The sequence below is a fragment of the Synechococcus sp. BL107 genome (assembly GCF_000153805.1).
Classification (GTDB): domain Bacteria; phylum Cyanobacteriota; class Cyanobacteriia; order PCC-6307; family Cyanobiaceae; genus Parasynechococcus.
The window spans coordinates 1,206,518-1,262,687 of the sequence record NZ_DS022298.1 but is presented as its reverse complement, the minus strand read 5'-3'; the positions used below and the strand labels follow the sequence as shown (position 1 = coordinate 1,262,687).

Annotated in this window: 61 protein-coding genes and 3 tRNA genes (2 of these 64 cut by a window edge); 33 read left to right on the top strand and 31 right to left on the bottom strand. The window is 52.2% G+C overall.

What is annotated here, in order from left to right; translation table 11 throughout:
• Together BL107_RS06620 and BL107_RS06615 are read right to left on the bottom strand one after the other, a co-directional pair.
• Nucleotides 1–171 carry the 5' portion of an MgPME-cyclase complex family protein gene (locus tag BL107_RS06620; RefSeq protein WP_009789515.1) on the bottom strand. Its footprint begins 150 nt before the window's first position, so 171 of the gene's 321 nt are visible here — the first part of the coding sequence; the start codon lies at nt 169–171; its stop codon lies off the left edge, out of view.
• A complete protein-coding gene (locus tag BL107_RS06615) occupies nt 168–917 on the bottom strand; it encodes a pyridoxine 5'-phosphate synthase (RefSeq protein ID WP_009789514.1) in 750 nt (249 codons plus the stop codon). Before BL107_RS06615 ends, BL107_RS06620 begins: the two co-directional genes overlap by 4 nt.
• 84 nt (nt 918–1,001) lie before the next feature.
• Between BL107_RS06615 and BL107_RS06610 the strand changes: the two genes are divergently transcribed.
• The 4 genes from BL107_RS06610 to grxD are packed head-to-tail and all read left to right on the top strand — an operon-like array spanning nt 1,002 to nt 2,880.
• Nucleotides 1,002–1,703, top strand: a complete 702-nt coding sequence (locus BL107_RS06610) for a 1-acyl-sn-glycerol-3-phosphate acyltransferase (protein ID WP_009789513.1) — start codon at nt 1,002–1,004, stop codon at nt 1,701–1,703.
• Between the two features lie 29 nt (nt 1,704–1,732).
• Nucleotides 1,733–2,260, top strand: coding sequence for a hypothetical protein (locus BL107_RS06605; RefSeq protein WP_009789512.1), 528 nt, complete (start codon nt 1,733–1,735; stop codon nt 2,258–2,260).
• A gap of 38 nt (nt 2,261–2,298) precedes the next feature.
• Nucleotides 2,299–2,532 (top strand): BolA/IbaG family iron-sulfur metabolism protein, encoded by a 234-nt coding sequence (locus BL107_RS06600; RefSeq protein WP_009789511.1) that lies wholly within the window; start codon nt 2,299–2,301, stop codon nt 2,530–2,532.
• A gap of 24 nt (nt 2,533–2,556) precedes the next feature.
• Nucleotides 2,557–2,880 (top strand): Grx4 family monothiol glutaredoxin, encoded by a 324-nt coding sequence (grxD, locus tag BL107_RS06595; protein ID WP_009789510.1) that lies wholly within the window; start codon nt 2,557–2,559, stop codon nt 2,878–2,880.
• 6 nt (nt 2,881–2,886) lie between these two features.
• Here the strand turns inward: grxD and BL107_RS06590 are convergent, their stop codons facing one another.
• The gene (locus BL107_RS06590) at nt 2,887–3,159 is read right to left on the bottom strand and encodes a DUF6761 family protein (RefSeq protein ID WP_006169936.1); all 273 of its coding nucleotides are present in this window, start codon (nt 3,157–3,159) and stop codon (nt 2,887–2,889) included.
• Nucleotides 3,160–3,297: 138 nt separating this feature from the next.
• On the opposite strand from BL107_RS06590, the gene BL107_RS06585 reads away from it, so the two are divergent.
• Entirely contained in the window at nt 3,298–4,002 is a 705-nt protein-coding gene (locus BL107_RS06585) for a response regulator transcription factor (RefSeq protein ID WP_009789509.1), read from the top strand.
• Here BL107_RS06585 and BL107_RS06580 read toward each other — a convergent pair.
• The 6 genes from BL107_RS06580 to BL107_RS06555 form a co-directional block, all read right to left on the bottom strand.
• On the bottom strand, nt 3,974–4,519 hold the full coding sequence (locus BL107_RS06580) for a hypothetical protein (protein WP_009789508.1): 546 nt from the start codon (nt 4,517–4,519) through the stop codon (nt 3,974–3,976). The two genes, BL107_RS06585 and BL107_RS06580, sit on opposite strands and share 29 nt — an antisense overlap.
• A gap of 5 nt (nt 4,520–4,524) precedes the next feature.
• Nucleotides 4,525–4,809, bottom strand: coding sequence for a hypothetical protein (locus tag BL107_RS06575; protein ID WP_009789507.1), 285 nt, complete (start codon nt 4,807–4,809; stop codon nt 4,525–4,527).
• A 36-nt stretch (nt 4,810–4,845) separates the two neighbouring features.
• Nucleotides 4,846–6,402 (bottom strand): carotenoid isomerase, encoded by a 1,557-nt coding sequence (crtH, locus tag BL107_RS06570; protein ID WP_037988832.1) that lies wholly within the window; start codon nt 6,400–6,402, stop codon nt 4,846–4,848.
• Between the two features lie 165 nt (nt 6,403–6,567).
• A complete protein-coding gene (gene trmFO / locus BL107_RS06565) occupies nt 6,568–7,950 on the bottom strand; it encodes an FADH(2)-oxidizing methylenetetrahydrofolate--tRNA-(uracil(54)-C(5))-methyltransferase TrmFO (protein ID WP_009789504.1) in 1,383 nt (460 codons plus the stop codon).
• Between the two features lie 48 nt (nt 7,951–7,998).
• Nucleotides 7,999–8,121, bottom strand: a complete 123-nt coding sequence (locus BL107_RS12925) for a photosystem II protein Y (RefSeq protein WP_037988830.1) — start codon at nt 8,119–8,121, stop codon at nt 7,999–8,001.
• A 179-nt stretch (nt 8,122–8,300) separates the two neighbouring features.
• Entirely contained in the window at nt 8,301–8,807 is a 507-nt protein-coding gene (locus BL107_RS06555) for a gamma carbonic anhydrase family protein (protein ID WP_037988829.1), read from the bottom strand.
• Nucleotides 8,808–8,900: 93 nt separating this feature from the next.
• Here BL107_RS06555 and BL107_RS06550 point away from each other — a divergent pair.
• From BL107_RS06550 to BL107_RS06525, 5 genes are all read left to right on the top strand, one after another.
• A tRNA-Lys gene (locus BL107_RS06550) sits at nt 8,901–8,972 on the top strand.
• 198 nt (nt 8,973–9,170) lie between these two features.
• Nucleotides 9,171–10,316, top strand: a complete 1,146-nt coding sequence (locus BL107_RS06545; RefSeq protein WP_009789501.1) for an FAD/NAD(P)-binding protein — start codon at nt 9,171–9,173, stop codon at nt 10,314–10,316.
• 13 nt (nt 10,317–10,329) lie between these two features.
• A tRNA-Pro gene (locus tag BL107_RS06540) sits at nt 10,330–10,403 on the top strand.
• A 2,085-nt stretch (nt 10,404–12,488) separates the two neighbouring features.
• A complete protein-coding gene (locus tag BL107_RS06530; protein WP_156779411.1) occupies nt 12,489–12,833 on the top strand; it encodes a hypothetical protein in 345 nt (114 codons plus the stop codon).
• Between the two features lie 1,533 nt (nt 12,834–14,366).
• Nucleotides 14,367–14,783 carry a DUF4278 domain-containing protein gene (locus tag BL107_RS06525; protein WP_009789497.1) on the top strand — a complete coding sequence of 139 codons (417 nt, stop codon included), beginning with the start codon at nt 14,367–14,369 and terminating at the stop codon, nt 14,781–14,783.
• Between the two features lie 121 nt (nt 14,784–14,904).
• On the opposite strand, the gene BL107_RS13090 is transcribed toward BL107_RS06525, so the two are convergent.
• Nucleotides 14,905–15,294, bottom strand: a complete 390-nt coding sequence (locus BL107_RS13090; protein ID WP_232192816.1) for a hypothetical protein — start codon at nt 15,292–15,294, stop codon at nt 14,905–14,907.
• A gap of 1,051 nt (nt 15,295–16,345) precedes the next feature.
• On the opposite strand from BL107_RS13090, the gene BL107_RS06515 reads away from it, so the two are divergent.
• The 5 genes from BL107_RS06515 (at nt 16,346) to BL107_RS06495 (ending at nt 18,555) form a co-directional block, all read left to right on the top strand.
• Nucleotides 16,346–16,528, top strand: coding sequence for a hypothetical protein (locus tag BL107_RS06515; RefSeq protein WP_037988215.1), 183 nt, complete (start codon nt 16,346–16,348; stop codon nt 16,526–16,528).
• 127 nt (nt 16,529–16,655) lie between these two features.
• Nucleotides 16,656–16,826: a hypothetical protein gene (locus BL107_RS12920; RefSeq protein WP_009789494.1), complete on the top strand. Its 171-nt coding sequence runs from the start codon at nt 16,656–16,658 to the stop codon at nt 16,824–16,826.
• 52 nt (nt 16,827–16,878) lie between these two features.
• Nucleotides 16,879–17,022, top strand: a complete 144-nt coding sequence (locus tag BL107_RS12225) for a chlorophyll a/b-binding protein (RefSeq protein ID WP_009789493.1) — start codon at nt 16,879–16,881, stop codon at nt 17,020–17,022.
• Nucleotides 17,023–17,249: 227 nt separating this feature from the next.
• A complete protein-coding gene (locus BL107_RS12620) occupies nt 17,250–17,408 on the top strand; it encodes a hypothetical protein (RefSeq protein WP_009789492.1) in 159 nt (52 codons plus the stop codon).
• Between the two features lie 943 nt (nt 17,409–18,351).
• On the top strand, nt 18,352–18,555 hold the full coding sequence (locus tag BL107_RS06495) for a hypothetical protein (RefSeq protein WP_009789490.1): 204 nt from the start codon (nt 18,352–18,354) through the stop codon (nt 18,553–18,555).
• Here BL107_RS06495 and BL107_RS06490 read toward each other — a convergent pair whose 3' ends face one another.
• The gene (locus BL107_RS06490; RefSeq protein WP_009789489.1) at nt 18,556–18,945 is read right to left on the bottom strand and encodes a putative quinol monooxygenase; all 390 of its coding nucleotides are present in this window, start codon (nt 18,943–18,945) and stop codon (nt 18,556–18,558) included.
• Nucleotides 18,946–21,149: 2,204 nt separating this feature from the next.
• On the opposite strand from BL107_RS06490, the gene BL107_RS13085 reads away from it, so the two are divergent.
• Nucleotides 21,150–21,416 carry a hypothetical protein gene (locus BL107_RS13085; protein WP_009789487.1) on the top strand — a complete coding sequence of 89 codons (267 nt, stop codon included), beginning with the start codon at nt 21,150–21,152 and terminating at the stop codon, nt 21,414–21,416.
• Nucleotides 21,417–22,255: 839 nt separating this feature from the next.
• Here the strand turns inward: BL107_RS13085 and BL107_RS06470 are convergent.
• Complete coding sequence (locus tag BL107_RS06470; RefSeq protein WP_156779409.1) at nt 22,256–22,555, bottom strand: hypothetical protein; 300 nt, start codon at nt 22,553–22,555, stop codon at nt 22,256–22,258.
• Nucleotides 22,556–24,870: 2,315 nt separating this feature from the next.
• On the opposite strand from BL107_RS06470, the gene BL107_RS06460 reads away from it, so the two are divergent.
• The 4 genes from BL107_RS06460 to BL107_RS06445 all read left to right on the top strand — a co-directional run bounded on the left by BL107_RS06460 (nt 24,871) and on the right by BL107_RS06445 (nt 28,457).
• Nucleotides 24,871–25,062: a hypothetical protein gene (locus BL107_RS06460; protein ID WP_009789481.1), complete on the top strand. Its 192-nt coding sequence runs from the start codon at nt 24,871–24,873 to the stop codon at nt 25,060–25,062.
• A gap of 229 nt (nt 25,063–25,291) precedes the next feature.
• On the top strand, nt 25,292–26,992 hold the full coding sequence (locus BL107_RS06455; protein ID WP_037988208.1) for a protein adenylyltransferase SelO family protein: 1,701 nt from the start codon (nt 25,292–25,294) through the stop codon (nt 26,990–26,992).
• 59 nt (nt 26,993–27,051) lie between these two features.
• Complete coding sequence (locus BL107_RS06450) at nt 27,052–28,020, top strand: hypothetical protein (RefSeq protein WP_232192815.1); 969 nt, start codon at nt 27,052–27,054, stop codon at nt 28,018–28,020.
• A gap of 92 nt (nt 28,021–28,112) precedes the next feature.
• Nucleotides 28,113–28,457, top strand: a complete 345-nt coding sequence (locus BL107_RS06445) for a hypothetical protein (RefSeq protein WP_009789477.1) — start codon at nt 28,113–28,115, stop codon at nt 28,455–28,457.
• Here BL107_RS06445 and BL107_RS06440 read toward each other — a convergent pair whose 3' ends face one another.
• Together BL107_RS06440 and BL107_RS06435 are read right to left on the bottom strand one after the other, a co-directional pair.
• Nucleotides 28,458–29,027, bottom strand: a complete 570-nt coding sequence (locus BL107_RS06440; protein ID WP_037988205.1) for a pyridoxamine 5'-phosphate oxidase family protein — start codon at nt 29,025–29,027, stop codon at nt 28,458–28,460.
• Nucleotides 29,024–29,941 (bottom strand): histone deacetylase, encoded by a 918-nt coding sequence (locus BL107_RS06435; protein ID WP_037988202.1) that lies wholly within the window; start codon nt 29,939–29,941, stop codon nt 29,024–29,026. The genes BL107_RS06440 and BL107_RS06435 overlap by 4 nt, the downstream gene beginning before the upstream one ends.
• Before the next feature lie 815 nt (nt 29,942–30,756).
• On the opposite strand from BL107_RS06435, the gene BL107_RS06425 reads away from it, so the two are divergent.
• Nucleotides 30,757–31,155 (top strand): hypothetical protein, encoded by a 399-nt coding sequence (locus BL107_RS06425; RefSeq protein WP_009789473.1) that lies wholly within the window; start codon nt 30,757–30,759, stop codon nt 31,153–31,155.
• A gap of 104 nt (nt 31,156–31,259) precedes the next feature.
• Nucleotides 31,260–31,427: a hypothetical protein gene (locus BL107_RS12910; protein ID WP_198002328.1), complete on the top strand. Its 168-nt coding sequence runs from the start codon at nt 31,260–31,262 to the stop codon at nt 31,425–31,427.
• Between the two features lie 183 nt (nt 31,428–31,610).
• On the opposite strand, the gene BL107_RS06420 is transcribed toward BL107_RS12910, so the two are convergent.
• The 3 genes from BL107_RS06420 to BL107_RS06410 all read right to left on the bottom strand — a co-directional run bounded on the left by BL107_RS06420 (nt 31,611) and on the right by BL107_RS06410 (nt 32,749).
• Nucleotides 31,611–31,823, bottom strand: a complete 213-nt coding sequence (locus tag BL107_RS06420; RefSeq protein ID WP_009789472.1) for a hypothetical protein — start codon at nt 31,821–31,823, stop codon at nt 31,611–31,613.
• 104 nt (nt 31,824–31,927) lie between these two features.
• Nucleotides 31,928–32,296: an AbrB family transcriptional regulator gene (locus tag BL107_RS06415; protein WP_009789471.1), complete on the bottom strand. Its 369-nt coding sequence runs from the start codon at nt 32,294–32,296 to the stop codon at nt 31,928–31,930.
• A 255-nt stretch (nt 32,297–32,551) separates the two neighbouring features.
• Nucleotides 32,552–32,749 carry a hypothetical protein gene (locus tag BL107_RS06410; RefSeq protein ID WP_009789470.1) on the bottom strand — a complete coding sequence of 66 codons (198 nt, stop codon included), beginning with the start codon at nt 32,747–32,749 and terminating at the stop codon, nt 32,552–32,554.
• A 220-nt stretch (nt 32,750–32,969) separates the two neighbouring features.
• Between BL107_RS06410 and BL107_RS06405 the strand changes: the two genes are divergently transcribed.
• The 5 genes from BL107_RS06405 to BL107_RS06380 all read left to right on the top strand — a co-directional run bounded on the left by BL107_RS06405 (nt 32,970) and on the right by BL107_RS06380 (nt 36,367).
• Nucleotides 32,970–33,149, top strand: coding sequence for a hypothetical protein (locus BL107_RS06405; RefSeq protein ID WP_009789469.1), 180 nt, complete (start codon nt 32,970–32,972; stop codon nt 33,147–33,149).
• A gap of 441 nt (nt 33,150–33,590) precedes the next feature.
• Complete coding sequence (locus BL107_RS06400) at nt 33,591–34,049, top strand: aromatic acid exporter family protein (RefSeq protein WP_050749869.1); 459 nt, start codon at nt 33,591–33,593, stop codon at nt 34,047–34,049.
• A gap of 829 nt (nt 34,050–34,878) precedes the next feature.
• On the top strand, nt 34,879–35,151 hold the full coding sequence (locus tag BL107_RS06390) for a DUF3303 domain-containing protein (protein WP_037988193.1): 273 nt from the start codon (nt 34,879–34,881) through the stop codon (nt 35,149–35,151).
• A 628-nt stretch (nt 35,152–35,779) separates the two neighbouring features.
• The gene (locus BL107_RS13080) at nt 35,780–35,974 is read left to right on the top strand and encodes a glycine zipper 2TM domain-containing protein (protein WP_342453342.1); all 195 of its coding nucleotides are present in this window, start codon (nt 35,780–35,782) and stop codon (nt 35,972–35,974) included.
• 63 nt (nt 35,975–36,037) lie between these two features.
• Nucleotides 36,038–36,367 carry a hypothetical protein gene (locus tag BL107_RS06380; RefSeq protein ID WP_009789463.1) on the top strand — a complete coding sequence of 110 codons (330 nt, stop codon included), beginning with the start codon at nt 36,038–36,040 and terminating at the stop codon, nt 36,365–36,367.
• Nucleotides 36,368–36,985: 618 nt separating this feature from the next.
• On the opposite strand, the gene BL107_RS06375 is transcribed toward BL107_RS06380, so the two are convergent.
• From BL107_RS06375 to ftsH, 6 genes are all read right to left on the bottom strand, one after another.
• On the bottom strand, nt 36,986–37,288 hold the full coding sequence (locus BL107_RS06375; RefSeq protein ID WP_050749835.1) for a DUF3104 domain-containing protein: 303 nt from the start codon (nt 37,286–37,288) through the stop codon (nt 36,986–36,988).
• 586 nt (nt 37,289–37,874) lie between these two features.
• The gene (locus BL107_RS06370) at nt 37,875–38,102 is read right to left on the bottom strand and encodes a hypothetical protein (protein ID WP_009789460.1); all 228 of its coding nucleotides are present in this window, start codon (nt 38,100–38,102) and stop codon (nt 37,875–37,877) included.
• A 343-nt stretch (nt 38,103–38,445) separates the two neighbouring features.
• Nucleotides 38,446–38,518: transfer RNA gene (locus tag BL107_RS06365), tRNA-Ala, on the bottom strand.
• Nucleotides 38,519–38,580: 62 nt separating this feature from the next.
• Nucleotides 38,581–39,204, bottom strand: a complete 624-nt coding sequence (lexA, locus tag BL107_RS06360) for a transcriptional repressor LexA (RefSeq protein ID WP_156779405.1) — start codon at nt 39,202–39,204, stop codon at nt 38,581–38,583.
• Nucleotides 39,205–39,281: 77 nt separating this feature from the next.
• Nucleotides 39,282–40,238, bottom strand: a complete 957-nt coding sequence (gene argF, locus BL107_RS06355) for an ornithine carbamoyltransferase (RefSeq protein WP_009789458.1) — start codon at nt 40,236–40,238, stop codon at nt 39,282–39,284.
• Between the two features lie 45 nt (nt 40,239–40,283).
• Nucleotides 40,284–42,158 (bottom strand): ATP-dependent zinc metalloprotease FtsH, encoded by a 1,875-nt coding sequence (gene ftsH, locus BL107_RS06350; protein WP_009789457.1) that lies wholly within the window; start codon nt 42,156–42,158, stop codon nt 40,284–40,286.
• Nucleotides 42,159–42,253: 95 nt separating this feature from the next.
• Between ftsH and BL107_RS06345 the strand changes: the two genes are divergently transcribed.
• On the top strand, nt 42,254–42,901 hold the full coding sequence (locus tag BL107_RS06345; RefSeq protein ID WP_009789456.1) for an SOS response-associated peptidase: 648 nt from the start codon (nt 42,254–42,256) through the stop codon (nt 42,899–42,901).
• Nucleotides 42,902–43,018: 117 nt separating this feature from the next.
• Nucleotides 43,019–43,732, top strand: coding sequence for a potassium channel family protein (locus tag BL107_RS06340; RefSeq protein ID WP_009789455.1), 714 nt, complete (start codon nt 43,019–43,021; stop codon nt 43,730–43,732).
• On the opposite strand, the gene ribD is transcribed toward BL107_RS06340, so the two are convergent.
• Both ribD and BL107_RS06330 read right to left on the bottom strand, forming a co-directional pair.
• Nucleotides 43,722–44,786 carry a bifunctional diaminohydroxyphosphoribosylaminopyrimidine deaminase/5-amino-6-(5-phosphoribosylamino)uracil reductase RibD gene (gene ribD, locus BL107_RS06335; RefSeq protein WP_009789454.1) on the bottom strand — a complete coding sequence of 355 codons (1,065 nt, stop codon included), beginning with the start codon at nt 44,784–44,786 and terminating at the stop codon, nt 43,722–43,724. The genes BL107_RS06340 and ribD overlap by 11 nt on opposite strands.
• Nucleotides 44,786–45,274 carry a DUF3122 domain-containing protein gene (locus BL107_RS06330; RefSeq protein WP_009789453.1) on the bottom strand — a complete coding sequence of 163 codons (489 nt, stop codon included), beginning with the start codon at nt 45,272–45,274 and terminating at the stop codon, nt 44,786–44,788. Before BL107_RS06330 ends, ribD begins: the two co-directional genes overlap by 1 nt.
• 195 nt (nt 45,275–45,469) lie before the next feature.
• Between BL107_RS06330 and BL107_RS06325 the strand changes: the two genes are divergently transcribed.
• Nucleotides 45,470–46,456: a helix-turn-helix domain-containing protein gene (locus tag BL107_RS06325; RefSeq protein WP_232192812.1), complete on the top strand. Its 987-nt coding sequence runs from the start codon at nt 45,470–45,472 to the stop codon at nt 46,454–46,456.
• Here BL107_RS06325 and BL107_RS06320 read toward each other — a convergent pair.
• The 3 genes from BL107_RS06320 to BL107_RS06310 are packed head-to-tail and all read right to left on the bottom strand — an operon-like array spanning nt 46,375 to nt 50,255.
• Nucleotides 46,375–48,870, bottom strand: coding sequence for a GH116 family glycosyl hydrolase (locus BL107_RS06320; protein ID WP_037988186.1), 2,496 nt, complete (start codon nt 48,868–48,870; stop codon nt 46,375–46,377). The genes BL107_RS06325 and BL107_RS06320 overlap by 82 nt on opposite strands.
• 42 nt (nt 48,871–48,912) lie before the next feature.
• Nucleotides 48,913–49,185, bottom strand: coding sequence for a hypothetical protein (locus BL107_RS06315; protein ID WP_009789449.1), 273 nt, complete (start codon nt 49,183–49,185; stop codon nt 48,913–48,915).
• Nucleotides 49,182–50,255, bottom strand: coding sequence for a sulfotransferase (locus BL107_RS06310; protein WP_009789448.1), 1,074 nt, complete (start codon nt 50,253–50,255; stop codon nt 49,182–49,184). Before BL107_RS06310 ends, BL107_RS06315 begins: the two co-directional genes overlap by 4 nt.
• A 33-nt stretch (nt 50,256–50,288) precedes the next feature.
• On the opposite strand from BL107_RS06310, the gene BL107_RS06305 reads away from it, so the two are divergent.
• Nucleotides 50,289–51,542 carry a bifunctional cobalt-precorrin-7 (C(5))-methyltransferase/cobalt-precorrin-6B (C(15))-methyltransferase gene (locus BL107_RS06305; RefSeq protein ID WP_009789447.1) on the top strand — a complete coding sequence of 418 codons (1,254 nt, stop codon included), beginning with the start codon at nt 50,289–50,291 and terminating at the stop codon, nt 51,540–51,542.
• A 19-nt stretch (nt 51,543–51,561) separates the two neighbouring features.
• Here the strand turns inward: BL107_RS06305 and BL107_RS06300 are convergent, their stop codons facing one another.
• From BL107_RS06300 to BL107_RS06290, 3 genes are read right to left on the bottom strand one after another with little or no spacing between them, the layout of a single operon-like run.
• Nucleotides 51,562–51,975, bottom strand: coding sequence for a DUF192 domain-containing protein (locus BL107_RS06300; RefSeq protein ID WP_037988185.1), 414 nt, complete (start codon nt 51,973–51,975; stop codon nt 51,562–51,564).
• A gap of 6 nt (nt 51,976–51,981) precedes the next feature.
• Nucleotides 51,982–52,665 (bottom strand): winged helix-turn-helix domain-containing protein, encoded by a 684-nt coding sequence (locus BL107_RS06295; RefSeq protein ID WP_009789445.1) that lies wholly within the window; start codon nt 52,663–52,665, stop codon nt 51,982–51,984.
• Nucleotides 52,662–53,570, bottom strand: coding sequence for an NAD(+) kinase (locus tag BL107_RS06290; protein ID WP_009789444.1), 909 nt, complete (start codon nt 53,568–53,570; stop codon nt 52,662–52,664). Before BL107_RS06290 ends, BL107_RS06295 begins: the two co-directional genes overlap by 4 nt.
• A gap of 130 nt (nt 53,571–53,700) precedes the next feature.
• On the opposite strand from BL107_RS06290, the gene BL107_RS06285 reads away from it, so the two are divergent.
• Entirely contained in the window at nt 53,701–55,722 is a 2,022-nt protein-coding gene (locus BL107_RS06285) for a hypothetical protein (protein WP_009789443.1), read from the top strand.
• 100 nt (nt 55,723–55,822) lie between these two features.
• Nucleotides 55,823–56,170, top strand: partial view of an outer membrane protein gene (locus BL107_RS06280; protein WP_156779404.1) — the 5' end (the start) only. Its footprint extends 651 nt past the window's final position; only the first 348 of its 999 coding nucleotides appear in the window; its start codon is at nt 55,823–55,825; its stop codon lies off the right edge, out of view.

Here is a 56,170-nt window from a genome sequence, read left to right as displayed (position 1 = left end):
CAACTCGCCAAGCTCTGATGCTTGAAGGAATGCAGGGCGTCTCACCAACCAAAAGTCGATCTCTCGGTTGGTTTCGGCGTAGTGGCGCCGACGCTCCTTGAGCACTTCCTCGAGAGGTTCATCAACGGTGAGGAACGTCTCGCTGGCGGCAACGAAGTGATATGTGGTCATCCGAGTGCCTGTCCAAACAAGGGGTCACGACGGGGATTCTGAACCAACGCCTTCATTTCACGCACCGCCTGTTGCAGTCCAACGACAACAGCACGGGCAACGATCGTATGGCCAATGTTCAGTTCTTCCATTCCCGGGATCGCCGCCACAGGCTCCACGTTCTGATACGTGAGCCCATGACCTGCATTGACGCGTAATCCCATGGCACGGGCCGTGGCGGTGCCCTCGGTAAGCCGAGCTAATTCATGGGGCTGCTCATTCCAACTGGCTTCCGCATAACGCCCGGTGTGGAGTTCCACCCAACGCGCCCCTGAATCAATACACCCTTGCAATTGGGTCGCCGCAGGATCCACAAACAAGCTCACGGGAATTCCGTTGCTTTGGAGCCGGCTCACCATTCCAGTGAGTTCCGACAACTGGGCAACCACATCAAGACCACCCTCCGTTGTCACCTCTTGGCGATGCTCGGGTACCAGCGTCACCATGTCTGGCTTCACCTTCAAAGCAATGGCCACCATCTCGTCCGTAGCAGCCATCTCTAAGTTCAGTCGAGACCGAACGGTCTGCCGCAACAACTCAACGTCACGATCTTGAATGTGACGTCGATCTTCTCGGAGATGGACCGTGATCCCATCAGCACCACCCAATTCAGCAAGCATCGCCATCGGCACGGGATCGGGTTCCACCGTGCGTCGCGCTTCGCGAATGTTGGCAATGTGATCGATATTGACGCCCAAGCTGGCCATGGAGGCTTGTATTGATGGCCAAATCCTATGCAGGTTGGCCAGCGGGCCTTACATTCTCGAGGTTTTCCTGACGACTGTTCACCGTTGACAGCGGCACTGGCAACACGAGAAAGCGCTCTGCAGGTCGGGATCGACCGCTTCTGGGCACCCTTGGCCATGCTTGCCACCCAAGACTTGGCGCTGCCATTGCAATTCCGGGAACGGTTGGTGTTACATCGCGAACGCCTGCCGCATCACGGACCTGTTCTGTTAGCACCAACCCATCGAGCCCGTTGGGATGCTCTGCTTTTGCCCATGGCAGCAGGCCGACGGGTCACGGGTCGTGACTGTCGCTTCATGGTGACAACGACGGAAATGAAAGGACTGCAGGGATGGTTCCTGCAACGTTTGGGCTGTTTCCCTGTGAATCAAGGTCGCCCGTCGATGACCACACTTCGGTTTGCCATTGATTTATTGGCCAGTGGCCAGCAATTGGTGATGTTTCCAGAAGGGCGGATTCAACGCAGCGATGCCCCGATTCAGGTGCGTGGTGGGCTGATGCGTCTTGCCCAGCTCGCCCAAAGCCAGGGGGTCCAAGTTCCTGTCATTCCAGTTGGTCTGGGCTACAGCCAAGCGCCGCCACGCCCGTTGAGTCGTGCCGCGGTCTGCTTTGGCGAGGCGTTGCACGTCCCCAATGAAACGGGCCGAGATGCGGCGCAACAATTCAACGACCAACTCACCGCTGCGATGCATACGGCTGAACAAGCGGCCCGCAAGGCTGTTGGACGACCGCTAAAAGCCTTCTAAAGTCCGCGCAAATTGCTCTGTATGACCCCATGGGTTGTCGCTCTCTGCTGACGGCTGCCGCCCTGGTGGCCACGCTTGGTGTCACGGCTCCTCCCCTTCTGGCTCAACAGGCGACCAGCGACAGGGTTTTGGCGCAAAGCGACACTGGCTTTAATCCATCGGCCGTTCGCGGGATGATTTCCCGTGGTGACGCCGCCGCAGCCCGGGGAGACCTCGCTAGCGCTCGTATCGAGTACGACAAAGCACGCAAAGTGTCAAAACAGCTGTTGTCGTTTTATCGCGATTTAAGCGGCGCTTTCCGCGGACTGGATGCACGCATCCCCCGGGAGATGGACGAAAAAGGACGTGAAGCCCTTGGCTTATTGGCGGAATCAGATTTGCGCTTAGCGGCCATCTTCCGTCGTCAAAACCAACCTGAAGTGGCCGTTCCCGTCCTTGTTGAGGTGGTGAAACTGATGACACCATCCAAACCTCAGGGCCAAAAGGCTTATCAGAGCCTTGTCGAACTTGGTTTTGTCGAAACGGAGTTCAAGGGTGCATCAAGGCCTGGCAGCTGAGTTCATCTGCCAACATCATTGAATTGGGAGTTTTCGTCATGGTGCAGCCGTCCGCGGTCGAATCTGCAATCCAACGTGCCATTCCTGATGCAACGGTGACCGTTGAAGATCTCACTGGCGGTGGAGACCATCTTCAAGTGAGTGTGGTGTCTTCCGCATTCAGTGGCCTAACGCGGATCCGGCAACACCAAATGGTGTATGGAGCCCTTCAACAGGAGCTCGCCAGTGAGGCCATTCATGCTTTGGCACTCAGCACATCCGTCCCTTCCTAATTCTCGAGACCTCCTTTCCTCGTCATGGACGCTTCCACGAAATCACGCATCGAAGGCTTGATCGCGACGAGCCCAATCTTCGTTTTCATGAAGGGCTCAAAATTGATGCCGCAATGTGGCTTCTCCAACAACGTGGTTCAGATTCTTCACTCCCTCGGGGTGGCTTTTGAAACCTTCGATGTGCTCTCTGACATGGAGATTCGTCAGGGAATCAAAGAATTCTCAAGTTGGCCAACCATTCCTCAGATCTACGTCAAAGGGGAATTTATGGGTGGATCAGACATCCTGATCGAGATGTATAACTCTGGCGAACTCAAGGAAAAACTTGAAATTGCTCTCGCCAGTTAGAGGGATTTAATAGCCGTGGGGATGCTGCATGTAGAGCGTGCTGACGTCCCCATCCGGGCCAATGAAACTCGATGGATCCAAGATCCAGCGGTCGATTAACTGCTCTAGGCGATGCTGCTCACGGACGTCGAGAGAGCCAGTTTTTCGAAGCGCATGAAGATAACCATCGGCGTAAAGCCGCAGCTCGGAGGGCGTGTGATATCGCGTTGTGAGCTCCTGGCACGCGTCACAAATGGATTGGAAATGACGGATGGCCTGTGGGTCATCAAGTGACGTCATTGATCGGGGTTGGCAGCTCTCGCTACCAGCACTACGTGAAATTGGTACTAGCCTAGTCGCGCATTGTTCGATCCAGTGACTTCAACGCCACAAGACTTACTTACTGAGTCGAGCATTCCCACTGACCAGGCCATCACCATGCCTGACTCAGGAAGTGGTCTTGAACCATCACGTGTTCTGGTGGTTGAGCCCCATCCCACCCTCCGCACTGTTTTGGTGCAGCGTCTCCGCCAAGACGGCCACCTCACCGCAGCCGTTGGTCGAGCCGTCGAAGCGCTAGAGGTTTGTCAGGATCAATCGCCAGATCTCCTGGTGAGTGCAGAGATCCTCGAGCAGAGTTCTGCCCTACGCCTTGCTGGACAACTTCGTTGTCCTGTGATCGTGTTGACAGCCCGTACTGGTGCCGAACCTGTTGTCGGCCTCCTGGACGATGGGGCTGACGATGTTTTGCGCAAGCCCTTTGGCTTAGAAGAGCTAGCAGCACGATGCCGCACACTTTTAAAGAGAGGTCATAGCGGGCTTCAAGAACGTGTCACCGTCGGTCCGCTTGAGGTGCATTTGCTGCTAAGGCAGGTGACGCTTCGCGACAAACCGGTGGAACTCAGTCCTCGGGAATTCGCACTGCTTTGTGCCTTGCTCATGCCACCTGGGTTGGTTCGCAGTCGCCAAGAATTGCTTCGGATGGCGTGGCCTCCCTTCAGTGGTGGTCCCCGCTCTGTCGATACTCAAGTTCTCACCCTGCGGCGCAAGCTCGAGCAGGCTGGACTTGGCGAGGGTGGTGGCATCACCACCGTGCGTCAACGGGGCTATCGCTTCAGCCTGGATAACCTGCCGGCAAGCTGATCCAGCCCTGGCTCATCGCCAAACCGGATGCCAGCTCTCCAACCACCATGAGAGCTGCGAGGGAAGCAAGCACCTGATATGTCCAAGGAGGAGTGAGGCGACCAATTCCCTTCGTTGAAACGGAGGACCGTTCACTCAGAAGTTTCAAAAACAAATCAAATCGCTCGATTCGCTGAGGTAGTAATTGATGGCGACAGTCAGCGGCCTTTAGGTAGTACACGGTTCCACCCTGGCTCGTCCCAACGGGGACCAATCCACGGATATCGGCCCACTCCATCGACCAACTCCGACGCAACAACCAACGAATCCAGCCGGGATAACGCACCCGAAGGCCTGCTGCATCGGTTTCGACCTGCTCGCTAAGCAACCCCAAGACCAACACCAGCCCCGTCAGTAAACCTGCCACCATCCAGGGCCTCAATGGTTCAGGAGCCAGGACGGGCAGCGGAAGCACCAAAGCCACGTACAAAGCCAGCAGGGTGAAGCGAATTAAGGGTGAAAGACCAAAGCGTTCCATGGAATTCAGCGATCGTCGGATGATCCAGGCAATGGCTCAATAAGAGCGGACGGCACATAGGAACCTTCAAACACTTCGGCTTCTCGCCCCTTCCAAAATTTGCCCAAGCGCATCAAATCTGCATGGGCCTCTTGCAGTTTGGCGATGTACTCCATCGGATCCATGCTGTTTTTGGCCTCTTTGAGTTTCTGAAGACGAAGAATTTGAAGGTTCCACGGCTTATGGATGTCCCCGCGTTGCTCCATAAATCGGGCTAAATCTTCTGACGAAGGCTGCGGATTGTTCGGCATCACTTCTTTTCCACTCTCGAAAGGCTAATCAGCCCATCACGCCGGCAGAGCCCAAGGGTTGAGGCCCAAATCGGCACCAACCCTGTGTGCACAGGCAAAACCACTGAAGGCCACAGCATTCAAACCTTGCCCGGGGAAACATGAATCCCCAACGCAATACAGATGTTTCACCCCCGTGCGATTGAACGGCATCGGCAACAATCCTGGCAATTGCATTGCTGGAATCGGTCCATAACTGCCTTGGAAACGTCCCAAGAAACGTCGGTGACTGCGCGGTGTTCCGATCTCCTTGTGGGTGATCGCCTCAGACAAGCCAGGAAGAATCGCCTCCAAGCGTTGAATCATCCGTGCCGCATCAGCCTCTTTTTTGGCTTTGTAATCCGAAGGATTCAGCCCTTTCCACGCCTCCATTGATGACGGCGTGAATGTATGGACGATGTGATGCCCCGAGGGTGCTAAATCGGGGTCGAGCAGAGATGGCATCGACACAAAAATCACGCCCTGCTCGTCTTCCATCCGCTCCCAGTCCTCCAGCAACAGGTGATGACAATGGGTGCCTGCCGGAATCAAGTCGGCCCGTACACCCAGGTGAAGCGATAGAAACGAGGGCGAAGGCACATAACGTCGCCGCCAAACCTGTTCCTTGGCGGGAGTTTGTTCGGCCCCGACAAGGGCCTGACTTTCCCCCTTCGCTGCTCCCACCTCACCAGAGAAGGTGTCCCAACGGGTGGCATTGGAAATCACCCGTTTGGCATGGATGATTTCACCATCGGCCAACTTCACGCCAATCGCCTGGCCCTCTTCAATCAACACTTGAGTGACGCGGGCTTTGTAGCGAATCTCTCCCCCATGGCGCTCCAAACCTTTCACAAGCTTTTGAGAAATCACACCCACCCCCCCTTTGGGGTAGTTGATCCCACCGGCATGACGGTCTGAAAACACCATGCCAGCGTTGATCATTGGTGTTCGATCGGCCGGCATCACCGACCAGCAAAAACATTCGATATCAATGAACTTCAGTAGTTGGGGATCTTTGATGTGCTGACGCGCCACGGCCCCGACGTTGAAAGGAAGCCAACGCGCTAATCCCAAGCAGGCGAAAGGCGCTTTGAAAAAAACCTTGGTGAGATAAGCAGGATCCTCCAGCGACAACAACGGCATCGCATCAAGGCAGTTGAACACCTGCCAACAGGCGTCGTAAAAGCGGCGAATTCCCGTCGCTTCATGGGGGAAACGGGCTGAAAGATCGGCAATAAAGGTGTCGTAGTCGCGGTCGACGGCAATGCGTAACCCACCGGGCATGTGATATTCCAGCTGGGCCTGATCAGGAATGGTGTCGCAGTGTTCCCCGATGTCCGCCAGAGCGCGCGTTAGCAAGTTGGTGTAGCCCTTCTCCCCAAAGCCAAAAATCATCGAGGCCCCCACATCAAAGGTGTAACCGTTCCGATGAAAGGCACCTCCGCTCCCACCAGGAATGAGGTATCTCTCCAGCACCAGCGTTTTTGCACCCTTCGCCGCGAGTTGGCTCGCTGTGACTAAACCACCCACACCGGAGCCGATCACGACGGCATCCCATTGCTGCTGATCGCCCAAAGCTTCGAACACCTCTAATGATGACGCTAAGGGGCAGCCTGCAGGGTTGGATCAAAATGTGCGATTGGCGGATTCATCGCTGCGGTCTGCGTCAACAAGGCACCGATCATCTTCAACATCACATGGGGTCGAAATAACAGTCCAAGCACCCCCTGCAAGGGTGGGTCATGCCAGCAATGGTTCTGGGATGAGTGCACGAATCGGCTCCAAATCAGCCAAGGATCGATCGCGATACGCACCGTAACGGGCCCGTTTGTCGCGAATCCGCTCGGGGAGGTCTGGCAGCAGCCCAAAGTTGGGGGGCATGGGCTGAAACTTCTTTGTGGGGGCTTCGCTCACGAAGTGGGTGAGGGCACCAGCCATCGTGGTGTTCGGCAACGCGATGGGATCCAAACCCCGCACAAGCCGCGCCGCATTGGTTCCCGCGAGCCAACCTCCAGCGACCGCCGCCGCGTACCCCTCGGTTCCCGTGATCTGACCTGCGGCCAAAAGATGCCGGCGTGTGCGGAACTGCAGCGTTGGGTCCAGCAGCTGGGGGGATTCAAGGAAGGTGTTGCGGTGCATCACCCCGAAACGAACAAATTCCGCCTGGGCCAAGCCGGGAATCATTTGCAAAACCCGCTTCTGTTCACCCCATTTGAGGTTGGTTTGAAAACCCACGAGATTCCATAAGCGACCGTCTTTGTCTTCCTGACGCAGTTGAACAACGGCGTAGGCACGCTTCGCCCTCCGCACGTCACGATCGTTGACGTCTCCCCAACGAGGATCCCAAAGGCCAATGGGCTTGAGAGGGCCGTAGCGCATCGTGTCTTCACCACGACGAGCCAACTCCTCAATCGGTAAGCAACCCTCAAAGAATTTGGCACTCTCCTGATCAAAATCCTTGAGTTCCGCCTGTTCTGCCTCCAGCAGAGCCTCGCGGAACGCGAGAAACTCGGCCTTATTCATCGGGCAGTTGATGTAATCGGCGTCGCCTTTGTCGTAGCGACTTGCTCGGAAAGCCAAATTGAGATCAATGCTGTCGCCATGGACGATGGGGCTCGCCGCATCGAAGAAATGGCAGTCGTCTCGGCCGGTAAACCCCCTCAAATCGTTCGCGAGCGACTCACTGGTGAGTGGGCCTGTTGCAAGCACGGTGACAGCGTCAACATCTGGCAGATCCATCTGCTCGCGACGTTCAATCGTCACCAAGGGATGTTGATCAAGGATCTCCGTGAGCGCAGCGCTGTAACGACCACGGTCCACGGCGAGAGCACCACCGGCAGGAACGGCATGTTCATCGGCGGTGCGAATCACGAGGGAGCCCAAGCGTCGCAACTCCTCTTGCAACAAACCGGCGGCGCGATCGCTACTCAGAGCACCAAAGCTGTTGCTGCAGACCAATTCAGCAAAATCGCTGCTGTGGTGCGCCGGTGAGCGACGCACAGGCCTCATCTCCACCAAGGTGACCGGTATGCCAGCGCAAGCCACTTGCCAGGCTGCTTCGGTGCCAGCTAACCCTGCCCCCAACACAGTGACGGATCGAGTGACAGATCGATCGTTGAGCAACGGAACGGCCGAGGCAGCCCTCAGCCTACGAATTTTTAAAGACCTGAATCAGGCGCGGCTGCGTCTTAACAAAAGCTGCAGTTGTCCCACAGCGGCACGACCGATGTTGAAGGCGGCCCAACTCAGCGCCGCAAGGATGGGAGCAATCACCAGGAAGACCCGGGCATCAATGCCGAGCACCTGGCCAGTGGTAATCACACTGAAGGCCGAGTAACCGACGATGGCGAGGATCAGAACCAGGCCAAGAGCAACTCGGACCATGCTTGCAACTTGAAAATGCGCACGGTGATCTTACGGACAACCCGTCAGATATCGCGCTTTTTCATGCCAGATGATCCATTTCGATGCAATCAATCCAGGCGCTGCGCATGCAATTGGGCCAAATCTGAGTAGCGGCGGGCATGGGCTTGTTGCTCCTCCACACACTCCAAAGAAAGTTCTCGACAAACCTTGGCCGGAATCCCCATCACCATCGTTCGTGGTGGAACGTCCTTGGTCACCACAGAACCTGCCGCAACGAGCGCACCCTCCCCAATGGTGACGCCGTTTAAAACGATGGCGCCAATACCCACCAAACAGCCATCCTTCAGGGTCGCCCCATGAATCACCGCACGGTGACCAATGGTGACCTCTTGGCCAATCCAGACCGGTTGTCCCGGATCGCCATGCAGCACGGCCCCATCTTGGACATTGCTGTATGCACCGATGGTGATGGCGGCCATGTCCCCCCGTGCCACTGCCGTGGGCCAAAGGCTGCTCCCATCCGCCAACGAAACAGCTCCGATCACCACAGCGCTTGGAGCCACCCAAGCCGAAGGAGCAATCGAAGGATTCGGCCACGGGACCTGCGCTGGCATGGCTGGAATGTCATTGCCCAACAGTCTGTTTGTTGATGGCAGACCAAGTGATACTCTCCATTGGTGCCGAAATCGGCATGCCCAAGCGGGCAAGGGTCGCTAGCTCAGCGGTAGAGCATCCGGCTTTTAACCGGCTGGTCCTGAGTTCGAATCTCAGGCGACCCATTCTTACGGAATGATGCCGTCTCAAGACGCATCGTCCTTCTTCATTTTTAGACTGTTAGAAAGTCATCAATTCATAGTTCTGGTCAACGATTTCGAATGGCTTATTTCATCTTTTTCGGAGTCACGATCTTATTAGCTCTTTTGGGAGGACTTTTCTCAAGGGCAGCAGCAGAGCGCTACTGGATGTAATCGCACCGCGTGAATCACTACGACCTTGTTGTTATTGGAGCCGGGCTGGGTGGTTGCAGCCTTCTGGCATCACTCGAGAAGCTTGGATATCAGGGTCGTGTTGCCTTAGTGGAAGCTGGACGAGGTCCTGGAGGACGAACAGCCAGTCGACGCAGTCGTACCGATCCGAAGTGGTGCATCAACCATGGGGCTCCGGCCATCAAGTTGAGTGAATCCCTTCCATCAGCGGTTGATGGCTTGCTCGAACCGCTACGAGATGCGGGAACGCTGCAACGCATTGAAAATCATGAGGTGGCGATCGATGCAAACGGCCACGTCGTTGCCGTTGATCCAGCATCACCATCTCCTGGCGAATGGTGGACTGGCAGACCCGTTATGGCGAGTGTCTGTGAAGGCTTGTTAGGGCAAAGCTCGAACAAGCTTGAGAGCCACTTCAGCACAAGGGTTCGATGGCTCAATCGCACCCCAGAGCATTGGACCCTGTGTGATCAATCCGAAGACTGGCAACTCAAAGCCAAGCGCCTCGTCCTGAGTGGCAATTTGCTGGCCCATCCCCGGTCACTGGCGATGCTCCAGTGGAACGATGTGCCGTTGCGAAGCGCCGTTCCTAAGGGAGTCGACACAGAGTTGGATGCGGTCCTCACAACCTTGGAGGCCAGTGCATCCACAGTCCGCTGGAACTTGATGCTCGATTTAGGTGATGTGGCCCTGCAGACACCTGCGCTTCCCTGGCAGATCTGGCTAACCCCTGATGCACAAACACGCTGGGGGGTGGAGCGGATCGTGCTGCATCGCCAGACCGATGCTCGACTTGGCTTGGTGGCCCATGGGTTACACAACGGCGCAACGATCGATCCCAGCACCCAACCCGCATTGCTTGAATCCGAGGCAAAACGTTTAGGCGATGTTCTTCCCGAACTCCTCGTGCATTGGCCTGCTCTTTGCAAAGCCTTGGAATCAGCACGATCGATGGGCGTGATGCGCTGGGGAGCCGCACAACCTCTCAATCACCCCGTACCGAGTCATTTGCAGTGGTGTCGCCAGAGCACTGTTGGCTTTTGCGGCGACTGGATTGAGGGCCCTCACTTCGGAACCGGCGAAGGGGCGATCCGCAGCGGTGTTGCTCTTGCCAAACGGCTGACCACCGACAGTTAATCTGTCGAGGTGCCGGGGAGTGGCGCAGTTTGGTAGCGCGCTTGCTTTGGGAGCAAGATGCCGCAGGTTCGAATCCTGTCTCCCCGACTCGCTTAAAAGTCAGCCCCCAACTGACATCTTCACCGCTCCGCAAGGGGCGGTTTTTTATTGCTCAGGGGTAGGTATGTGGTGAGCGTGTGGTGAACGTCCATCGATTGCCGTGCCCACCACACGACTTTCTGAGCATCGGATATGACCTATTGACAGTATTTGGATCGATTCAGGATTGATTGATCGATCCCCCAGGCCAGCCCCGTCGCGCCCCTGGTGCATCGTCTGCTGAAAGATTCCTCTAGCGACTCCTCTCGACACGCCGATTAAGGCTCAACGAAAACAAATGCTTTTCCCTTCGGATGGACCATCTCCTGCAGGCGTACCCACCAGGCGGGAATGACGAACTCAGCCTTGAAATACCGCAAATACATGCGGTGGCTTCAGGAAGAGCTGGTTGATCCTGCAAACGGAAATCAAAACGACGGAAATCTCGAAGCGGTCTGATCACCAGCCCCGCAAGTGTCGATTTACGGTGGACGGAGGGCTGATTGTCACAATTCGCTTTAGGGTTCCCTTAGAAAGGGAGGGAGCCATGAAGGCGGGTCCTATTTGTCCATTACGCCTAGGAACACTCGACAGCCTCGATTACTGGACCGATCCAGTTCTGATGTCCTCAGTGAGGCCCCTGTCTGCTCAAGAGATTCATCTTGCTGCTGAGCAGTCACGCTTAAGCCAAGTGCGGTGTCGACCTCAAAGACGCAAGAGTTAAGAGCAGAGCGTCTTTATCTCTTCGCTGAGCCCAACAGATTCAACACTGATGGCAAGAACATTGAGTTAGCTCTTCTGATACATCTACCCGTAGTGAGTGGATGCGTCAGACCTGCTGGCGAAGAGAGAGTGAATTACGTTCATGGAATCCAGACCATGAACACGATCCACCGGGATATGGAGTCTCTTCGGTGGGTTTGAGAGAGGCGGTGGCCCCTTACCTTCTCAGGGGGCTACTCCTTCGCTTAGCCGCCTTGGTCCAGCCCCTTTGTATTTGGAACATTGACTTAGCTCTTCCGATACATCGAGTCGTAGTCGGTGGGCCTTGAAAACCTGAAGGACAAAGCAGATTCACCGCATCCACCGGGATCTGTAGGAAGTCTCCTGGTGGTCTTGAGAACGGTTGTAGCCCCTAACTACCCGGGGGCTGCACCTTGCTTAGTCGTCTTGATGCAATCAACCCTTTACCTAAACACGCTCATTTCTTGTCTAATCGGGTGAGGGAACCTATGGGTTCAGCGGGTATTGAACGAAATACCCGCCTCAGCTCTCTCTAAAAGAACATTGCAGACGGCGGTGCTCTGAGATGGATAACACCTTTCACCGCTGCAAATTGTATGTGTTGCTGATTTAGTTCCATAAAAGACTCAAAAAGTTCCATCAAACTGGTACTTCCAATAACTGAGCTTGTTACTAAATTCTCTACGTATTGGCTTAGGCAATAAATCAGGCGATTTTGGACTATTATTCACCAATGACTTGGCCGTTTGCTTTTCAACGAAAGCCAAGAATTCTTGTTTCTGGGGCATGACATGGAAGCGACTAATATTCTTATAGCTATCTTCCTAAGGGGCTCCTGTAATATTAAATACCATGCTCCGCAAATAAGTACTTAGGCTCTGTTCATAGTGGACGTTTTGAGTAAAGCTGAAATGTACAAAATGTAGCCCTTGATGCCATAGGGTTCATAAATAATCAATTAGAAAAAGATGAATGCTGGAGTTCCATGATTATCAGCACCCTAAATGCCGAGCCGATAGGAACTATTATCTTCGACGGCAAGCATCGACCATTCCATGCGCTTGCTTGCCCACTTCAGGCCCACTTAAAGCAAATCCATCAGAAGAAAGAGGACAATAGTTCTTATTGAAAAATCCTGCAGTTCTGGCTAGATCCAGCGGCTGGACTCAGTCACACCAGGGGTCTTCACTCGATGCCGAAGGTATTGGGTGGCCTCAGTTCAGAGAGAACGAGGGGGATCTAGGCCCATGCCAGTTGATGAAGGGGGTGACTGGACCAAAGGGCTAGAAGTGGATTCACGCTGACGAACGTAAACAGCGGGTACAAGAACAAATGCTTGGGTACCGACCGATGAGACGAATCACCGCCATTGCTGCTGCTGGGCTATTGGCATGGCCTCTCGCAGCAAGCACAGAGCCTACCTATTTGCGATGTGACTTCAAAGACCACCAGGGCTCAAGACCTAGTAAAGGGGCCATTGATTTGATCCTTAATGAAGCCCAAGGAACTGTTGAAACCAGGGTCTTGGGCTTTGACGGGTACACGGACAATGCCTATTTCGGCGAAAACACCATTGAATTCGACGCCGTGGAAACCGGTATTCCGATGGTCCTAAATCGGAGAACACGCTGGGTTGTTGCCAAAGGCCAGAACAACGTCAGGGTGTGTATCTCTACAGAAGTTCCAGCAGCCTGACCGTCGCTGAACATTGCACCCTCTCTTTTACTCGGGGATATGAGGCAATTACTACCTGATGCCACTCCCAAGGAAGAAATTAGTTGCCAGCATTGATAATCTACTTAGGTCGCAATAGATCAAGCCGCGAGCGACAACTGGGCAAATATCGTCGAGAGTATGGAAAAGAGTGGTATTACGAAAGCTGGTAGTACCTTCGTGCTCATGCGATCCGATGCCCAACATGTCTCAGCTAATACAGGAGCCAGACGATTGGAAGAGCGGCATATACCCGTACAAAAGGATCTTTCTTACTGATCAGACATCTATCTTCTAGTTGGCCAAAATATTTGCCTAGAATCCCGAATCATTAATATCTGATGATGCGTGGAGATGGCGTATATCGGAAATCTTTTAATGGCTAGGTTTGACTTCAGTATGGATTCCAACTTTTCAATCAATTGCGCAAATGAATCATTTTTATTCACCTATTTGGCGTGTGATTGCTGAATCATGAAGGCTATAAAAAAAGAGGAGAAGCACGAAAGCAACTCCCCCACGGCTCCATCCTTTTTGAAGGGACCCGTCTTGCTTCAAAGGCTGAAGCTAAAAGACTATGGATCAAATGTTCTGCGCTATCGGCCCCCAATTGGTGACATCCGTATTGTCTTGAACCATAAAAAACGACTGCCTCCCCGCAGCCGTCGGACCCAAGAAAATGCTGACAGGTCTTGATGGCCTCAAGCAATCCCTAGATACACCTATATATGGGATAGAACCTTATCGACTCCTGCAATATCGATTCACAAAGAACAATATCGATAGAGAAAAGTTGGTCTCTTAACAGGGTCGTCCGAGCTGTAGCTACTGCGATTTGACCTTTTGCGATTCCCCCGCATACCACTCCTCAGCTGACTTTCACGTCTCGATCTTGACCCCGTTACTGAAGGTCAGCCAGCTCAAGCAGCTTGCTGAATAAGCCACTAAGTGCGACCTATCAGAGGACTTACAGATTCCTCCTGTCTTACAGAAATTCTTCCTCGATCAAGCACGTCGAGCCCATCATCAGGTGAATAGGGTTCGAAGGACAATGAGCGTTAAGACCGATTGCCTTGTGTGTGACCGCTGACGATAGTGAGTCCATTGAGATCGGAGGCATCAATGAGAGATGACGGTCCAACACAGCAATCGTTAGAAGCAGCCTGACTTTTCAAGCTTCTGCTCCATGTGTTCTCTCACCATCCATGGGCTTGCCCTAAATCTCGGCACCAACATGTCGGGGGGCACTCGTCAGAGCCAGAGAGTCCATTACCTGGAACCTTGGCCCCAGGTGCTTGAAAAGCCCGACACTTCGCATCACGCCAGAAATGGCATGCGGCATGGCCCCTTTACCTGCGTCATAGGGGTGTCGGAAGCGAACAATAGGAGAGGTCACCCCATTCCTGTCGTAGGTGGGCTGGCCTCTCACCCCCAGATCAGAACGTTCGCCCCTCTAAGGGGTGCAGTCCGACTTGGGTCAAGGAACGGGGACCCGAGCAATTTTGAGGTCGGTTCATGAGCACGCTTTTGTATCGCGGACACGTATACGAGCATCAGCCAGCAGCTGAGAAAGTCTGCAAGCAACTGAATTACCGAGGAAAGGGATACAACACCTGTGATGAACATCATCTAGGTGATTTGCATCCTCATCTGAGCTATCGAGGAATTGGCTACGACAAATCCCTCGAGGAAGTTGAGGAGTGCCGACTTAGAAATGATCGTCAGTCCTACCTCTCTCTGACACGCAGGCTGGTTCGAGCGCAGTTCCAGCTCGCAGATGAATCACGGACATCGCAGTTGTGGCAGGAAGTTATACATCGTGGAATGGATGTCGACCGCATCACTCACCTGATGTACGGATGCCAATTTCACGATGATGACAATGCGATGTTGATCGCAGACCGCGAGTATCAGAAGAAATCACATCGTTGATTAAGAGATTAAATATGTATCAATGAGCGAGGCAGGCCGTCTCTTCCACCTGGGAGGGGCGGTCTACCTCTATACAGGGCAAGCCATTGAGAACAATATGTCTATGAAGGATTAGGGAGAATTACTGCTCATTTTTTAATTTTTGCCGATGAAGTGGAAGAGCCCACCACATAAAAGCCTCTTTTTTTCTTGTTGAACCCTCTCGGGCACACGCAGTGTAAGCAGCCTCCTCGTCTTCCCAAGTAATAGAACTCAGCCCCTTAAGTTTCGAGTATTCGCAGTAGCAATGTGCAGTAGCTAATTCCTCCTTCAGTTGTGCAACTTCACCCCACATAGTCAATTGGATCTCCATACAGGATGCGTGAAATTCCGAATACTTGGCAAGAGTTGTTGTTTCTGATTGCTTCCTGGAAACATCGGTTTTCTCTGCTGCATCAAAGCCGCCTCCGTCGAAGGCAACAGCTGGGGCTGCTAAGACCAGTGGAACTAGGACCAGAAGTAACCGTCTCAAGTCAACAGGCTTGGTACATCACTAAGTTTGGCCAGAGTTATCGGATGTAGCAGTACCGTTACAAGGCGGGGGCTTTATGTATTAATCGATTGGGTCCTTTAGCCGTCTTGGCTCAGGCCCCATGTTTTTGGAAGATTGAGTCAGTTCTTCTGATACATCCATCCGTAGTAAGTGGATGGGGCGGATCTGAAGCCCAAGGGAAATCCAGCAATCCACCGGGATATGTAGAAAATCTCCTTGGTGGTTTTTAGAGAGGCTTGGCCCTTACCTAACCGAGGCTGCACCTTTGTGATTCATGGGGCCGACAGCAAAAATTCCAGGTGGACGAAGTGTCAAATGTCACAACCATTCCTAGGATTCCTTTAATGAAGAGGGGGAGCCGTGAAGACTGGACTGATCCCGTTCTGATGCCCTCCGTGAGGCCCCTATCTGCTCAGGAGATTTATTTTAATGCCGAGCAGTCACACGCAAATCAAGCGCAGTGCCGACCTCAAAGACGGAAGAGTTGAAGACTGAGCCTCCTCGCGCAGCACTCCTAGACAGTTCAACGCTGTCGCTTAGTTTGGTTTCGCCCTTACTATTTAGGGCGCACCATCGATTGCGATTCAATCCAAGAAACACACATTAGGAACAATTATGACCATATCACCATTAATCCGTCGAGTTAGTATTTACTTATTGCTGAGCAGCATTGCCGTTGCAAGTACAAACCTAATTGGGGTAAATCCGGAGGGAGCTTACAAAATTTACCTCCCATTATTTATTGCAATCTATATTATATCGAGGTGGATCGACAGTAGATTCACTCGATCACAAACGATAAACAAACCACAGTACAAAAAATCAGAAACAGACGATACCAAAGGATTCGCAACAGGAAGAAGCCAGAATCCATCTAAATAATGTGTCTATAAAAGAGTTCACACATCTTTCTCTCGCCGAGCATTAAGGTCTGGCTTGACAGTCGTCGTTTCATGTGGGAAGTCTTTATTTTCGTCCTGTCAATTCATCCCATTCAGGAAAAACATTTCCAGAGTTACTTTGTGTCTTCATGGGATCAGAGCTTGCTGCGAGCGGGCCTGCAAGTAACACAGCAGCAGCGGTGACGGTGAGTCGTTCATACAGCCACTTGGCCTCCGGTTTCCATAGCGGACACCGAACTCCAGTACTTGATGAGGTGTTCTCCCTGTGGCAGCTGATCACCGCAGAACATGCCGCCAAATGGGATTACTGACCACTGAATGCCAATCCCTGCTTATCGAGCGCCAACTCTTTTCGCGTGTTCGGTTCCATGGCGGATTTCACCGTCACGACCAAATCAATTGGCTGGCGATGGTTGTTACATCGTCAAACAGCCTCAAATGTCTACTGAAATCCGCAACTGGGATGTCGTCGCCAAAGCTTTGGAAGCTGCTGGTCATACTTCCAGTGAGATGTACATCCGTGCAGCAGCACTAGCTCAAGGGAAGCTCGACCCAATGCCAACGAGCCACCCTGAAGCTCCTTACAGCATCTCTGCTGTAGCTGGCTGATCACAACCAATCAAAGCCCCACTTTGTGGGGCTTCACCACCCACTCAATGACATGACTAACTCAACTCAATCCCGATTCGGCTTCAGCAATTTTGCTGAGACTTGGAATGGTCGCCTCGCAATGCTGGGCTTTGTAATTGGCTTAGGCACCGAACTACTGACGGGCCAGGGAATCATCAGTCAAATAGGTTTCTGAACCGGATCGTCCAAATCCATTTTTGATATGGATTACCCACTAACAGCCAGTCGGTGAGTTGATGACGAGACTCCTGCACAATTTGATGTGCGGGTGGGCATCAACCAACCGACACTCATTGCCCCTTATGGCGGTACATCAAACCGGGTGGCGGTCAATAAGACTAGGAGCAGTCGCGAGACCATCGCTCAATTTCCATAATCAGTCCAATCGAGCCCATAACATCCGTGGATCAAACCGAAATCAACAACTGGAAAACCATCGCAGAAAAGATGGCAGCGAGTGGAGACACCGAAAGCTGGTTTTATCTCCGTGCTCGCGCGATTGCTGATGGAAAGGGTGACCCGATGCCAAACATCTCTCAATTAATGCCTGAATCGGCTTGATTGAAAAAGGCTGATCAAGGAACAATAATTAGCGGTGCTTCATCAAGAAAAAGTGCTGCGAGATGGAGTACGCAAGCAGTCATGTCAAATGCCTACCAATCCTGAGACGACAAAGATCGCCAAAACTCCTCAGCTGCTCAGCCTCAACGAAATAATTCAACAAGAGAGACTAAAAGAAGCTTATTCGTAAAAAAAGGGGTGGGGGTTGGGACTATTAAACAAATTAAATGCTTGAACTAGCATGCTTAAATAAATACCAAATACATGCAAATATCATTGAAATTATGCGATTACCAATTATCCGTTTGTTCAAAGACAACTAAGTCAAACATCTAATCAATACCACAGAATGAAAAAACTGATAAGGCAAAGCAATCAATTAATTCTCCACAAGACCCACATCAGGCTCCCGGCAACAAGAGCAGCTCCAAGCGTTGCAATAGTTGGAGACTTGTCTTTAGCAAAGGTTGACTCAAAGGCAAACCCGTACACCAATAAAGCGACAGAAAAGAAGAGCCACGCCTTCATCGGAAATAAAAGGCCCAAATAATCGTTTTCACAGTACCCAGCCCATCAGACCTTTTCAAGATCGATTTATCCAATCTTCGTGGAGTAACGCTTAATAAAATGGGAATATTCATTGTGTCGCCATAGACCTCCTGGCCACAACCCCACACAAGTCACGCCGTCGCAAGGCGGGGGTTGTCATTAGATCGTAGTTTTACAACAAACGAAATCGTGTTCAGGGCCTGCATAAGACCCTTTTCGAACCATGCATTCGGATTAGGAATGTCGTTGCACCAACCCATTCCTCGCCAAAGCACTGCTGAAAGAGAATTCGATCCCATACCCAGCAGCCAAACGGCATTAACTGCCAACAACGGAACGTGTTTTAGGGAAGCTTCAGAGCGCCTGCCAAGCTGACAGCACAGGCAGCGAACGCATGCAGGTCCAAATCAACGGAAAATCGATCGACCTCAAGGTTAAAAGCGATGAATCGGTTGTTTTAAGAGTCGCTGCCCATATTGAAAGGCGTATAAAAGAAGACGATTGGTTGCCTTACAAAAACAAGCAAGACGCACTGTCGTCTTGGAGCAAACTCGGTGGCATCCGAGTCAAAGTGCTTGAGGCTTACGACTTGATCTGATCAGACCCTGCTGTATCCAAGCTTGGTTTCGAAAATTTTGAGGGGTAATCCGAAAGACGCCATCAGCTTTTTGCAGTCATCGCTGACAGTCCCGTAGACCTCGATGCTGAAGCCATCACCCAGTTCAGCATGCTTTTTGAGGTAGTCCTGGACGGGAGGGTTAGACACATGGGCGCTGAAAGCAGCATCGTTGGCATAGACCTCAGACCAAACAAATCCCAGTGGATCATCCGGGTCCTGGTCAAACGTGTGGTGGATCATGCCCGGTTCAGACCTCTGAACTGCTGCGTCTGTGGCTTGTGCAAGCTCTAAATAGGCATCAACGCATCCAAGCTTCACATGAATACGAGCCAACAGCATAAAGGGCGTTGTCTGATTAAAAACTGCCATTGGTTGGAAAGACGATGACCCAATCTTTCATGGATCCCACAGAAAATCTATTCATCGCTTAGATACCGTTATACCTAAGTGCGCGAGTTCTAACATTTGTCCTCAGACTTCACAAATGCGATGGGTAGATTTTCCTTCCCAACTCGCATTAAGAACTGATCTGACGTCAAAAAATCCCTTGTATGCACATCTCCTCGAGCTCAACGAAGAGATATGCATATACCAAGGGTAGCCGTTGGAATTTTTTGTTGAGTATTCGATTTCCAAGTATCTGTTAAATCGATTCAAATCTACAGGCTGAAAACGGATTGAGGAAAGGGATGAAAAATCCCCCAGATGGGTGATGGCATTCGGATTGAACTCAGCAATGGTGTATGTAAGCGGCAAAAGCCATACACATGGCATCAAATCAATGAGCTGTGATCACTTCTTCCAACACAAGAAACAACTGGCCCAGCTGTGGGAACAGAAATGGTGTTCCATGAAAGAACACCGGATATCTAGAGCGGAATCCATCGCAAGGTGTTCAGGATGGTGACACCCATGAGTGATCTCGAGGCCAAACTGATGCTTCGACAAATGGGTGAACGGGTTTAATCAGACCATCCAATGGATTGGTTGTCGGGAGTCCTGATGCCCTATCGCTCAGGGCTGAAAGCCATACAAAACCCATAGGGGGAAAGCAGGGGGCGTTGATTGTGTCGCCATCGATCTCCCGACAACAACCACCTCACACATAACAAACACCAACCACCCGATCTCAAAAAGGGGTGTTCATTGGTGAATCATCAGGAACAAAAAATAATGACGTCTGAAAACAACGAGTAGATCAGGAAACGATTCAGAGACGTTCAATCCGCTCTGATCGCGATGAGTCCCGTCATTGATGCCGCAGTCCTCACTTCACCGCAATGACAGCGAACTGGGGAATGCGCATAGAAGGAATAGCCCCCTTTTTAAAAACCAGAATGCCGCCATGCAACAGTCCATTGATCTGCAGGCTCAACAAGATTTTATTCGCCGTAAGTAATCATAGCCTTCACAAAAAGTCAAAGTCGTCTTCGTGATCACCTTCATACGACTGAAGCGATAAGGCCCAAACCGGAAATACAAAACAACAGGCAGCGAAAACCAATTCCATCAAAAAACTTCGACTATCAAGACCATGAATCAACGAAATGCTCTTTTTTGTGTAAATGAATGCACTACCCCAAGTTCTTGGCTACCACCAATACATTCCCAAGCAATTAAGTGAAATTACTTAGGCCATTAAGTGTATAAATAAATACACTTAAAACCATTGCTCTCATAAAATGTAGTAAGCAATACCTTGTAGGCCGTTCTGCTAAATAACGATGGCTGTATCCAATCATTGATCGCCATGAAATCCAAAAGAAGCTACTGCGAGGATCTCAACAAGCAGCTCTCTATATACCTCGCTTTTCGAAATATCCATGGGGCCGCAGCCGTGATGCGCCAACTACAAGGGTCAGCCTGTCCTATAGAGAGCTAAGGTCCCATAGACATAAAGATACCGAGGAGTCCAAGCACAATTCATAGTCTTGGCTGGCGATTTCAGTCATGAGACAAAGAAGCTGGCGACTTTCGAATTCAGATTAATCAATACTAAATTTAAGTATTGAACGCAAACCATTAAAGTTTTATTCGTTATTTTTCATGCCAAAAGTCAAACATCGTTTAGTCGAAACACCCATGGGTTCGACGATTGATTCTCTTTCTGAGGGGGGGTACTTAGTTTGTGATCGTGATCACAATTGCAGAGAAGTATTAAAGCTTTGGGAAGCAGACGACTGTCTCCGCGAGCAGGAAAATGGATTCGATTATCCATATGCAACTAATTTCCGGCCAGCACGTTGAATTCCTACGACACACGTGTCACTACAGCGACGTCTAGCCATAGGCGGGCCTTCCCCTCACCAGGGGGACTTTATTGACTCACCTTGCAAACGTTACTTCTAACATTTGCGGGGTATGTTAATGGAATTGAAAAGTGGTTTTTTCATCAAATTCCTAATCGCATCGAATTGATGATGATTAAAATTACTCTAATTCATTCATTACGATTCCACACCGAAGACCTATTTTTCTCAAGCCAGAAAATCTAGTCCAAGACGTCATCTAGTCAGTTCAACTTGGCTTGAAGCAGCATTGCCTATAGTGGTGTTCAACGTGCTGACAAAGCGGTGGAGTTCTCTGTGGTAATCCTCAACGATAATATCTCGTCATATCAAGGTATTGATTGGGTTGACTGGAAGGACGAGAACAGAAAGAAAATGAAGAGCCAAGGAGACAATTGGTCTAAAGCAACATTGAGCGGTACCGATATTTGGAATTGCCTTGACAGTCACAAGATTGATCGTCGTCATCTCGTGCAATGGAAACCAATAGGGGATGCTTTGCACCAAGTCAGCCTGCCTAGCCATCCACATCCACTTGATCAGACCAGTTGAACCAAGTCCCTTAGGGCAGTGGTGTAGTCCATAACGATCATCAGCGTCCACATCACATTCGATGTCCTTTAAAGAACTCGTCAGCAGCTACATAGCAGGGAGGTCGAACTTTGAAGACCTTATCCTGGAAGTGAGGTGCGAATCATGTTTTGCGTCAATGTTCGAGGAAGCACAACAGCAACTCGGAGCCTCTAGCCAGATCCTGGAGATGCTTGCGGATGAATTCCCGATCTACCACCAAAGCTTCGTCAAAGAGAAAAATCTAGAGTTCTAACCCACGAAAACTTAAGCAATCACAAATCCCAGTTGAAAACTAGAAGTGGAATCGCTTAAATCCGATTAATCATGAACAGGATGATGACTCCGTCGAGGCGAGAGAAGCTAGGCCAGCTCCTAGAACAGAAGTTCAACCAAGTCTCCGAAATCTCAAAATCCGATAGAGCAGAACACTTCAAGAAGTCGAACGGCTACGAGCAAGCTTTAAAGGATTGCCCGATTGACGACGCGTTGTTATGGATGGACTTTTCAGAATGCCTGTCTGAACTAGAGCAATTCGAGATCGCAGAGCTCTGCCAGGAGAGAATCGACTAATCGCAGCATGTTGTATACATTCGCTCAAGAACACTTCAAGTAAAAGTAACTGACCTAGCAGTTGATCGACATAAAAAGAAATTTCTTAGATCTCAAAGCCCCCTCCAATAAGCAGCCCTGAGTGTATATACAGTTAAACTACAACAAGACAATACCCAATACTCCAAAGCCCGTTCAGTGGCAGCCTGGAAGCAAAGAAAAATGATTGAATTAGCAAGTAATATAAATGCGCGATTCAGAACCTAAGCCTAATAAATCGATGCACAAATCAGATAAATAATCAGAGATACTCCGAAAACAAGGATTCCAACAGACGTCTTGATACGCATCCATTTCTTATCCCATTTGTATGGAGCCATCACCAAAATGGAAAAGAAAGAAGATCCGGCATACAGCACAAGGGTATGTTTAGGCGGTTCTTGTGAAACAAGCATTTCGATGCCATGCCACAAAAAAATCAGCATCGACGAATAAGAGGAGATAGCCCCAAGGTTGTATAGGAGTTCTTTACGTTTTGATAGCTGATTACCAAACCAATAGCGAGACATCAGGTGGCTCACGAACATGATCAGATCACTTTAGCGACAAATATTTCTGGGATCTAAGACTGCTTTACCAGACGTACGAGTCCTAAAACGTACACACCAATCGGATCAAACCCAACGTCTGTAGCGACATGAACAACAAACTGCTTGTCGAACACGCTATAAAGTGTGCGTAGCGAAAGCTACCTACAACGTTCACCTCACATTTGTGAGGCGCAGACAACCCAGGCCAAGGAACGGGGACCTGGACATCTGAGCAACTTCAAATGACATTGACCTATCGCGGACAGAAGTACGTGCGGATTCAAGGTGCTGATGCATCGAAAAAAGCAGGCTTGACCTATCGCGGCGTCTCATACGCCCAGTGATTCACTGCTAGAAAAACTGAAACGCCCCGAGTGATCGGGGCGTTTTTTTTGTAAGCCAAACGTTGCGTCGTACAAAGGGGCAAGGCCGCCCCGCCCGAATGGAAAAGACAGCCAATCTCGCTGGTTTCTGGTTGAGTCCTGTCGCTACCCAGTGTTGGGTTAAAAATTGAAGCAGAGGCCATCGAAGGCCAGCGACTCCACGGATTGAAGGGACACCTAGCGGGTTTGATGGGAAGCGGCCGACATTTTTATCGGCCTAGCAAAGTCTGGCGTCAACACCAGAGTTGAAAGCCAACGACCTTGCTTCGTGCCGACATCAATCAGAATTGTGTTGTAGCTAGAGGTATTTCGAGCGACCCAAAGAACCCGATAAGGAGGTCGAAGACATTTCGGTAGACGACAGCGGACAGGTAGGTCCCTGAACCCTTTGTGACGTTTGAGGAGATGTGATGGCTGACCTCAAAACACCACCGTGCAATTTTGGAGCGGCCAAATTCAGCTCCATCAGCGCAGAGACAGCACTGGTCCGTCCTGTACCTAGGCACTCGAGGAACCGACTTGGCCTTCGTTTTCGAGATGATCCCACAGGAGGCGCAAACAGGGTTTTGGAAGGCAACCTCTTCAAGAGAACTACCAGAAAACCCAGGTTGACGCGACAAGCCAGGTTTCGCCTCTATTCGAACCATTTCCTGATGTAAGAGTCCCAGATCTAGATCCCTGTATCGACCATCTCCATCGGTGAGAACGAATAACCATCGAGTTCTCAGACAAATCAAACCTTCATTTGTCCTGAAATCCTTACGCACGGATTTAGGTGGCTTGTGAAAGGTCAGATGCTGACTAGGTTATCGGTGAGAAATTTTTGAAGGGCCCACTTCCAACAAGCATCATTTTCATGGTGGTTGTTGGGAACGCCAATTGATGACTGACCGCACCCTCGACCTCACAAAGGCACTACGCGAAGCGCAGCTTCAGCGCCTGGAAGCATCGTTATCAGCTAAGTGTGCATCGCCAACAGTTAAAACGCAGAGATTGATGAAGGAAAGAGGGGATATTTCGCACGTTTGACTTTTGAGTGTCCTGTGACGTCTTGGTGAAAAGTGATCAAGATTCATTCACCAAAACAAAGCACATTAGGGATTTCTACTGAAAGTAGAGTTTGATGCCAAACCGACCCGTCGGACGAAAACCTTCAGGATATGGGTTCCTGGCAGGTATCTGGTCTGCGAAAACCAATTGCAAGAAGTGACCAACCTGTTACGCACAAGGGTCCGATAACTCAAGTCGATAGATTTAAAGAATAGATATATAGATAAATCACTAGAAATTATGGCTGACAATAAAAGCCAAAAATTTAACCTCTAGCAAAAAGTATTCTTATTGGATTCAGAAAGAGATTGTTGCTGCTCTACGAGCAACAGGTCTTTCGATAGAAGCGTGAGGCCAACACCCATCAGAGCGATAGCAAAACCCATATCTTTGTCTGCAGCCTTGGCTACATCCCTGGAAAGTATTTGATGTTTTTCCCAGGAGAAATGCATGAGTCTGCTGAACATGCTTTTTATATAAGCCATCCAACGCGGGAAATCGCTGTGGTGCCTTGGTTTAGGACATGTTCTGTAATGGCATCTATGTATTGGCTTGAGCACTAAATCCTGAAAACAGTTGCTAAGACTACAAAAGTGATTTGCTCTTTCAAAGCTTTTCCATTACTTTCAGCACATCAAGTCACCAGCCAATGGAACCAATCTCTTTGACTCTTGGCCAAAAATTTGAGATCGAGAAATTCTCTAGAGAAATTGATAGTTCAGACGATCTCCTCCAGTTGCGCACGATCGCTAAAGACTTACTCATTGCTTGGAAGCAGCAACAAGCTGCATCTGCTTGGGCTTTTCGACAATCCCAGGGGCTCTAATCCAAAAATACAGGTGACCTCCGAATTGTTCATCGATGGAGCAAGATCAAACCATTGTCTCAATTGAATTAGGCCTTGATGCCCTTCGTGTGATGCATCGAGCGATCAATCAAGCCTATGAAAATTGGCCAGGTGGCCGAGCGGAAGAACAAGAGTGTCTATTCACGATGAGAAATCAGCTTTATGCGGCACTCATGGACCAATTATTAGACATGGAAGCGATTTAAAAAAAACCAATGCAAATCCTGTCAACTCAAAGCAAGTATATTTGATAATTTTTTGCGTAAAAGATCAGACCAAGTAAATATTTATTTGATCATTTTTGCATTTTATTCGATCATGGCCGCCATAAAACCATCAATTATTTGATTATCTGCAAATTCATCGTGATTTGATGGTTTGGCTCAACCCAAGGTGACTAACATAGATTGAGATAACAAGCGGTCGTCGCAGCTGATGTCTTCCCATGAAAAACAGTTTTCAAGTTCCGGGATCACGTCGTTTCAAGAGTTCATCCGACATGCGGACTATTCATTCACAACAAATTTAAAGCCTGATCCGGCCTCTAGCCATGATGGAGATGATCATCATGCTCGAGAAGTATGTTCGGGTCATTTTGTACCCGTAAATCCAACGCCTCTAGTTAATCCCATATTTATCACTCACAGTTGCAAGCTATTTGAGGAGCTTGGTCTTCAAGAAGAGGTAATCAAAGACCAAGATTTTATAAAAATGTTTTCTGGAGATCTCGCCTCAATCAATTCCCCTCAATGTATCGGTTGGGCGACAGGATATGCCCTATCGATTTATGGAACTGAATACAATCAGCAATGCCCATTCGGCACCGGTAACGGCTACGGAGACGGACGGGCAATCTCAGTTTTTGAAGGCGTCTTTAAGGACAAACGCTGGGAAATGCAGTTAAAAGGGAGTGGCCCAACGCCCTACTGTCGAGGCGCCGATGGACGTGCCGTACTGCGATCGAGTGTGCGCGAATTTTTGGCTCAAGAGTTGATGCATGCCCTAGGGATTCCAACGACACGATCATTGACGCTGTTTGGCTCCCAATCGCAAACAGTCATGCGACCCTGGTACTCAGAGCAATCCCAATCCCAGGACCCTGATGTTTTAGTAGATAACCCCATAGCGATTAGCACACGGGTTTCATCATCGTTTCTACGTGTTGGGCAGCTGGAGTTATTTGCACGTCGGGCACGACTCGATGCCCATCCTCAAGCTTTCGAGGAATTAAAAATGATTGTGACGCATCTAATCAAACGAGAGTACAAAAATGAAATTGATCAGTCCCTTCATTTTTCTGAACAGATCATTTTGCTGGCTCGTACATTTCGCGAACGGCTTTCTTCCTTAGTCGCCAACTGGTTACGAGTTGGTTACTGCCAAGGTAATTTCAATAGTGATAATTGCGCAGCAGGCGGCTTCACCCTTGATTATGGACCGTTTGGCTTCTGCGAACTTTTTGACCCACAATTCCAACCATGGACTGGAGGTGGCGGACATTTTTCCTTCTTGAATCAACCTGTAGCTGCAGAAGCCAATTTCCATATGTTTTGGAAATCTCTCAGACTGTTGCTTCTTAACGATGATACAAAGCTGAAGGAATTAGATCAAATTCGGAAAGATTTTGAGCCATTTATACAATCAAAACTGCAGCACATGTGGTCTAAAAAATTGGGCTTGCCTCAATATGATCAGCAGCTCTGCGAAACCTTATTGAGCTTACTTGAGCTTTCGAAGGTTGACTTTACAATCTTTTTCCGTGAGCTTTCGCATTTGCCAAATAATTTTTCAGCTCTTAATAGGAGTTTTTATACACCGCCTTCTAAGCAGCTGGAGATGCAGTGGCAATCTTGGTTTGAGCAGTGGCAACTATTGGTTTCTAGCGCCAATAATCAACAGAGGGTATCTCAAGCCATGTTGAAGGTGAATCCCAAATACACCTGGCGTGAGTGGCTCATTGTTCCAGCCTATGAACAAGCGAGTCGGGGTGACTATTCATTAATCCATCAGCTTCAAGATATCTTGAATCAACCCTACGAAGAACAGACTCAAGCAATTGAAGACCAATATTACCGCTTACGCCCAAACACATACTTTTATACGGGCGGGATATCCCACTACAGCTGCTCCTCATAACTTTCAGTTTAAATTTAAGCCTTGTCAGTTTAATGGATTTAATACTTTCAAAGTCTTGGATGATTGCAGGATTCACGCTGTCATTAATATCAATTATTAGAAACGACTCACTACAAACCTTAGGGCCCTTCCTATTAGCCAACCAAAGCCGTGTGCCGAAGTGGTGGCAAATGATTTTTCTATGCACAGTATCCGTTGTGGTGTTGATGCTCGGCTGGAGCGTGAACGGAGGCGATCCTGCATGGGGTCGTCTCAATGTTCCAGGTCATGTCTTTACTCAGCCTCCAATATTTACCTGGGTGTATCTCATTCCTCCCCTTGCAATGCTACTGCTCACCCAATGGGGTGCGCCATTAAGTACCTCTTTTCTAGTGTTGTCGACATTTGAATTTAAAAACAGTTCGTCCCTAATTCAGATCTCATTATTCGGTTATCTGATTGCATTTTTAATATCGATTCTCCTCTACGGGCTTGGGCTCTGGGTCTTCGAGCGATGGATTTTTAATACGAATCAATCGAATCATTCGGTGGGCACAGTTTGGCTTATTACGCAGTGGCTAGCGACCGCATTCCTCTGGGCGATTTGGTTGGTGCAAGATCTTGCCAATGTGTTTGTTTTTTTGCCCCGACAACTTGAACTTCTACCGATGTTGATGTGCACAGTTTTGCTTTGTCTTGGTCTGTGCTGGTTAATGAGCGTTGGAGGTGGCCCTATTCAAGGGGTTCTTCGCACGAAAACCAATGCATCTGATCTGCGTTCCGCCACAGCAATTGATCTGTTATTTGGCAGTTGCCTAGTTGGCAGTGCCTTACTCACGTCCTTTCCCCTCAGCACCACATGGATGTTTATCGGTTTATTAGGTGGGCGTGAAAGTGCGCTGCGTTTTCATTCTCATCGGAGCAGTCAACCATTTGCGCTCAAGGATGGTGGTCATTGGAGTGAGGTTCTATTCGCTGATCTTTCAAAAGCTTCGATTGCAATGATTGTGAGCATCCTGATCGCCTCTGGCCTTCAGCCTCTTCTGTGAAAGGCCTGGATTAAGACTTCGTAGGCATAAATCCACATCATTGTGGCCCCCATGACCAGACACGGCTAGGAAGAAGATGGATGAGACTCGGCATGGGACGCTCTGTTCTACTTCTGATCTTGGTTTCCCCGCTATGCGCTGAAGTCGCCGCTACAACACCGGAGCCTGCACCAGCAGCACTTGAGACCCGTCAAACGATTCTGGAAGCGAATCGATATTTGGTGGACAAGGGATGGCAACCTGCCCCGAAGCAATTGCCATCTCCAGAAGAGAGGCGATGGTCAGCAGTTCCCTTGAGCAGCCTGTCCACCTGCTCCGGCACGGGAATTGGTTTCTGTCGGTTTGATTATCAGAGGAACCATCAGCGCTTGTCGGTGGTCACAGTCCCCAGCCAACCAGGACAACCATCGGTGGGCCGCGTCACACGATGGTGGTAATTAGGGGTTGAGTTCTTCAGTTCGCCAGTTTTGATGTCGCTGCCAGCGTGATCGTTGGTGTGGGTGCGGTCCAAGATGCAGACGTTCGACATGGTCGATCTCAATTCGCAAGACCGAGAAGTGATCTGGCATTGGTTCGTCATCAGATAAGGCCTCTGGAAACGTTGCATCACGGTTCAACATCTCTCCAGGGCTTGGCCATCCCCATACGGCGCGCCCCGATGGGCTCAAACTCAGCCATTTCTGTTGGCATAACTCACGGTTGTTATCGATTTTGATGACGTTGGCAACACCCCCAAATCGATATTGCTCTCGAGCCTTCGTGAATAGCCAGCAAATTTCAACAGCTGGTTGATGGTCAAGGTCCTTAATTTTTTGACTGCGCGTATCAGTGAACAGTTCCAATTGATGGGCCTCAGTCCAGGCCCGAAAAACCAAGGTGCGCACGCGCGGTTGTCCGTTCTGTCCAACGGTGGCCAGTTGCAGCCAACGGGCTGAAGGAGAGCGACCCTCACGTCGTTGCGCTGCTTTGAGCAATGGTCGCCATGGAGGAAGAACTGGAGTTGTCATGCCAGGTTGAAAAGTCGAGCCTGTTCTGCCGCGGCACGAAACACGATGGCGTGTCGACGCACCAAAGGCTCCAAATTGTCGTATCCACCTCCGATCACCGTTGCTACGGGGATTTTGCGTCGCAAACATGCATCCAGAACCAATCGATCTCTCATCAAGAGCCCATCGTTGCTCAAGTGGAGACGACCAAGTCGGTCGTCTCGGTGGGGATCAACCCCCGCATTGAACAAAACAAGTTGGGGCCTGAGTTGATCCAACACATCGGGGAGTTGATCACCGATGGCGGCGAGATAGTCCTGATCTTCGGTGCCGTCGGGGAGGGGGATATCAATATCACTGTTCACTTTCCGAAGGGGGAAATTGCTTGCGGCATGCACCGAAAACGTGGTGACGCGTTCATCCGCCTGAAAACAGGCGGCGGACCCATCACCTTGGTGCACATCCAGATCCACAATCAAAATCTTCTCGACTTCGTGTCGTTGAAGAAGAACTCTCGCTGCCACAGCGCAGTCATTAAAAATGCAAAAACCGCTCCCAAACTCAGGATGGGCGTGGTGTGTCCCCCCTGCCAAATGGTTGGCAAGGCCGTAACGAAGCGCCAACCGTGCCGTCAGCAACGTCCCCCCCACCGCAAGCCATGTGCGTTGCACCAGTGCCGAAGTGGCCGGGAGTCCAATCCGTCGTTGTTCCGGCCGCGTGAGTTGATCGCGGCTGAACGTTTCGTGATAACGGCGCGGATGGATCTCTTCGAGATCACGCCGAGAAATACTGAGGGGAACGTAAATCTGCTTGCGCTCAATCAGACCTTGATCAAGAAGGAGCTGATGCAGCAACTTGAACTTCGCCATCGGAAAGCGATGGGTGCTCGGCAATTCAGCGGAGTAACGCGGGTGGTAAACAACAGGACGAGCCAATGTCGAAGACTGATCCTCAAACTCACAGGCTGCAATGCTCGCTCAGACTTGGGCGAATTGGGGTAGATGCGAGCTCACTCAATCAAAAAGACCTCCAACAGTTGCAGGAAATCCCTGGTCTGTGTGAGGGGAGTCTCAAGCCCGAAACGAATGGCCAGCGATGGCCGCTCACCATGAGATGACTCAACCATGTCTAGATCGTTCGAGTTGTGATTTATGCACAAGAGTTGGGCTTTTGAACGTCGAAACAACTGCTATGGCACCACGACAATGCCAGCGTGCGCGGGGCATGCCTTAGGACATCGAACCATCGTGTTTGGGCTGGGAAGGAATGAGCTGGTCGATGGAGACACAGCGCGCCCAAGCTGTTTTGGGTAAGGCTGAATTGGATCGATCAGCGATCTTGTAGATCAGCTTGAATTCGCAAAACCCCCTGTTGTCGTTGATGGGGGGGATATGAACGCGAACTTCTGGAAGTCTCAGACGCGTCGCGGCGGAAGCGTATGGCGCTGAATAAAAGCTGGTCTTGGGTTTAACCGAAAAAATGGATGCTTCGGCCTGAGGTGCAATCGCGATCAGAAAACAAGTTGTCGCAAAAAACGCATTCATGCCAACGAGATCAGACGGGGAAGGTTAAAGAGGGGGAAACGAAGCGTCAAGATGGACGGAGTCGTCCAAAGTCATGTTGTCCTACTCGTGGTTGACGGAATCATGATGTTGATCTCAGTGATCCTGATCACGACTGATCAGAAGGGTTTACGACCTGAACGCCAAGTTCAAGAAAAGGAAACAATTCTTTCGTATTCCTTCAAACAATGAAAATAAGTTCTCAGATCAATATTCGTAGCTGGTGCTATGTGGGGACAACAGCTTTAGAAGACATGATCCTTGGAATGGACGAATGTGCTGTCAGAGATACACATAATGTCGTCTCATCTGATGAATTTTACGAATGCATCGCGATTATTGTTTGCCAGATGGGAGACAATATCTTTGCCCATGCAGCCCAAATTTCCGGACATTACAAAGGTGAGGCTAGCGACGTTTGGGATTGCAGTCGTGGGAGCGGACCACCGCCTGGCCATACCTACGAAATCAAGGCGATCAGCCGAATTCATCGGGTACCTGATGAACTTGCGGGGCCGATGAATGATCACGGTATTGCAGATCATTATCGTGTGGCAGTCTTACATTATTTACTCGACATGGGATAATGATCAAAACCTAACGAGTACGACGAAGGACAAAAACCAGTGAATTTTTGATTTAAATCTAAAACTTTGTTGCTGATCGGCGTTTTCTCGATCATCGTTCAACCATGAAGCAACAATCCTCCTTAGAAAAGTTTCTGGCGTATCTGCTTGGGTTGGTCGATGAGTACTGGGCGATGCGGCGTCCCTGGCAGTACGGAAGCGAAGATCCTCAGTGTGGATTGAAGTGCGAGGGCGATCGCTGTCAGGCAAGTGATCTATCGCCGCGTCACTAGTTGTTAGACCCCATCAAAGTCACGAACAGGAGCTGCTAAAAAGCGAGTGATTGTCATGGACCCAGACGTCCGTCAATTGATCATCAGTCAATTAATCGTGATCATTCTTCCCGTCGGGACACTCTTTGCTGTTTGGATTTGGATTCTCAGCTTGAGGGGTGGAAAGCGTTGATCGAAGGACGCCTAGCGAAAGCCAAATCCACCATCATCTGATGGCGAGGATTGATACGACTCCGAAAGCTGGCTCAGCATGGTTTGGACAAATGGATCATCAGCACCGGTTTCCTTTTGAAACGTCTGAATGAGATCCCGCAATTTCTTGATTGTGTGAGGTATTTGGTTGTCGAGATGCTCTTTGCTCGGTTGATAGCGCACAGAATCAATGCCTCCGTTCAACTCTAACCAGATCTGTTGGCCTGATTTTTCCAGAAAAAAATCCCCGCAGCATCGCTGCGGAGATCTTGGATCAAATTATTTTCCCTTTACGGGAAAACGATCGATCACTCTTCGTCGTCTTCGGCTCCGACAGGAACCAAACGAATCGCTTTCTTACCAAGCTTGATCGTGAACTCAGCACCTGGTTCCAGTTCCAGCATGGCGGTGTAAGCCTTGCCGACGAGAAGATTGCCGTTGCCTTGAACTTTGGCGGTGTAGCTCAACTTGCGGCCACCTTTGCCAATTCCAGCGCCACCACCAGTCGCCAGGCTTACGCCTTTGGCTTCCAAAAGAGCTTCATAGAAAGCGGTGAAATTTAAACGATCTCCGCCATCCTTTTTCGTGGATACGTAACCGCAGGCTTTGACAAGGTCGGACTTGGACACATCGCCAAGCTCCTTTACTTTGGCGAGGAGGTCGGAACCGGTGAGCATTGATTGTGTAAATCAGATAACTAATTAATAACTCATCAATCCATACGTTGTCAATTCTCCCCAGGCCATTCTTTTGTCTTCTGAACTCGCCTTGTCGATCGACTCTTCTCGATAATTTTCGTCAGTCCGCAGATCTTTCTCCATCCCAGGTAAGGGTTTTATGGCATCAAGGCTTGGGGGGGGTTGTGTGTATTCCTCTGGATATTGGAACTGGCGTTGATTCCAGTTCGAACCATCGTTCTGCCTCTCTGGTCTTCAATCCACGCAATGGCTTTCTGAGTCGCTGCTGCGCCTTTGTTGACGCCTACTTTGCATGCCAACCAGAAACATCACCATCACGACAACCACCACCAGAATCACTTCGACGATGCCAAGGGCCATCACAATGATGGAAATGGTGTGTGCCATCGAAACGGTGCGGAGATCAACGTCTGTTGGGGAAACCGCATACAACAGTCAGTTCGAATGAATTGGTTTGGATGAGTCCGTTTGGATAACCGCGTGATTGGAAGCGATGGTGGTGTTGATCAAACCATCGCTCCTGATCCCTACCACCTGGCTTGCGGTTGGATCACAAACTTAGGGATTGCTTGCGATGCGGAATAGATAGGTGAAAGAGCCTGTTGTTTTATTAGCGAAATCGGGCCACAACATAGGGAGATAATTTTCACGAATGGCAAGGCGACGTTTTCAAGACACCCGTCCTCTGACGAATGAGCAGGGATTATTGGCTTTGATCTTGATGGGTATGGGATTGACCATTGGCGGCGTCGTGGCCACCTGCTTCCTTGCTTTAAGCGAGGGGGCCAACCAAGGCGCAGAGTTGTGGCTTTCCGGCCAGTTGTCTTTTTAGAATCGAGTCAATCTTGGCGTTGTTCCGTCGTCGCCGCCTTAAAAAGCCTATTGGATCTGCTTGAGGGAGAGCCAATAGGCTTTTTAAGGCTCTTCCTACAGTTTTTTCCCAAGGACCAAGCTTCATATCAAAAACAACGTCCAGCTCCGTACGGCGACTTGTTTGATACGGAGATCGGTGCGCGTGTGATGCCTTAAAACAGATCCTGCACCGAGCTGTTAGAAGATGCTAAGAAAATTGCCAATCATCAAGCTGGTCCACGCTGGGACGCCAGTACATGTTTGGAGAGACATAATTACCTTGTGAGGAAAAAATCCTTCACAGGGTGGAAACAAGGACACACTCCTGAGATTGATTTCGTAACCCCTGCCTTCGGCGGGGGTTTCTTTTTGGGTCTGTGTTGCCCTTTTGTTGATCTATCAAAAAAGGAGCTCGGTCATGATGAGCAGGGCTTCGATCAGCTCCTCCCTACAAATTGCGATCGCAGCCGTTCTTGCTTTAGCGACGGCCCAAGCGCTGAAGCTCCCAGATGCGTACTGGGCGCCAATATCAGCCATTGTTTGTTCTCTAGAGGCCTTTGATCGTGCCTTTGAAACCGCCCGACGTCGCTTAATTGGAACACTTCTCGGCGTTGTGTTGGCGGCTATTCAAGTGAGTTTTGTTCCACAATCACTCTTGGCCTATGGACTCTGTATTGGACTGTTGGGATATCTTTGCAATGCAGCAAGACTGCATCCGAGCTCATTACGGTTCGGAGCGATCGCTTTTACCGTGGTGGTCACCGAGGCTAATCAAGCCGCAATTTGGGTGACGGCAGCGACCCGCTTTATTGATGTAGCCCTCGGCATCCTTGTGGCACTTTTGGTGATCCAATGCTGGCCAATACGATCAAAATTGTAATTTTGAATATTCGAAACAACAATGGGTGTGGTTCCAGCCTTACTCCTGCTTTCTAAATGATTCGATGAAGGTCTCCCTATGGGATCTTGTGTTCGTTGGGCTGGCGCGCTTCAGTCTTGGTCGTTGTTAGGTCTTGGTTGATAGCTCGTACGGCATTCACGGAGACGACGATGCCCAGTAGAGCGATAAAAATCATCATTATTGCGATAAGAAATACTTGAAAAATCGCTTGCAGGATTTATTTTCTATGCAAGATGTTTTGCAAGATGAAGGATTCCGTCGTGGTTCAGATCTTCCTCGGACATGAGCATGAAGAGTGATGCCTGTGCTCTCACGATCCCAGCGAAACCCTTATGCGTCATCACCCATTTGGGGGATCCTGAGGAATTGTTGAACCCTCAACGAGTGATTGGCACGACAACCGCAATCACTCCATCACAAGCGCAACCTATTAAGCGACCAATCAATTTTTCCTCGCTCAAAGCATTTAGTTCTATTGAGTAAGCCAGCCGAAGCGTCAGGTTGTTGCGCAGATTTCATGAACTTGCGTAAATCAGTGCATCGGCAAGCTCGAAATTGCAATCAACAGAAATGTTGGAGCATCGGAATTACTCTAGATTTTTTTGGAGTGTTGCTCACGGGCTCTGCCCTCATTCCAATGGTACAAACGCCAAAAGAATTAGCTTTGCTTGGTGGCTCCTTCCTCATTGGTTTAGGGGCTTTGGAAGTTTGCCTTCGCTTTGGAGGCTTTTGACACAACACCAAGGTTCGATTCGTAACGGACAAAGACGCAAGATACTGTCATTGTCTGAGTGTCAATTCATCTCGCATGACCTTTTTAATGCACTGGTCTTTTAAGACTGGTTACCACGAAATTGCCGCCAAGAAGTTCTTAGCCACCGGGGCTCCGTTTCCTGAATGCAAGTCATGGAAGAGATTCCATGCTCCGGGTTCCGTCGAAGGTTGGATTTTGGTTGAAGCCGATACTGCGGACGCTTGCTATGAACATGCTGCCGAATGGGCTGAATGCCTCGATTGGGAGGTGACACCAGTGCTGACCGACGATCAAGCTGGACCTCTAATGGCCAAAGCCTACAGCTGATCTGGCCTCCATCAAAATGGGGGCAGCGCATCAAAACCATCTAAAACGGCTGGCTTTGATGCGCTAATTTTCCCTAATCAATGTATGAGCAACGACAACCATTGATCAAGAATCAATTCTTCACCCCTCACTCAAGCTTAACGATAAAATGAGGCCATCCAAGCCAATAAATAAACTATAATCTAAATATTTTAATACCTATTTTCAGCTATCCACGGATACCACTAGCCAATAATTAAGTTCCCAAACGTTGTTCCTCATCAGCCATCGGAACTGAGCAGACTCTCCATCACGAGTAAGCCGTCTGAATCATCGCCTGCGTTTTGGTGATCGGATGTAGCAAATTCGGGCTTGATCCCAAACCTTTTTCGATGCAGGATTCTTAAGTCGTCGAGGTGATGTTGTGAAACGCTTGATCTCTGCTCTATTGGCTCTGCCACTTTCATGGTCGGTTGGGGAGCCGCTCTTCGCTGAAACGACGTATCAGCCTGGATACTCAACAAGTTCACAGTGCTTTCGCGATGAGTACCGAGAGGAATATGTCCCCGGCACCCCAGACAAGCCAGGACATGTTCGCCATTGGACCGAAAAGGTTGAAATCCCCTGCCGTTCAAATCCTTCTGCTCGCATGCCCTCAGCGCCTGAACATTCATCGAAGGCGCCAACAGTTGATGACAACAGCTGCATCGAAGGGAGCATTCTTGGTGGACTTCTCGGTAGTGCTGCAGGAGCGGCTTTATCGCGGGGGGATGGCCGCTGGATTGGCGTACCCGTTGGTGGAGCAGCGGGAGCGATGCTTGGTTGCCAAGTCGATGGGGGCTGAAACCACAACCAAAGACAGCTTGAGGCCATTCCGTTGATTCACCTCTAACTCTTCTGATTGCCGATGATCCGCATCACTCTGGCAACTGTTGCCATCACTTTCGCCGCCATAGCAACCCCTGCAATGGCCGACACCGCTGAAATTTGGTGCTTCACGCAGCAAACCGGTCAGCAACCCACTGAAACGAAGAGATGCAGCTTCAGCCAGTCGGGCGGGAACGTGAGCGTGTACCGCGGGAGTATCGAATATCGATTTACCTCTGAGCATCAAGGCAAGTTTTATACACGCACCAACGGCTACGGCGGAATCGTGTTTCGATCACCCAATGGCTTGCTACGGGTGTTTTGGGAACAGCCATGCAATGAATGGAGCGGCTGTGCTGGCGACGGCTGAACTCACTTAAAGCCCGATCTCTTTCAGTGCTCAAATGAAACGACGACAAGCTTTTGAAGAGGAACAGACGAGCTTATAGGCCATTGATTGCAGCACGACCAGCACCAATACCAACAATTGAGACGCATAAGTACAATTACTCTTAAGAAGTTTTTTGTAGTTTATGATGCAAACTACCTAAACTCAAGCTATAAAGTGTCATACAACAAGGGAGACTGCATGAATTTTACGCTTCCCACCATCGCATTAGGCGCATTTATATCTATCTGCCTTCATTTCTTACTAGCTCCGATACTCGGCTAAAAGCCAAGTCTCGCCTCCTCGATCAAGAGCTGTTTGGAAGTCAAGTTCGTGTTCAATACGTCGGATCAATCACCAATCTCTCATCGAAACTTGATTCTTCAAGCTGGAGATATGGCGACAAAGCTTTGAGCAAAGCATCGCACATTTGCGTGAGATGGTCGAAGCAGTATTGACCATGTTTTCAGCTATCGAGACCATTCATGGCATTAGGAGAGAGCAAGCACCTAGTAGCAAGCAGCTGGCGTTGATTATCGCCAGCTATCTCCCGACAAAACATCAATAGCCCCGTCACAAGGCGGGGCTATTAGTCGTTAATCACGATCCGACGTGCTTCCGGCTGAGGTTCAAACCCATGGGAATGATGTGAGTCACCAGATCAGCGTTGACCCAACGGACCACGCCCGAATCCACATCGGCCACTTGGAACAAGGTCGGCGCCTTGGGATTCCGTGCACCTCCCTTCACAAAGATCACGTCTGCCATCCACCAGCTTTCGGACTGATCAGGCTGGCCAGTTTCTGGCAGGAGTTTCACAATCACCGTCATACCTGCCTTGACCGACTGGAACAGGGCTTCACCCTCTTTGATCACGACGGGCGCTGAATGATCAACAGACAAGATCGGGCTGCATAGCTCTGATGTACTAGCTCCGTTTGCGCTCTTGCGGCAAGGAGCAGCCCCACCGAGCCGTTTGGGGAGCTGCAGCCCTGCTGCGAGTCCATCGGTTCTCCATTCCCCGATGGACCCTATTCATCGCAGCAGTAAACGATGAACTGAACAAACTCTGATTAGTCCTCAGAACCATCCGGGGGCACTAGTAACAGCTCAACGCATCAGATGAGACCAGGGCCTCAATCATTCAGCTTGCATTGCATGGCATCGCTGGGAACGGCTAATCCACAGCTCTTTTGCTCAACAGGGCTTTTTATTTCTTTGATCACTGCCTAATCACACCTAAATGGCATTCGATACCTGGCACTAAATAAACATCACACCGTCGCAAGATGGTTTTTTATTGCAGCGGGGGATATTCCAAGCAGTCATCCACCTGCAATGACACTCGACACTCAGATGACCCTTGCCCTGCTGCAAGAACTGCTGTTGGCAGTACGAGCTAATGATGCGGAAGGCTTCAAGGAAAGCACATAGTTTTCCTCAATTGCTAAGAGTTTTCTCTACTTTTCAGAGCTTTCGCCAATAGTAATTATGCCGCTTTGGAATGACTCCGTTTCGCTCGACGTGGCTTGCCTTGCTTTGGCTGCTCAGATGCCTTGAGGTAAACCTTCTTCCCCTTGGCATCGATTCGATACAAGCCACCTTTTGGACCTCGATGAATCTCGGACACTTGATCGACTCGAACCGTCTGCTGAGTCCGCTCTTTAAGCGTTGACTCCTTTGACTGATCAGGCTTTTTGAGGAACAGCCATTTCATCACTGAACCAAGAGCGTTGAACACAATCAGAAAGATGAAGTAACAGCCCTAATAAAGCGTTGCTGTCAAGAGTTCAATGCACTAACCAAGCCGAAGAGAACTGCTGTCCCGAGTGTTACTAGCGACGTCATGGCCAGTTGTTGCGCTCGACGAATGTCCGAGGGTCGATTGAAGAGTGAAGACATCACATCCCACTTGAACCGAGTGTTTCGACTTTTTGTGCCAGCAGAGCCGCTTACCGCCATTTTGCGCATCAAAAGTGATATTTAGCCATTTAGGCGTTAAAAAGGCGGCCCTTAAAAGCCGCCAAAAAACCCTGTCAGTGACTGGTTTATTCTTGAAATGGAGCCAAGCGGATTCGAACCGCTGACCCCCTGCATGCCATGCAGGGGCTCTACCAGCTGAGCTATGGCCCCAAAAACGTTGGAATTGCCCTCGAGCAATCCTTCGTCGTGAGGACTTTACACCGTGAAGACCCCTAAACCTGGCGCCAAACAGCGACGAGCTTTCCTTGGACTTGCACCTGTTCCGCTGGCAACTCAATCGGGGAATAGGCCGGATTAGCTGCCTCCAGCACAACGGTGGGGCCCTGGCGATGGAAATGTTTAAGCGTGGTGCCGCTGCCAGCAACCAATGCACTCACCACCGTGCCATCCCTGAGCCGTTGTGGGTCGATCACGGGCTCCATCAACACCACATCACCGTCAGCGATATGGGCATCCACCATCGAATCGCCATTCACCGTTAGGGCAAACAACCCTCGAGTTTCTAAAACTGGCGCCAGGTCTAGGTGATCTTGCACATCGTCAAAGGTGTCGACCAAACCACCCGCAGCAACGGCCCCCAACACGGGAATACCAACGGACGCCGCCACATCACCGAGCAATTGCAGCGTTCGGGCTTGTCCTTCTTGCCAAGTGATCCAACCTTTCTGTTGGAGATGGCGCAAGCGACTCTGCACTGGAGCTGGAGACCGCAAGCCCATGGCTTGCATCATCTGACGAATCGAAGGGCTATGGCGATGGGTGCCGATGTAATCGGCGAGCCAGTCGTACAACTCCTGTTGTGCGGAGGTCAGAGCCTCCTGGGGGTTGGCGGCCACCAGCAATCAATCATTGAACAATACATTTGTACCCCCAACCAAGCCTGCTTGCAAGGGGGATGGACCAGCTCAAGCCATCACAGGCCACCCATCAGTGCCGCCAGCAGCGCTTGCTGGGCATGAAGTCGGTTTTCGGCCTGATCAAAAATCCGACTGGAGGCACCCTCCATCACTTCAGCAGTGATCTCTTCGCCGCGGTGCGCAGGCAAGCAATGCAGAACAATCGCATCCTTGGCGGCTTGATCCATTAAGGCCTGATCCACACAGAACGCGGCAAAGGCTGCCTCCCGTTCAGCTTGCTCATCCTCCTGGCCCATCGACGCCCATACATCGGTGTACACCGCTTGGGCACCCGCCACGGCCTTGACGGGATCAGTGCAAATCTCAATTGAAGCTCCATGTTGTGCCAGGGATCTGGCCTGCTCCAACACCCCAGATAACGGTTCAAATCCCTCCGGACAACCAATCCGAACGTTCACCCCGAGCAAGGCCCCACAAAGCATTAGGGAGTGGGCAACATTGTTGCCATCCCCGATGTAAGCCAACGTTTGTCCTGGAAGATCACCATGCACTTCCAACATCGTCAGGAAGTCGGCCAGGGCTTGGCAGGGATGTTCCAGGTCGGTGAGGGCATTGATCACTGGAATGGATGACCAGTGGGCGTAATCGACGAGTTCCTGTTGCGCAAAGGTTCGGATCGCTAAGGCATCGCAGTAGCGACTCAACACACGCGCCGTGTCTTGCAATGGTTCGCCGCGGCCAAGCTGCGTCACGGTTGGGTTCAGGTCCACCGTCTGACCACCGAGCCGGGCCATTGCCACTTGGAAGCTGACCCGGGTTCTGGTAGAGGCCTTCGTAAAGATCAATCCCAGAACACGATTGCCGAGATCAATACGTCGATCCCCTGATTTCAGCTGGGCCGCCAGCGTGAGAAGCGCTGCCGTTTCAGCGGCGGAACCATCCGCAGAGGAGAGGTAATCACGACCGTGCAGCCCCACGAGAGGGGCTGCAACCCCTTCAGCAGCGAAAGCCATTGCAACGCTCTAAAGGACAGTTATCGGGGATGAAAGGGGTTCACGTCAAGCGCTGACGCCTTCCGGAAGAACACTGGCCTCCAACATCTGTTTGAGATCGTCGCCCTCAATCACTTCTTTCTCAAGGATCTTTTGGGCAATGGTTTCCAGCAGCCCCATGTTTTGGCGAAGGATCGATAGGGCATCGTCGTGGGCCTTGTCCACGAGGCCACGAACTTCATGGTCGATCGCTTGGGCCGTGGCATCACTCACAGAACGGCGAGGGTTGTTATTGCCACCTAGGAAACGACCTCCCCCCTGTTTGTCGTAGGCCAATGGTCCAAGGGTGTCGCTCATCCCGTAGGTACCGACCATTTGCTCCGCAAGATCTGTGGCCCGCTGGAGGTCGTTCGCGGCACCGGTCGTGATTTTTCCGAAGACGATCTCTTCAGCAGAGCGGCCGCCCAAGAGGGTGGCGATCTGGCCCTGAAGGTCTTCTTTGGAATTGAGGAAGCGTTCTTCTGTGGGGAGTTGAAGCGTGTAACCCAAGGCACTCATACCTCGAGGCACGATCGAAATTTTCGCCACTTTGCTGCCACCTGGCATGAGATGACCAACGATCGCGTGGCCAACTTCGTGGTACGCCACCACCTTTTTCTCGTCGTCTTGGAGCACACGACTCTTCTTCTCCAAGCCAGCGACAACGCGTTCAATGGCTTCACCTAGATCTTTTTGCTCAACACGTGTGCGCTTCACCCGAGCCGCCAGTAGGGCAGCTTCATTGACGAGGTTGGCCAAATCTGCACCAGCGAAGCCGCTCGTGGCTTGCGCCACATTGTCCAGATCAACACCTTCAGCCAATTTCACTTTTTTGGCATAGATCTCAAGGATCGTTTTACGACCAGAGAGATCTGGGCGGTCGACCAGCACTTGACGATCGAAGCGACCGGGACGCAACAGGGCGGCATCAAGAACTTCGGGCTGGTTGGTGGCAGCAAGAACAATGACGGGCTTGTCCTGGGCTGTGAAACCATCCATTTCCGTGAGCAATTGATTGAGCGTTTGCTCGCGCTCATCGTTTCCACCGACAACCCCCATGGAGCCAGAACGGCTCTTGCCGATGGCATCAAGTTCATCGATAAAGATGATGCAGGGGGCTTTTTTCTTGGCCTCTTCAAACAGATCGCGAACGCGAGCAGCGCCTGCGCCAACGAAAAGCTCAACGAACTCAGAGCCGGAAATAATGAAAAAAGGAACCTCTGCTTCCCCAGCTACCGCCTTGGAGAGCAATGTTTTGCCTGTTCCAGGAGGGCCAACTAGCAATACGCCTTTTGGAATTCGAGCGCCAATTTCGGCATAACGCTCAGGGGTTTTGAGGAAATCAACGATTTCTGTGAGCTCATCTTTCGCTTCATCAACGCCAGCCACATCAGCAAACGTGACGCGTGACTCTTCATCAGGGACGTAAACCTTCGCTTTACTCTTGGTGAAGCTGAGGGCTCCCTGGGCACCCCCACCCATTGAGCGGCGGGCGAAGAACTGAAGAACGAGAATAAAAATTAGTGGGGGGACGACCCAACTCAGAATCGTGGTGAAGATATTGGGCTTTTTCGGGGGCGCTGCAGCGAACTCAACGCCCTTCGCTTCAAGGCGTTGGGGGAGATCCATGTCGAAAATTGGCGTTGTTGCCAACACAGGAGGTGTTCCCTCCTCTGGCGCCGACAACTCGTAGCGAATTTGATCTTGCGTGATGAACGCCCGTTTGACGGCGCCGTCATTCACTTGGTCGATAAACAACGAATAAGGAACTCTCGGCACCTGCTGCATGCCGTTGCTTGGAATGAAGCTGCTCACCAGCAGCAACACTCCGAAGCCGATCAACACCAGGTTGATGATTCCGAAACGACGGTTTGGTTGGTTGTCGTCCTGACGGATCGGCATAGCCCACGCCTGCACTGACGTCACGCTACGAGGGAAGACGCGAAGCGTGACGGCACCATGGGTGTGAGAACCGAACGGCCCCTAACGTTTCGAGGATGTGTGGTCGCTACTGCCTCGAATCAACGGCCGATGACTTGGCGCGTCGTCTCAAGCCATGGCTGAAGGCAGACGACGCTGCATGGCTGAAGCATTACGCCCCACGGGCGCTGATTCGGCCTGGAGAGCCCGTACTGGCACTCCGACGGGAACATGGCCAAAGTCGGGCGGCACACATGCTGTGGGGACTGCTTCCGGGCTGGGCCAAAGATCCAGTCGCCAGTCATCGGCCCATCAATGCCAGGGCTGAAAGCATTGGGGAGAAAGCCTCCTTCCGAGGGCCCTGGCGTCATCACCGTTGCCTCTTACCCAGCAGCAGCTTTTTTGAAAAAGGCCATCAAATCGGTCGGAACGACCAAGCGATGTTTTGGCTGGCAGGGCTCTGGGATCGCTGGGTGGGGCCCGATGGCAGCGAAGTGGAAACCTGCTGCGTGATCACCACCCAGGCCAATGCCTTGGTGAAACCGCTACACAACCGCATGCCCGTGATCATTCCTAACGGCCTTGAGGAGGTTTGGCTGGAACCCGGCGACCAATACCATCGCCATGCCCTTGAACCGATGCTCTCTCCCGTTGCTGAACAGGGTTGGAGCTGCATCCCTACCTCTGGCAATACCTCTGAAGCGAAACAGCTCGATCTGCTTTAGCCCTTCTCTGCAAGGGCGATTGACGAAGGCGATTGACGAACCAGACGGTTGACAGCAACGAAGGGGGGATGACCCTGAACGCAGTGCTGGAGAGATGCTTTGAGGTGGGCTTCGCGATTGCAACGCAAAGGGGGATTGCAGCTCAAATTGCTGCTGCTGTTCACCTTGATCGTGATGGTGGGCTTCGCCTTTCCGCGACTGATCTGGACCACCCACGTGGGTTACACCTTGATCGCCCTCACGCTGACGCAGCTAATGGTGCGCGACAGCTTTGCCCCTGTTTGGGCTGATCGGCTGTACCGCGGCCTTGGCATTTTGGCGGTGGTGTCGATGTGGCTCTGGCTGCTCACCCCCCATGAATTGATCTACAGCGGTGTTCCCCTCGCCCTGAGCTGGAGTGTGCTGGTGGGTTGGAGTGTGATCCGCCTGGTTAAACGTTTCGCCGATGAACCCAAGGTGAGCGAAGCCTTATTGATGGGCGCCACAGCGGGCTATCTCCACATCGGCCTGACCGCTGGCCTCGTGATGAGTGCCCTCGAAACCATCCAGCCAGGCAGCTTCGGACCGCTCAACGTCCCAATCGGTGCGGGGACGAGTGTGTTTGCAACCTCCCATGTGTTTTCGACGATTAACTACTTCGCCTTCGTTTGCCTGACCACCGTGGGATTCGGAGATATCAATCCGATGCTGCCACTCTCCAGAATGGTGAGTGTGGCCACCAGCATTGCCGGACCGCTTTACCTGGCTGCCGTGATGGGTGTTCTGATCGGTCGATTTGCCAGCAACTTGGAGCGAACCATCGTCGAGTCCGATCAGCGGCCTAAGGAGTGAGCCTGAGCTGAAACAGCCAATCGCCACCCAAAGGCACAGGGCTGAGACAAGATCCTGCGACCACCTGATCCATGGCCGTAAAACCCAACTCTCCGAGGGGTGTGCGCGCTGCAACCCCTCCCATGAGTTTGGGAGCCACCACAGCGGCAACCTCTTGGATACAACCCTGACGAATCGCAGCGGCTGCCAACTCAGGACCGCACTCCCAGAGCACACGATTGCAACCACGGTTCGCCAGCTCCTGCATCAAGGGCTTTGGTTCAGAGGCTGAAAGCAGTAGGCGTTGCGGGCCATGCGGGAACGGCTGTTCCTGCGCTTCAGGTCCATGGGCCACCAGGGTGGAAGCGAGCGATGTATCCCAAAGCTGGGCTGTTACAGGCAGCTCCATGCTTCGACTCAGCACCACCCGCAGAGGTTCAGGCTTCCGCCGTCCGCGGCTGGTGAGCAATGGATCATCCGCACGCACGGTGCCACCACCAACGATCACCGCATCTGATTTGGAGCGGAGTTGATGCACCCAGCGCCGTGCCGTTGGCCCGCTGATCCATTGGCTTTCGCCATTGCTCAAGGCTGTGCGGCCATCCAGACCCATCGCCCATTTGAGCGTCCCCCAGGGACGACCGGTGCGGACCCGATGCAGAAAAGCCCGATTCTGAAACGCGGCTTCGGCCTGCAACACCCCACTGATCACGTCAAGCCCTGCGGCCCGGAGTTGCGCCATCCCTCCCCCATCAACCCTTGGATCTGGATCCTCAAGGGCAATCACCACCCGAGCGATACCAGCCCGTAAAACAGCCTCGGAACAAGGGGGGGTGCGGCCGTGGTGACAGCAGGGTTCGAGGGTGACGACAAGTGTTCCGCCTTTGGCTCGATCACCGGCTTGAGCCAGGGCACCCACCTCAGCATGGGGTTCACCAGCCCGCGCATGAAATCCTTCCCCGACCAAACGGCCGTGCCGATCGAGAACAACAGCCCCCACAAGGGGATTCGGGCTGGTGTGTCCATCGGCAAGGCCAGCCAACGCCAACGCCCGCCGCATCCAGGCATCCCACATCAGCTCAAAGGCAAATCCTGAAGCGAGCGCCACTCACCCACCACATAGGGAGGCACAGGCAACTCCGTAATCACCCCAGGCAGAACAAGGCGCAAGGGTCGGTTGTTGGTGAGATCGTTGAGCAAGGGGTCCAGAGCAAATTCGACAGCAGCGTCACGACCGTCACCGGCCAAAACGGGATTATCCAAGGTGATGTCGTCGAGGAGCCATGTGCGGCGTCCAGCTAAAACCTGAAGTCCGACGGGATGGTCGAGGCGCAATTTGCCGGGATAACCAACAATTCTGAGTACCACGGGTTCACCGGGTTTGCCCTCCCGATAGGCCACCGCTTGCCAGCTGTCGTAATCCAGATCGCGGAGGCTCTCCAGCGATCGAACCATGGCAACACCGGATTCGCTTTCATGCTGATGGACCTGAGCCCAGGCAATGCCAGGCGTTAACACCAACAACGCCAGAGCAGCCAAGAGAGAGCAGATCAAACGGCGCATCTGGACGCATTCCCGGGTGTTTGGCTGGAACGTTACTCAGACCAATCGTTCTGATGAATGGTTTGGGAAACAAAAATCTCCAAATTTCATCGCTTACCCATCACCGACGAAATCTGAGATAATCCAGAAATGCAAAAACTGCATAAGCAGAAATATGAGCCAACTCTGAAACAGAGTGATTGCGCCGTCCGGACCATGACGTTTCGGACGACTTGGGAGTTTGAGTCCTGCTTCGCTGCTGTTGGATATGACGTTAAAGCTGTTCAAATCACCCCGGGCGAGCTGAGGGGCAGTTTTGAGTTGTATGGAAGCAGAGCCCTTCCGATCCTCTCAATTCGCACCAATCAGGCCTTGGTGGTGGAGGGGGATCGCAACTCAGAAAACTCGATTATTGGCCTTGAGCAGACCAACAACATCGAGCTTCATCGCGTTCGAGGCGAACATCTCAACCCCTCCACCATTCACGGCTTCAGCGCGCGAATCAAAGACTCATATTTTCAAATGTCGCCCGGTGCCCACACCACCATGGCGATCTTCAAAACACAACGCCTCCACGACCTCGCTGTAATCCATGGCGAAGAGAAACTCGTTGACTGCCTAGATCGTCACAATTCCCTGCAACTTCAACCCAAGCATTTCAAACAGCTCAAAACACTGTTGCAACCCAACTATCACACGAATGGGGCCTTTCAAGAAACCCTCATTGAAAGTGCCCTGCTGGAATGTTTTCATCCAAATGTCGTGATGAGCAGCAGCACTGGTGAGCCGACCCACCAAGCGCAATTGATGCGAGACATGCTGATTTGGGGACTCAAGAACCCCAACAATGCGATCAAATTGGATGATCTCTCCGCCACAATTTTCGCCTCGCGTTCGTCACTGGTTCAGAACTGTCGAACCACTTTTGGCCTCGGGCCGATGACCCTGATGAAAAACATTCGGCTTGGACAAGTGCAACTTGCCCTGAGTCATCCCGAGATCCGTCACAGGATGGGGCACCACACGGTGCGGAGCATCTCTTCCCATTACGGCTTCCAAAGCCGAAACCATTTTGCTAGGGACTACCGCCTCTTTTTCGGCGAATCTCCAAGTGCAACGCTTCAACGCTCAGAAGCACCTGGGATTTCAGCCCAATCCGTCTCGGTGGCCCACAAGCCCCAAATCGCCATTGCTCTCAGGTAATGACAGGCCCTGAAGGTGTTCACAGCTGTGATCGCCTCAGGCGTTCGGAACTGCAAGCCACCGGAATACACCTGATTTACCACCGCTCCAGTAATCGCTAAAGCCGTATCGCTCTGGCCCATTAAACGGAAATAGCTGGCAATCCCGAAATTGATTCCAGTCCACACCTCAAGCGGATGCGTTCCATTCGGATCGAGTGGAGTTCCATCGCGTCGTAAGCCGTTAGCAACGCCAAGCGTTCCGGCCTCGAAACGCTCAAAGCAGGCTTCCCGCACCACATTCAAGGTGCTCAGGGCATTGGCGTCACTCACCACAGACGGCAAACCCAACAAACGCGCATAGAAATCGCCACAGAGCTGATCCGCCATCACCACTGGCGTTCCGCTTTCAGCATCGATTTCGTAGTACTCGCCATTCCAGAGCAATCGATCAAAGTTGCTCCTCGACTGTTCAAGCCACTGACCAAAGCGTCGTTGCTCCACCGTGGTGTCGAGACCGAGGTCGAGCTGCAGCCGTTGCGCCATCGCCAATGCCGCTTCCAACGCGGCGATCCATAGCGCCCCGCAATAGGCGCTAACCCCTTTCAAGGGCCAATCATCAAAGGTTTGATCCGGCGCACCGCCGTTGTCCGGCAAACCATCGTCATTGACGTCAAAACCCTTGAGGTAATCCAAGGCTTGAACCGCCGATGGCCAGCACTCCGCCAGGAAATTCAAATCTTCGCCGGTTGGAGCGAGTTGGAAGGTTCGCCAAACCTGCAAAACAAAGTCGCTGGCCAGGTCTTTCCAGAGGTTGCAGTCTTGATAGGCGGTGTAGTTGGTGGCATCAAACGGCACCTCATTCGGGGCACCGAGGTCGTGGGGCGTCGCACCCGCCACCTTGCGATCGGCCTCAACCCTTCCCCGGCCTTGGGTGAAGTACCAACCGATGGGGCGTTGGGTGGCATCACGGGCTGGAATCGCGCGGGAAAAACTGCGCAAGACAGCCTTATCCAACTCGGGCCAAAGCTGAAGCAACGCAAAGGAGCCGTACAAACGAACGTCCAAGCTTTCGTACCAGGCGTAGTCAAGACACTCCAAAACCCCAAAGCGGCCATAGGGATCCTTCGCCGTCGCCGCCGTCCAGAGGCTGCCACCACTACAGAGGTCGTAGAGCTCATTGAACAAGGCCATACGCACAGGCTCCGGCAATGCTTTTCGCTCCAGAACGGGTTGCTGCCAAGCCTCAATTCGCCCTCGCCAATCGCTCCAATCCCTTAAGGCTTCTGCTGCGATCGCAGCAGCATTTCGGCCATCGCTGCCAAAGAAGTCGGTGTAACGACGGCGGTCCGCACAGCCGGAGGCAAAGGCTGTGATCGGTAGATCCCAGCTGATCACCACTGGAATCTCGCGTGATTCCCCTGGAGCCAAAGTGAACTTCACCACCATGGCGGCACTGGCCTGCTCGCCGGCGCGGCTCTCACGATCGTTATCGCTCTCCGGAATTCTTCCCTCTGCAGCAAAGGGAGTCCAGATATCCGAGCCATCTCCGCAGGGATCCCAACGGCTGCAACGCAGCACATCAACGCCGTCGAGATCGTCGGGAACCGCAAGACACCATTGGCCTTCCCCCTCTGCAATCGGCTCGGACGATCGGCCCTCCAATAGAACACCGGTGACCCCTGGCTCATTGATGGCCCGGTTGCGCTGGCCTTCGCCCCGGCCAATGGCCGGGGAATAGTTGTGTTCAGGGCTGCCATCGTCGCGGAAATGAACTTCCGCTGCAGCATCGGTATTGGTGAACCAACCAACGGTGTTTCGCCAACTCACCATCAACGACAACTCCAACGGCTGGTCGGTGGGATTCGCGAGCTGCCAACGGAATACCGCTACCGGATAACTGCTGCGTTGGTAATCCCCCGGGAGAATCGGGCTGAACGCTTCACACAGCACCCCGGAACGAAACACCCCGTCGTAATGGGTCCAACTCAGCGGGTAACGGGCGGCGTAGGTGCCTGTGCTGCATTGGTCGGTACTAGCGGGGTACCAACTCCAAGCCGGAAGCGATGCTGCAGCATCTGGACGCGACGCATCACCCTCCGGCGAAACGGCAAGGGCATGGGCGCGCAGATCATCCCCCTGCTTTTCCCAGAGAGAGAACTGGCAATCGGGGAGCGTTCCAAACCAATGTTCCCCACCATCTAGGTGCCACAGGTTGGTATTGCCATCAGGGGCGCGGCCGAAGCATCCAGCACCAAATCCCCCCAGCGGCATGCCGTGGTTCGGACCATCATCGAGATTGCTCGCATAACGGACGCTGTAGGGCTGGTCCCACCCGAGGCCAAACGGTCGGCTCCAACTCGCTGATGGCGGGATCCAAGGACTGGAACCACGGCGCAGCATCCCGCGCAAAGCGGAGAAACCCAGTCCAGTCATGGAGTGCCAAGAGATATCCCCAGATTGCCAGGTTTGAGAGCATCAGCCAGGGGTTAAATCCTGCGGCGCGTCTTCCGCATCCACGAGGGCATCGAGGGTGACCGCTGTTCGCACTAGGGCCTGATAGCGATGCAGGGTGCGGCGGTTCTGATCCAACCAACGGGCTGGAGCAGCTCCGCTCGAAGCCTCTGGCCATGCTTCATCCATCAATGGCAACTCCTCTTCTCTGGCGATCAAGGCCAGCACCAATTCATGCAACCGCTGTCGTCGTTCAGGCTGGCGTCGTTCTGGCTGTTGTCGTTCAACGCTGTTCATTCCACCCCCAACAGCACGCGTAAGCGCTGCTCCGCTAGCGGCTCAAGGGCCACAGGATCGGCCCGATAGGTCGACGACTGTTCGATCCGTTGACGAATAGGTGCTTGCGCTGTGGTCCAACTCTGAAGGCCAAAAGTCTCATAGATCTTTTGCACCTCTTGAAAAGGCTGTCGGACCAAATCAGAGAAAGCCACTTCAACCAACTGACCCTTGGGGATGAGATGACGCGACGCCTCGAACGCCTGGATCAACTCGCGGTGGGCCGTCACGGTTTCTTCAACTTGAGTGATCTCGCTGGGCAGCGGTTGCAACCCCACAAGACCAGACATGCGTTGCTTGACCTGCACCAGAGAACGAATCGAATCAAGCGGCTCCCGCTTTAAAAGAATGAACCGCGCCTTGGGGAAGTGCTTCAACACCATGGGCACCCGAGCTGTGTGGGCGGGGTTCTTGATCAACAGGTGCGACCGTCCAGCACCGTCATGCAACCAGGTGAGGCGCGTGATGTACAACCAAAGACGTTCAAAGCGGCGGGTGGTGAGCAGAACACTCCGCCGAAAATGGACGAGGTAATCCAATGGAAACGCCACCCCCGCCATGTTGGTGTCGATGGTGAGTTTGGCGATGCAAAGCTCATCTTCCTGAGGATCCTTCGGCTCCCAAGCCACCGCATCAATGGGACGTCGCGCCGACATCAAACGGGCCAATATGGGAACGATCAGCGGTCGCAACAGAACACCAACCTGTGGCGCCACCATCAGGGAGTTGCGCACGGTCGCCGCGGCAGGATCACTGGCAAGCAGCTGATGCAGATAGGTGGTTCCACTCCGCCAATGACCCATCACCACGATCGGGTCGGGCGGAAGTTGGCGCGCCCTCAGCTGACGACGAATCTGCAGAGATTGCAGCCAGGCCAATGGTTCCACCATCAGGCCGCTCAGCGTGATCATCACCGCTGACGACCAATGCGAGAGAAAGGGGCGACCCACAAACAAGCCTCGCCAAAGCACCCGGGGCCGAATGAAACCGGCAATCACCAAGAGATCTGAACGGGAGGGACGATGACCCATAGGCAACGCATCAACTACCACCAGAATGCCTGGATGATCGATGTGATCGGCACCGATGCCGGGGCACCAGCCTCTTTGCCTACGGCTCAGCAACAACTGATCCGTGAGGCGCACTGGATTGCCGCACCGCGCCGACTTCAGCCGGCGCTAAACGCGTGGCTCAATCAGCCCAAACCCTTGATTGATAGTGACGATCCCCGCCTCTTGGTGGACGCCCTGAAGGACTTAGACGCGACTGCCCCGGGCGTGGTGCTGGCGAGCGGCGATCCCCTCTGGTTTGGTATCGGCCGCATGCTGGGGGATCGGCTCGGCACCGCGCGTCTGCGCTTTCACCCAGCCCCCACCTCGCTGCAGCTGGCCTTTGCCCGCATTGGCCGCCCCTGGCAAGACGCCACGTGGGTGAGCCTGCACGGTCGAGAACCCCAAGCCTTAAGCCAGGCTCTCCAGAAACGTCCTGCGGCGCTTGCTGTTCTCACCGATCCGAATCAAGGCGGCGCCATCGGTGTGAGACAGATGCTCGCCAGTAGTGGGCTTGAAGCGAGCTACGACCTTTGGCTCTGCGAAAACCTCGGTCATCCGGACGAACGCATCCTGCAAATCACACCGGATGACGATCTCCCCCTCGATCTGCATCGGCTCTTGATTGCAGTGCTCATCGCCAAGGAAGCAGCGCCACAAGATCCAAAGACCTATCCCCTCTTTGGCCTCGATGATGGGGTGTACCTGCAGCACAGCGACCACCCAGGTCTGATGACCAAACGGGAGATTCGCATCCAACTGCTGGCCGATCTCAATCCTCCAGAGCAAGGGGTGCTTTGGGATTTGGGTGCCGGCACAGGAAGCATTGGGCTCGAAGCGTTGCGATTGCGGCCGCAACTGCAACTCATGGCGGTCGAACAACGGGCTGGAGGCGCCGCACTGATCAAGGCCAATGCCGAACGGTTGGGTGTACGCCCAGCAGCGGTGCTCGAAGCCAATGCCATCGATCTTTTGCAGGGAGACCTCCCCGCGGGGCTCGAGCAACCCAACCGTGTGCTGCTAGGAGGCGGCGGTCGCCAACGCAACACGTTGCTGCAACTCGTCTTGGAACGCTTAGAGCCAACGGGCATCGTGGTGGTGCCGCTCGCCACCGTGGAGAGCCTCAGTGGTGTGCGGCGGTTACTCGAGGACGCCAACATGACCGTCCGCATTAGCCAGCTCCAGGCCTGGCGCGGACAACCCCTTAGCGATGGCACACGACTCGCGCCAATGAATCCAATCCTAACAGTAAGTGGCACGAAACAGTAACGATATCGTGCAAATAAAGCTAAGGAATCGTGCTAAACTGCACTGGATCGCCCGTCTTGATACCCAGGCGTTCCGCCTCCCCAGCCGCCAGTTCCACGACCCCGTCTGCCAACTGACGCGGGCCATAGCTGGGGCAAGGCAACCCTGGGCACACGGGCACCCTTGGCTGAATCGACACCACGGTGTCCCCCCGCACAAAAATCATGTCCAGCGGCGCCAAGGTATGCAGCATCCAGAACCGCAGCGGCCGCGGAGTCTTAAACGGAAACCACATGCCGCGCAGGGGAGGCAATGGCGGACGTTGCATCAGGCCAAGACTCTGCTGCTCAGGGGACTGGGCCACCTCCAAGGCAACGCAGAGCTGCGGCTTGATGCACCATTGCGCCGTTAACGGAAGCCGCTGGGGCAACGGAAGGACGGGTGGGACATCCATCGACATTCAACCCTCAGCTGTCGGGGGGCCGAGACAGTAACCACGACCCCGGACGGTGTGCAGAAGCCTGCCTTCACCCTCCGCCTCAAGTTTTTGGCGCAAGTACCGCACATACACCTCCACAACATTGCCACTGCTGGCCCGCTCGTCTTGCCAGACCTGCTGCAGCAACTGATCACGGCTCAAAACGCGTCCCTGATGCTGCAGCAAGGTGAGCAACAACATGAATTCCCGTGTTGTGAGGTCGAGGGCTCGACCTCCGCGCCAAACCTCCCGCGTTGATGGATCCAAGCAAAGGTCGTCGTTCTTCAATTGAAGTAGCGAAGGTCGGCTTGGCTGCCGTTGCGACAGGGTGCAATGCAACCGCAGCCGCATCAATAGATCGCTAGGGGCACTGCCAGACAACCAAAAATCATCCGCTCCGGTTTGCAGGAATTCAGCGCGAGCATCCACGCTGTCGACCACCAGATCGAGCAAAAGCGGCAAGCCAGCAAAACGATGACGCAGCATCGGAATGGCGTCGCGTTGCTCCGCAGCAAGAACAGCGGCCACTGGCCTTTGGTTCGTAAGCCCAGCCCAGTCCGTGAGCTCCAAGTTCGTCATGTCGACGGTGCTGTAGCCCGAAGCCAACAGACGGGGAGCGAGCGCAACGGCACTGCTTCCCACCAGCAGCAGCAACGCCTCCGTCATTCCTTGTCGGGCTTGGCGATGTGCGGCAATCCCCAACCGAGCTTGTTGCGCAACACCTGGAAAAATTCGTGGTCCACAAGCCGTACAAAACGCACCGGATGATCACTGCGACGGATCAACACACGATCCTCCGGCCATACGTAACAACCGGCCGTTCCATCCACCACCATGATCAGTCGTTCTGGGGTTGCCGGGAACACGGTGACCGGTTCACGGTCGCTGAAGACGAGGGCCCGAGACGCCAAGGAGTGGGGGGCAATCGGCGTGAGCTGCAGCACTGGACAATCGGGCGTAATCACCGGTCCACCCGCGCTCAGGGCGTAAGCAGTGGAACCGGTGGGCGTCGCAAGGATGATCCCGTCCGCGGCAATATCAACAGGGGCGTGACGGCCGATCGCTATTTCGAAGTGACACATGCTGGTGAGCGGCTCTCGATGGAGTGCCATCTCATTGAGCGAAAGCGCCTCCCAGCGACGCTGCTCGCCCCGCATCACACTCACCACAAGATTGCTGCGCTCTTCAATCGTCCACTGTTCGGTAAGCACCACCTCTAGGGCTCGATCGAGATCCCCCAGATAGGCCTCTGCCAGAAAGCCCAGATGGCCCGTATTGATCGTGAGGATCGGCACACCCACCGGCGCTGTCTGGCGTGCAGCGGACAACACCGTTCCATCCCCTCCCAGCACGATCGCGAGGGCCATCGTTTCATCAAATCCTTCAGGGACGCAGGCGCTGTAGCCCAGCATCCGCAGGTGCTGATCGGGGTTAGCGAACCCGACCATCCCACCGGCACTGCTGGCTCGAACCACCTCCTGACCAGCCGCTTCTAAGCGTTGCTGAATCGTGTCGGCCGTTTGTTCTGCCAACGGCTTGCCATCGTTCACGATCAGTCCGATTCGGGGCACTGATCGAACGAAAAAAACAACGCTTTCACTTTAAAGGGGTTTCCGTGAGCCCATTCGTACAGGAAGCCAATCGAAGGGATGGCAGATCGACTACTACCCCTTATTAAGGAGATAACACCACTCCGATTCAATGAACCCGTTCAAACCATTGAATCGTGGACTACTAATTGCAGGACTGGGCATCAGCCTTGCAGGATTCGGGGGCGAGCAAGCTGCAGAAGCCAGCATTCGCAACAGAGTGCGCGGCACCGTCTCGGTGATGGGCAAGCCCGTTGCAGACGCCTCCGTCACCCTCTGGACAACAAGGGGCGGGCAGGAGCCTGAACAGGTGAAAGTCGTTCGCTCCAAAAAAGACGGAAGCTTTGCGGTGTCCGTCAAACCAAAAGACGGCACCGTTCATTACCTGGTCGCCTCTGGTGGAACGGTCAACAAGTCAAACGTTGATCGCCTCACCATGCTCACTGTTCTCGATGAAACAGTGAATGGAACGGTAATGATCAATGAACGAACAACAGTGGGCTCCGTTTGGCCTAATGCCCAGCAATTAAAGGGGAATCAACTCTTTGGCAGCGAGAACGCCCTAGCAGTTGGCTCTGGACATGTCAAACATTTAGTTAATCAAAGCACAGGGCAATTTGGAACAACGTTGCTCAACGGATTCAACCTTCTGAGCTCAGAAACTGCTGCGCGCATCAATGTGCTATCTGATCTCCTAGCCCTCTGCGGTGACCCCACAAAAGAACAAGGCTGCACAAAACTTTTTCAACTTACAGAGGCAACAAATAGCCTTGACGCAATGACAAACATTGCAAAATTACCTTGGAAAAACACAGGAAAACTATACAAATTATTCGACAAAAACTATCCCCTCAATAACAATAAGGAAAGAAGAACAACGGCTTCACTTCCCTATCTCCTATTTCAACCAGAAAGCTTTTCCCTCTCAATCAGATTCCAAGGAGGTGGTGCATTAGCCCTCGGAAAATTGGGATTTGACCAAAAGGGACACCTCTGGAGTGGAGCCAACTGGATGCCCGGATCGCAATCAGGAGTGGTCAACAGCATTGGTGGCGGCATGACGCACTTTGATCAAACAGCAACAGCACAATCTCCGCCAATCACGGGCTACAACGGGCAAGGACTCGATGGCGTTGGCTGGGGTACGGGCATTTCAGAAAACTATGCATGGGTGAGCACGTTCAACAACAAAGTTGGCGTGTTTGACCTCAAAGATGGAACAGCAGTTGGGCCTGCAATCATTGACAAAGAAGTTGGCCAGCTGCAGGGGATTGGAACATCCAAAAATGGTGATGTCTGGATAGCCGACAACACAAGCAACTACATGATTCGATTTCCTGGTGGTGATTTTACAAAGGGAAAACGACTCTCGTTCAAAGGGCTCCAAGCGCCATTTGGTGTTGCCGTAGACGATCAAAATCGAATCTGGGTGAGCAGCAGCTTCAACAACAAACTCACTGTGATTGAAGGCGATTCACCTGATCAATTCAAAACAGTCACCGTGGCACTTGGAGCCCGTGGCCTTGCGATTGATTCCAAGGGGAACGCCTGGTTATCGCAACAATCCAATTCACCAACAGGGGCACTTCCAGCAGGCGCGGTCATGCCACCTGGGACACCCAACCCGCCTCAACAACCCAAGACAATCATGGAAGAATTTGAGGCAGGTGCTGCTTTTGCTGCGGTCAACCCCAATCTCAAAACCCTTGGAAATCTTGCCTTGATTTCTCCTGATCTTGAAATTATTCAGAACGGAATTGCAGGCGAGGTCGCTTTTGTGCCTTGGGGCGTCACGATTGACGGAAACGACAATGTTTGGGTTGGCAACCTCTACGGACAAAGCCTGATCCACATCTGTGGAACAGACCCATCCACATGCCCTGAGGGAAAAACGACAGGCGATGTGATTCACAACTACCAAAGCGGAGTGATTCAAGTCACGACGGATGTGGTCGTTGATGATGCCGGAAACATCTGGAGCGCCAACAACTGGTTTGATGCCGATGTTGTGATCAACAAGAGCTATAACGCACGCACTTCAACCTTCCCAGGAGGGCAAGGGCTGGTGGTGACTTACGGCGTAGCAGCACCTGTACAAAATCCCCTCATGGGCGCCGTACGTAAACCCAATTAACCAATAGCAGAATAACAAGCCAAGACAAAAAAATAACTGGCAATAGATCAAATACCGGAGCAGCCGGATCGCTAAAATTAGCTCAAATTTTACTATCAAATTGGCAACACTTAACAAGTTATTTGTTCAAGCTGCTGTGGCATTATTGACTGCTACTGGCCCAATGGCCATGGCGGAAGTTGCACCTCCCCATACAACCGATGATCTTGAACTAAAACATCTCATAGCAGATGGATCGGACAACGGTGATTCCAGTGAAGATGATGAAAAAGATGACGACTGGCGCGTGAATCTTGATGTGTATGGATTTCTCCCCCTATCCGCAGATACAACAACAACTCTCAGTGGAAATGCCAATACATTGAATTGGGATCTAGAAGACATTCTTGATCATCTAACAGGCGTCTTAACAATGCGAGCAGCCGTCGAACGTGGCCGCTGGGGATTA

Bases quoted from the DNA above. Each gene is read 5' to 3' on its own strand.
- BL107_RS06615 (WP_009789514.1), bottom strand. From the start codon at position 917: ATGGCCAGCTTGGGCGTCAATATCGATCACATTGCCAACATTCGCGAA.
- BL107_RS06605 (WP_009789512.1), top strand. From the start codon at position 1,733: ATGGGTTGTCGCTCTCTGCTGACGGCTGCCGCCCTGGTGGCCACGCTT.
- BL107_RS06600 (WP_009789511.1), top strand. From the start codon at position 2,299: ATGGTGCAGCCGTCCGCGGTCGAATCTGCAATCCAACGTGCCATTCCT.
- grxD (WP_009789510.1), top strand. From the start codon at position 2,557: ATGGACGCTTCCACGAAATCACGCATCGAAGGCTTGATCGCGACGAGC.
- BL107_RS06590 (WP_006169936.1), bottom strand. From the start codon at position 3,159: ATGACGTCACTTGATGACCCACAGGCCATCCGTCATTTCCAATCCATT.
- BL107_RS06585 (WP_009789509.1), top strand. From the start codon at position 3,298: ATGCCTGACTCAGGAAGTGGTCTTGAACCATCACGTGTTCTGGTGGTT.
- BL107_RS06580 (WP_009789508.1), bottom strand. From the start codon at position 4,519: ATGGAACGCTTTGGTCTTTCACCCTTAATTCGCTTCACCCTGCTGGCT.
- BL107_RS06575 (WP_009789507.1), bottom strand. From the start codon at position 4,809: ATGCCGAACAATCCGCAGCCTTCGTCAGAAGATTTAGCCCGATTTATG.
- BL107_RS06555 (WP_037988829.1), bottom strand. From the start codon at position 8,807: ATGCCAGCGCAGGTCCCGTGGCCGAATCCTTCGATTGCTCCTTCGGCT.
- BL107_RS06530 (WP_156779411.1), top strand. From the start codon at position 12,489: ATGAGACGAATCACCGCCATTGCTGCTGCTGGGCTATTGGCATGGCCT.
- BL107_RS06525 (WP_009789497.1), top strand. From the start codon at position 14,367: ATGAGCACGCTTTTGTATCGCGGACACGTATACGAGCATCAGCCAGCA.
- BL107_RS06515 (WP_037988215.1), top strand. From the start codon at position 16,346: ATGGGATCAGAGCTTGCTGCGAGCGGGCCTGCAAGTAACACAGCAGCA.
- BL107_RS12920 (WP_009789494.1), top strand. From the start codon at position 16,656: ATGTCTACTGAAATCCGCAACTGGGATGTCGTCGCCAAAGCTTTGGAA.
- BL107_RS12225 (WP_009789493.1), top strand. From the start codon at position 16,879: ATGACTAACTCAACTCAATCCCGATTCGGCTTCAGCAATTTTGCTGAG.
- BL107_RS06495 (WP_009789490.1), top strand. From the start codon at position 18,352: ATGCAGGTCCAAATCAACGGAAAATCGATCGACCTCAAGGTTAAAAGC.
- BL107_RS06490 (WP_009789489.1), bottom strand. From the start codon at position 18,945: ATGGCAGTTTTTAATCAGACAACGCCCTTTATGCTGTTGGCTCGTATT.
- BL107_RS06470 (WP_156779409.1), bottom strand. From the start codon at position 22,555: ATGTCTCGCTATTGGTTTGGTAATCAGCTATCAAAACGTAAAGAACTC.
- BL107_RS06460 (WP_009789481.1), top strand. From the start codon at position 24,871: ATGGAGCAAGATCAAACCATTGTCTCAATTGAATTAGGCCTTGATGCC.
- BL107_RS06455 (WP_037988208.1), top strand. From the start codon at position 25,292: ATGTCTTCCCATGAAAAACAGTTTTCAAGTTCCGGGATCACGTCGTTT.
- BL107_RS06450 (WP_232192815.1), top strand. From the start codon at position 27,052: ATGATTGCAGGATTCACGCTGTCATTAATATCAATTATTAGAAACGAC.
- BL107_RS06445 (WP_009789477.1), top strand. From the start codon at position 28,113: ATGGGACGCTCTGTTCTACTTCTGATCTTGGTTTCCCCGCTATGCGCT.
- BL107_RS06440 (WP_037988205.1), bottom strand. From the start codon at position 29,027: ATGACAACTCCAGTTCTTCCTCCATGGCGACCATTGCTCAAAGCAGCG.
- BL107_RS06425 (WP_009789473.1), top strand. From the start codon at position 30,757: ATGAAAATAAGTTCTCAGATCAATATTCGTAGCTGGTGCTATGTGGGG.
- BL107_RS12910 (WP_198002328.1), top strand. From the start codon at position 31,260: ATGAAGCAACAATCCTCCTTAGAAAAGTTTCTGGCGTATCTGCTTGGG.
- BL107_RS06415 (WP_009789471.1), bottom strand. From the start codon at position 32,296: ATGCTCACCGGTTCCGACCTCCTCGCCAAAGTAAAGGAGCTTGGCGAT.
- BL107_RS06405 (WP_009789469.1), top strand. From the start codon at position 32,970: ATGGCAAGGCGACGTTTTCAAGACACCCGTCCTCTGACGAATGAGCAG.
- BL107_RS06400 (WP_050749869.1), top strand. From the start codon at position 33,591: ATGAGCAGGGCTTCGATCAGCTCCTCCCTACAAATTGCGATCGCAGCC.
- BL107_RS06390 (WP_037988193.1), top strand. From the start codon at position 34,879: ATGACCTTTTTAATGCACTGGTCTTTTAAGACTGGTTACCACGAAATT.
- BL107_RS13080 (WP_342453342.1), top strand. From the start codon at position 35,780: ATGCCCTCAGCGCCTGAACATTCATCGAAGGCGCCAACAGTTGATGAC.
- BL107_RS06380 (WP_009789463.1), top strand. From the start codon at position 36,038: ATGATCCGCATCACTCTGGCAACTGTTGCCATCACTTTCGCCGCCATA.
- BL107_RS06370 (WP_009789460.1), bottom strand. From the start codon at position 38,102: ATGAAATGGCTGTTCCTCAAAAAGCCTGATCAGTCAAAGGAGTCAACG.
- argF (WP_009789458.1), bottom strand. From the start codon at position 40,238: ATGGCTTTCGCTGCTGAAGGGGTTGCAGCCCCTCTCGTGGGGCTGCAC.
- ftsH (WP_009789457.1), bottom strand. From the start codon at position 42,158: ATGCCGATCCGTCAGGACGACAACCAACCAAACCGTCGTTTCGGAATC.
- BL107_RS06345 (WP_009789456.1), top strand. From the start codon at position 42,254: ATGTGTGGTCGCTACTGCCTCGAATCAACGGCCGATGACTTGGCGCGT.
- ribD (WP_009789454.1), bottom strand. From the start codon at position 44,786: ATGTGGGATGCCTGGATGCGGCGGGCGTTGGCGTTGGCTGGCCTTGCC.
- BL107_RS06330 (WP_009789453.1), bottom strand. From the start codon at position 45,274: ATGCGCCGTTTGATCTGCTCTCTCTTGGCTGCTCTGGCGTTGTTGGTG.
- BL107_RS06325 (WP_232192812.1), top strand. From the start codon at position 45,470: ATGACGTTTCGGACGACTTGGGAGTTTGAGTCCTGCTTCGCTGCTGTT.
- BL107_RS06320 (WP_037988186.1), bottom strand. From the start codon at position 48,870: ATGACTGGACTGGGTTTCTCCGCTTTGCGCGGGATGCTGCGCCGTGGT.
- BL107_RS06315 (WP_009789449.1), bottom strand. From the start codon at position 49,185: ATGAACAGCGTTGAACGACAACAGCCAGAACGACGCCAGCCTGAACGA.
- BL107_RS06310 (WP_009789448.1), bottom strand. From the start codon at position 50,255: ATGGGTCATCGTCCCTCCCGTTCAGATCTCTTGGTGATTGCCGGTTTC.
- BL107_RS06305 (WP_009789447.1), top strand. From the start codon at position 50,289: ATGATCGATGTGATCGGCACCGATGCCGGGGCACCAGCCTCTTTGCCT.
- BL107_RS06300 (WP_037988185.1), bottom strand. From the start codon at position 51,975: ATGGATGTCCCACCCGTCCTTCCGTTGCCCCAGCGGCTTCCGTTAACG.
- BL107_RS06295 (WP_009789445.1), bottom strand. From the start codon at position 52,665: ATGACGGAGGCGTTGCTGCTGCTGGTGGGAAGCAGTGCCGTTGCGCTC.
- BL107_RS06285 (WP_009789443.1), top strand. From the start codon at position 53,701: ATGAACCCGTTCAAACCATTGAATCGTGGACTACTAATTGCAGGACTG.